The sequence below is a fragment of the Rhodanobacter geophilus genome (assembly GCF_040812275.1).
Lineage (GTDB): Bacteria > Pseudomonadota > Gammaproteobacteria > Xanthomonadales > Rhodanobacteraceae > Rhodanobacter_A > Rhodanobacter_A geophilus.
The window spans coordinates 108,515-166,185 of sequence record NZ_JBFOHL010000006.1 but is presented as its reverse complement, the minus strand read 5'-3'; the positions used below and the strand labels follow the sequence as shown (position 1 = coordinate 166,185).

At 65.8% G+C, this 57,671-nt stretch carries 46 protein-coding genes and 1 riboswitch (2 of these 47 running past the window's edge); of the genes, 27 read left to right on the top strand and 19 right to left on the bottom strand.

Annotated elements, in window-relative coordinates:
• Both ABQJ56_RS08505 and pyrF read right to left on the bottom strand, forming a co-directional pair.
• Positions 1-66 carry the start of a TrmH family RNA methyltransferase gene (locus ABQJ56_RS08505; RefSeq protein ID WP_367844576.1) on the bottom strand. 447 nt of this gene lie to the left of the window's left edge, so the window shows 66 of its 513 coding nt (coding positions 1-66); the start codon lies at positions 64-66; its stop codon lies beyond the left edge, outside the window.
• Positions 67-86: 20 nt separating this feature from the next.
• Entirely contained in the window at positions 87-902 is an 816-nt protein-coding gene (gene pyrF / locus ABQJ56_RS08500; protein ID WP_367844575.1) for an orotidine-5'-phosphate decarboxylase, read from the bottom strand.
• Between the two features lie 214 nt (positions 903-1,116).
• Here pyrF and ABQJ56_RS08495 point away from each other — a divergent pair, with 214 nt between their 5' ends.
• The 4 genes from ABQJ56_RS08495 (at position 1,117) to ABQJ56_RS08480 (ending at position 10,641) form a co-directional block, all read left to right on the top strand.
• Positions 1,117-3,369 (top strand): glutaminase family protein, encoded by a 2,253-nt coding sequence (locus ABQJ56_RS08495; RefSeq protein WP_367844574.1) that lies wholly within the window; start codon positions 1,117-1,119, stop codon positions 3,367-3,369.
• Between the two features lie 652 nt (positions 3,370-4,021).
• The gene (locus tag ABQJ56_RS08490) at positions 4,022-7,222 is read left to right on the top strand and encodes a TonB-dependent receptor (protein ID WP_367844573.1); all 3,201 of its coding nucleotides are present in this window, start codon (positions 4,022-4,024) and stop codon (positions 7,220-7,222) included.
• A 174-nt stretch (positions 7,223-7,396) separates the two neighbouring features.
• Positions 7,397-9,724, top strand: coding sequence for a GH92 family glycosyl hydrolase (locus ABQJ56_RS08485; RefSeq protein WP_367844572.1), 2,328 nt, complete (start codon positions 7,397-7,399; stop codon positions 9,722-9,724).
• A 50-nt stretch (positions 9,725-9,774) separates the two neighbouring features.
• Positions 9,775-10,641 (top strand): endonuclease/exonuclease/phosphatase family protein, encoded by an 867-nt coding sequence (locus tag ABQJ56_RS08480; RefSeq protein ID WP_367844571.1) that lies wholly within the window; start codon positions 9,775-9,777, stop codon positions 10,639-10,641.
• Between the two features lie 118 nt (positions 10,642-10,759).
• On the opposite strand, the gene ettA is transcribed toward ABQJ56_RS08480, so the two are convergent.
• Entirely contained in the window at positions 10,760-12,421 is a 1,662-nt protein-coding gene (gene ettA, locus ABQJ56_RS08475; RefSeq protein ID WP_367844570.1) for an energy-dependent translational throttle protein EttA, read from the bottom strand.
• Positions 12,422-12,589: 168 nt separating this feature from the next.
• Between ettA and ABQJ56_RS08470 the strand changes: the two genes are divergently transcribed.
• The 8 genes from ABQJ56_RS08470 (at position 12,590) to ldcA (ending at position 22,016) form a co-directional block, all read left to right on the top strand.
• Positions 12,590-13,609, top strand: coding sequence for a DUF817 domain-containing protein (locus ABQJ56_RS08470; RefSeq protein WP_367844569.1), 1,020 nt, complete (start codon positions 12,590-12,592; stop codon positions 13,607-13,609).
• Positions 13,513-14,781 carry a serine hydroxymethyltransferase gene (gene glyA / locus ABQJ56_RS08465; protein WP_367844568.1) on the top strand — a complete coding sequence of 423 codons (1,269 nt, stop codon included), beginning with the start codon at positions 13,513-13,515 and terminating at the stop codon, positions 14,779-14,781. Before ABQJ56_RS08470 ends, glyA begins: the two co-directional genes overlap by 97 nt.
• Before the next feature lie 11 nt (positions 14,782-14,792).
• Positions 14,793-15,320, top strand: a complete 528-nt coding sequence (gene nrdR, locus ABQJ56_RS08460) for a transcriptional regulator NrdR (RefSeq protein WP_367844567.1) — start codon at positions 14,793-14,795, stop codon at positions 15,318-15,320.
• A gap of 225 nt (positions 15,321-15,545) precedes the next feature.
• Positions 15,546-16,682 carry a bifunctional diaminohydroxyphosphoribosylaminopyrimidine deaminase/5-amino-6-(5-phosphoribosylamino)uracil reductase RibD gene (ribD, locus tag ABQJ56_RS08455; RefSeq protein ID WP_437343408.1) on the top strand — a complete coding sequence of 379 codons (1,137 nt, stop codon included), beginning with the start codon at positions 15,546-15,548 and terminating at the stop codon, positions 16,680-16,682.
• A 115-nt stretch (positions 16,683-16,797) separates the two neighbouring features.
• A complete protein-coding gene (locus ABQJ56_RS08450; protein WP_367844565.1) occupies positions 16,798-18,372 on the top strand; it encodes a glycosyltransferase family 39 protein in 1,575 nt (524 codons plus the stop codon).
• Positions 18,373-18,761: 389 nt separating this feature from the next.
• Positions 18,762-18,908: riboswitch (FMN riboswitch) on the top strand.
• 127 nt (positions 18,909-19,035) lie between these two features.
• Positions 19,036-19,677 carry a riboflavin synthase gene (locus tag ABQJ56_RS08445; RefSeq protein ID WP_367844564.1) on the top strand — a complete coding sequence of 214 codons (642 nt, stop codon included), beginning with the start codon at positions 19,036-19,038 and terminating at the stop codon, positions 19,675-19,677.
• 141 nt (positions 19,678-19,818) lie between these two features.
• On the top strand, positions 19,819-20,910 hold the full coding sequence (ribB, locus tag ABQJ56_RS08440) for a 3,4-dihydroxy-2-butanone-4-phosphate synthase (RefSeq protein ID WP_367844563.1): 1,092 nt from the start codon (positions 19,819-19,821) through the stop codon (positions 20,908-20,910).
• Positions 20,911-21,074: 164 nt separating this feature from the next.
• The gene (ldcA, locus tag ABQJ56_RS08435; RefSeq protein WP_367844562.1) at positions 21,075-22,016 is read left to right on the top strand and encodes a muramoyltetrapeptide carboxypeptidase; all 942 of its coding nucleotides are present in this window, start codon (positions 21,075-21,077) and stop codon (positions 22,014-22,016) included.
• Positions 22,017-22,064: 48 nt separating this feature from the next.
• Here ldcA and coaE read toward each other — a convergent pair whose 3' ends face one another.
• The 4 genes from coaE to pilB all read right to left on the bottom strand — a co-directional run bounded on the left by coaE (position 22,065) and on the right by pilB (position 26,882).
• On the bottom strand, positions 22,065-22,685 hold the full coding sequence (gene coaE / locus ABQJ56_RS08430; protein WP_367844561.1) for a dephospho-CoA kinase: 621 nt from the start codon (positions 22,683-22,685) through the stop codon (positions 22,065-22,067).
• Positions 22,682-23,539 carry a prepilin peptidase gene (locus ABQJ56_RS08425; RefSeq protein ID WP_367844560.1) on the bottom strand — a complete coding sequence of 286 codons (858 nt, stop codon included), beginning with the start codon at positions 23,537-23,539 and terminating at the stop codon, positions 22,682-22,684. The genes coaE and ABQJ56_RS08425 overlap by 4 nt, the downstream gene beginning before the upstream one ends.
• Positions 23,540-23,672: 133 nt before the next feature.
• Positions 23,673-24,947 carry a type II secretion system F family protein gene (locus ABQJ56_RS08420; protein WP_367844559.1) on the bottom strand — a complete coding sequence of 425 codons (1,275 nt, stop codon included), beginning with the start codon at positions 24,945-24,947 and terminating at the stop codon, positions 23,673-23,675.
• Positions 24,948-25,172: 225 nt separating this feature from the next.
• Positions 25,173-26,882, bottom strand: coding sequence for a type IV-A pilus assembly ATPase PilB (gene pilB, locus ABQJ56_RS08415; protein ID WP_437343404.1), 1,710 nt, complete (start codon positions 26,880-26,882; stop codon positions 25,173-25,175).
• 151 nt (positions 26,883-27,033) lie between these two features.
• Here pilB and ABQJ56_RS08410 point away from each other — a divergent pair, with 151 nt between their 5' ends.
• From ABQJ56_RS08410 to ABQJ56_RS08370, 9 genes are all read left to right on the top strand, one after another.
• Entirely contained in the window at positions 27,034-27,888 is an 855-nt protein-coding gene (locus ABQJ56_RS08410; RefSeq protein WP_367844557.1) for a glycosyltransferase family 2 protein, read from the top strand.
• Positions 27,889-27,934: 46 nt separating this feature from the next.
• Positions 27,935-29,029, top strand: a complete 1,095-nt coding sequence (gmd, locus tag ABQJ56_RS08405; RefSeq protein WP_367844556.1) for a GDP-mannose 4,6-dehydratase — start codon at positions 27,935-27,937, stop codon at positions 29,027-29,029.
• A gap of 35 nt (positions 29,030-29,064) precedes the next feature.
• Positions 29,065-30,546: a lipopolysaccharide biosynthesis protein gene (locus ABQJ56_RS08400; RefSeq protein WP_367844555.1), complete on the top strand. Its 1,482-nt coding sequence runs from the start codon at positions 29,065-29,067 to the stop codon at positions 30,544-30,546.
• 266 nt (positions 30,547-30,812) lie between these two features.
• Complete coding sequence (locus tag ABQJ56_RS08395) at positions 30,813-31,838, top strand: glycosyltransferase family 2 protein (protein WP_367844554.1); 1,026 nt, start codon at positions 30,813-30,815, stop codon at positions 31,836-31,838.
• A gap of 1 nt (position 31,839) precedes the next feature.
• The gene (locus ABQJ56_RS08390; protein WP_367844553.1) at positions 31,840-32,802 is read left to right on the top strand and encodes a GDP-mannose 4,6-dehydratase; all 963 of its coding nucleotides are present in this window, start codon (positions 31,840-31,842) and stop codon (positions 32,800-32,802) included.
• Entirely contained in the window at positions 32,799-34,052 is a 1,254-nt protein-coding gene (locus tag ABQJ56_RS08385; protein WP_367844552.1) for a class I SAM-dependent methyltransferase, read from the top strand. Before ABQJ56_RS08390 ends, ABQJ56_RS08385 begins: the two co-directional genes overlap by 4 nt.
• A complete protein-coding gene (locus ABQJ56_RS08380; RefSeq protein ID WP_367844551.1) occupies positions 34,049-35,215 on the top strand; it encodes a glycoside hydrolase family 99-like domain-containing protein in 1,167 nt (388 codons plus the stop codon). The genes ABQJ56_RS08385 and ABQJ56_RS08380 overlap by 4 nt, the downstream gene beginning before the upstream one ends.
• Positions 35,212-35,883: a class I SAM-dependent methyltransferase gene (locus tag ABQJ56_RS08375; RefSeq protein WP_367844550.1), complete on the top strand. Its 672-nt coding sequence runs from the start codon at positions 35,212-35,214 to the stop codon at positions 35,881-35,883. Before ABQJ56_RS08380 ends, ABQJ56_RS08375 begins: the two co-directional genes overlap by 4 nt.
• Entirely contained in the window at positions 35,880-36,998 is a 1,119-nt protein-coding gene (locus ABQJ56_RS08370; RefSeq protein ID WP_367844549.1) for an acyltransferase family protein, read from the top strand. Before ABQJ56_RS08375 ends, ABQJ56_RS08370 begins: the two co-directional genes overlap by 4 nt.
• Here the strand turns inward: ABQJ56_RS08370 and ABQJ56_RS08365 are convergent.
• From ABQJ56_RS08365 to ABQJ56_RS08345, 5 genes are all read right to left on the bottom strand, one after another.
• Positions 36,974-38,020 (bottom strand): glycosyltransferase family 2 protein, encoded by a 1,047-nt coding sequence (locus ABQJ56_RS08365; RefSeq protein ID WP_367844548.1) that lies wholly within the window; start codon positions 38,018-38,020, stop codon positions 36,974-36,976. The genes ABQJ56_RS08370 and ABQJ56_RS08365 overlap by 25 nt on opposite strands.
• On the bottom strand, positions 37,990-38,916 hold the full coding sequence (locus tag ABQJ56_RS08360; protein WP_367844547.1) for an NAD-dependent epimerase/dehydratase family protein: 927 nt from the start codon (positions 38,914-38,916) through the stop codon (positions 37,990-37,992). The genes ABQJ56_RS08365 and ABQJ56_RS08360 overlap by 31 nt, the downstream gene beginning before the upstream one ends.
• Positions 38,909-39,958: a glycosyltransferase family 4 protein gene (locus ABQJ56_RS08355; protein ID WP_367844546.1), complete on the bottom strand. Its 1,050-nt coding sequence runs from the start codon at positions 39,956-39,958 to the stop codon at positions 38,909-38,911. The genes ABQJ56_RS08360 and ABQJ56_RS08355 overlap by 8 nt, the downstream gene beginning before the upstream one ends.
• Positions 39,959-40,071: 113 nt before the next feature.
• A complete protein-coding gene (locus tag ABQJ56_RS08350) occupies positions 40,072-42,051 on the bottom strand; it encodes a hypothetical protein (RefSeq protein ID WP_367844545.1) in 1,980 nt (659 codons plus the stop codon).
• Positions 42,052-42,205: 154 nt separating this feature from the next.
• Positions 42,206-42,655: a pilin gene (locus ABQJ56_RS08345; protein ID WP_437343407.1), complete on the bottom strand. Its 450-nt coding sequence runs from the start codon at positions 42,653-42,655 to the stop codon at positions 42,206-42,208.
• A 481-nt stretch (positions 42,656-43,136) separates the two neighbouring features.
• Between ABQJ56_RS08345 and ABQJ56_RS08340 the strand changes: the two genes are divergently transcribed.
• On the top strand, positions 43,137-45,281 hold the full coding sequence (locus tag ABQJ56_RS08340; RefSeq protein WP_367844543.1) for a S9 family peptidase: 2,145 nt from the start codon (positions 43,137-43,139) through the stop codon (positions 45,279-45,281).
• A 223-nt stretch (positions 45,282-45,504) separates the two neighbouring features.
• Positions 45,505-45,849, top strand: a complete 345-nt coding sequence (locus tag ABQJ56_RS08335) for an endonuclease domain-containing protein (RefSeq protein WP_367844542.1) — start codon at positions 45,505-45,507, stop codon at positions 45,847-45,849.
• A gap of 169 nt (positions 45,850-46,018) precedes the next feature.
• Here ABQJ56_RS08335 and ABQJ56_RS08330 read toward each other — a convergent pair whose 3' ends face one another.
• The 6 genes from ABQJ56_RS08330 to miaB all read right to left on the bottom strand — a co-directional run bounded on the left by ABQJ56_RS08330 (position 46,019) and on the right by miaB (position 52,409).
• Positions 46,019-47,035 carry a magnesium and cobalt transport protein CorA gene (locus ABQJ56_RS08330; protein WP_367844541.1) on the bottom strand — a complete coding sequence of 339 codons (1,017 nt, stop codon included), beginning with the start codon at positions 47,033-47,035 and terminating at the stop codon, positions 46,019-46,021.
• Between the two features lie 46 nt (positions 47,036-47,081).
• Positions 47,082-48,329 (bottom strand): lipoprotein N-acyltransferase Lnb domain-containing protein, encoded by a 1,248-nt coding sequence (locus ABQJ56_RS08325; RefSeq protein WP_367844540.1) that lies wholly within the window; start codon positions 48,327-48,329, stop codon positions 47,082-47,084.
• Between the two features lie 114 nt (positions 48,330-48,443).
• Entirely contained in the window at positions 48,444-49,289 is an 846-nt protein-coding gene (locus ABQJ56_RS08320; protein WP_367844539.1) for a CorC family transporter, read from the bottom strand.
• 101 nt (positions 49,290-49,390) lie between these two features.
• Entirely contained in the window at positions 49,391-49,834 is a 444-nt protein-coding gene (gene ybeY, locus ABQJ56_RS08315) for an rRNA maturation RNase YbeY (RefSeq protein ID WP_367844538.1), read from the bottom strand.
• A gap of 116 nt (positions 49,835-49,950) precedes the next feature.
• Positions 49,951-50,934: a PhoH family protein gene (locus tag ABQJ56_RS08310; protein ID WP_367844537.1), complete on the bottom strand. Its 984-nt coding sequence runs from the start codon at positions 50,932-50,934 to the stop codon at positions 49,951-49,953.
• Positions 50,935-51,065: 131 nt separating this feature from the next.
• On the bottom strand, positions 51,066-52,409 hold the full coding sequence (gene miaB, locus ABQJ56_RS08305) for a tRNA (N6-isopentenyl adenosine(37)-C2)-methylthiotransferase MiaB (RefSeq protein ID WP_367844536.1): 1,344 nt from the start codon (positions 52,407-52,409) through the stop codon (positions 51,066-51,068).
• Between the two features lie 194 nt (positions 52,410-52,603).
• On the opposite strand from miaB, the gene ABQJ56_RS08300 reads away from it, so the two are divergent.
• Positions 52,604-53,728 (top strand): lytic transglycosylase domain-containing protein, encoded by a 1,125-nt coding sequence (locus tag ABQJ56_RS08300; protein ID WP_367844535.1) that lies wholly within the window; start codon positions 52,604-52,606, stop codon positions 53,726-53,728.
• A gap of 60 nt (positions 53,729-53,788) precedes the next feature.
• Here ABQJ56_RS08300 and ABQJ56_RS08295 read toward each other — a convergent pair whose 3' ends face one another.
• Entirely contained in the window at positions 53,789-54,952 is a 1,164-nt protein-coding gene (locus ABQJ56_RS08295) for a S1C family serine protease (RefSeq protein ID WP_367844534.1), read from the bottom strand.
• 185 nt (positions 54,953-55,137) lie between these two features.
• Here ABQJ56_RS08295 and petA point away from each other — a divergent pair, with 185 nt between their 5' ends.
• The 3 genes in view from petA to ABQJ56_RS08280 are tightly spaced (at most 13 nt apart) and all read left to right on the top strand, a layout consistent with a single transcriptional unit that may run on beyond the window.
• Positions 55,138-55,743, top strand: coding sequence for a ubiquinol-cytochrome c reductase iron-sulfur subunit (petA, locus tag ABQJ56_RS08290; protein WP_367844533.1), 606 nt, complete (start codon positions 55,138-55,140; stop codon positions 55,741-55,743).
• On the top strand, positions 55,743-57,044 hold the full coding sequence (locus tag ABQJ56_RS08285; protein WP_367844532.1) for a cytochrome b: 1,302 nt from the start codon (positions 55,743-55,745) through the stop codon (positions 57,042-57,044). Before petA ends, ABQJ56_RS08285 begins: the two co-directional genes overlap by 1 nt.
• Positions 57,045-57,057: 13 nt before the next feature.
• Positions 57,058-57,671, top strand: the 5' portion of a protein-coding gene (locus ABQJ56_RS08280) for a cytochrome c1 (protein WP_367844531.1). The gene runs 118 nt beyond the window's last position; only the first 614 of its 732 coding nucleotides appear in the window; the start codon lies at positions 57,058-57,060; its stop codon lies beyond the right edge, outside the window.

Sequence of the window (57,671 nt, the reverse complement as noted above, 5' to 3'; positions counted from 1 at the left end):
CAGGCAGAGCGGATGCTTGCCAGCCGCGGGGCGGTGCGCACGGTGGTCGAGTTGCATGTTCGGCATGGCGCCGCCCGCCGGGACGCTCAAGGACGATGGCGATTGATGGTGTCGCGCAGTTCCATCGCGGCCGTCCGCGCGGCCTGGGCGAAATCTTCGCCGCTGCCGGCGTAGAGGATGGCGCGCGAGGAACTGATCATCAGGCCGCTGCCGTCGGCGGTGAGGCCATGCCTGAGCACGGCTTCCACGTCGCCGCCCTGGGCGCCGATGCCGGGCACCAGCAGGGGCATGTCGCCCACCACGTCGCGCACCTGGCCCAGTTCCTCCGGCCAGGTGGCGCCGGTGACCAGGGCGCAGTTGCCGTTGGCGTTCCAGTCGCGGGCGATGGTCTCGGCCACGCGCAGGTAGAGCGGCACGCCGCCGCAGTCCAGCGCCTGGAAGTCGGCGCCGCCGGGGTTGGAGGTGCGGCACAGCAGGATCACGCCCTTGTCGGCGTGTTCGAGGAACGGCGCGATGGAGTCGCGGCCGAGATACGGATTCAGCGTCACCGCATCCGCCTGGTAGCGATCGAATGCTTCGCCGGCGTAATGCTGCGCGGTGCTGCCGATGTCGCCGCGCTTGGCGTCGAGGATCACCGGCACGCCGGGGTGCCTGTCGTGGATGTGCGCGATCAGCCGCTCCAGCGCATCCTCCGCGCGCAGCGCGGCGAAGTGGGCGATCTGTGGCTTGAACGCGCAGGCGAGATCCGCGGTGGCGTCGACGATGGCGGCGCAGAACGCGAACACCGCGTCGGCTGTGCCGCGCAGGTGGGCCGGGAATTTCGCCGGCTCCGGGTCGAGGCCCACGCAGACCAGCGTGCCGTGTTCGCGCCAGCGCTGCTGCAGGGTGTCGTGGAAGCGCATGGCACGGGCCTCGGGCAAGGGAATGGCTGCGTAGTCTAAGCGAAGCGCATCGGACACGCGGCCAGGCGTACGGGTTGGCAAGATCGTGACGGCGGACGTGTTTGGCCTTCCATTTGTCCCGGATCGGACCTAAGGTCTGGAAGATCGCGCCGGATCAATCGACGCACCCTCTGCTCCTTTCGCCGATCGCGACACATCTGACCGGGGTTTCACCATGTCGAAAAAATGCACGCCTTCCCTCGACCCTTCCACGGCCATCGACTCCTCGCGCCGCAACGTACTGCGGCTCACGGGCATCGCCGGCCTGGCACTCGCAGGTTCGGCGTTGCTGCCTGCCGAAGCGAAGGCCGCGACGGCTGCAGCATCCGTCGAACCGGCGACGGGCGGGGCCGGTGATGCCGCGCAAGCCGCCGCCATGGCGACGCCGATCCGTCCGCCGGCCGTGCCCCTGGCGGTGCGCCAGCCCTACCTGAGCACCTGGTTGCCGGCGACCCTGCTGCCCGGCAACTCGCCGCAGTTCTGGCAGGGCAGCACCACGGGCATGGTGGGACTGGCCCGCATCGACGGCGTGGCCTGGCTGTTCATGGGCGACGGCAAGATCGTCCAGGCCATTCCCGACGGCAACCACGGGAAGCAGGCTACGGTCGAGGACTTCCCGCGCGCCATGCGGCAGACCGCGTTGCGGGTCACGGCGACGCGCTCGTGCTTCACCCTGCAGGGCGGCGGCGTCGAGCTGTCGGTGGATTTTCTTTCGCCGGTGGAGCCGGGCGACCATCGCCGCCAGTCCATACCGATGAGTTACGTCCGCGTGTCGGCGCGCAGCATCGATGGCGCGGCCCATGCCGTGCAGGTCTACATGGAGATCACCGGCGACTGGGCCAGCGGCGATGCCACGCAGGAAGTGGTGGTCGCGCGCGGCGATTCGCCGGCCGCCCGCACCTGGACGCTGGCGCTCGCCCAGCCGCAGCCGCTGGCGGAGCAGCACGAGTTCGCGGCCTGGGGCCAGGTGCTCTGGTCGACGCCCGCCCGCGACGGCGTCAGCATGCAGGCCGGCGACCGGCTGAAGCTGCGGGCGCGCTTCGTCGGGCAGGGCTCGCTCGACGGCGGCAACGAGGCGATGCGTAGCACGGTCAAGGCGATGCCGGCGCTGGCGCTGGCGGTCGACCTCGGCCATTGCGGAGCTTCCGCGACCGCTGCGGATTTCGTGATCGGCCAGGTGCGCGAGCAATGCATCAATTACCTCGGCCGGCCATTGCGCGCGCTGTGGACGAAGCATTTCGGCGACTGGAAGGCGATGCTGGATTTCTTCCACGGCGACGCCGCGGCGGCGCGCACGCGGGCCGATGCCCTCGATGCGCGCGTCAGCCGCGATGCGCGCGCGGCCGGCGGCGAGCATTACGAGGGCTTGTGCGTGCTGTCGCTGCGGCAGGCCTACGCCGGCACCGAACTGGTACTGGGGCCGGATGGTTCGCCGTGGGCGTTCCTGAAGGAGATTTCCAGCGACGGCAACGTGTCCACCGTGGATGTGCTCTACCCGGCCTCGCCGGTGTGGATGTACCTCGATCCCGATTACCTGCGCATGTTGCTGCTGCCGTTGCTCGACTACGCCGAACGCGGCGGATGGCCCAAGCCCTACGCCGAGCACGACCTCGGCTCCGCCTATCCGCAGGCCACCGGCCACAACGACGGCAAGGAAGAGGACATGCCGGTGGAGGAGAGCGGCGACATGCTGATCATGATCGCCGCGTGGCTGCGCCGCGCGCCGCATGCCGATGCGCAGGCCTTCGCCGCCCGCCACTACCCGCTGCTGGAAAAGTGGGCGCAATACCTGGAGCGGAACCTGCCCGATCCGGGCTTCCAGAACCAGACGGACGACTTCGCCGGCTCGATCGCGCACAGCGTCAACCTGGCGCTGAAAGGCATCGTGGCGCTGGCCGCGATGGGGCAGGTGGCCGGGCTTGCCGGCCATGCCGACGCCGCCGCGCACTACCGCGACCGTGCGCGCAAGGACATCGCGTACTGGCTGGCGCATGCGAAGGATCCGCAGGCCCCGCACCTGGACCTGACCTATCACGATGCCGACGGACAGGGCACCTGGGGAACGCTCTACAACGGTTTTGCGGACAGCTTGCTGGGCACCGGTCTGATTCCGACGGAAGTCCGTGCCATGCAGGCGGCCTGGTACCGGCAGCAGTGCAATGCCTTCGGGCTTCCGTTGCAGGTGCCGCACAGCTACGCCAAGTCCGACTGGGCGCTGTTCACGGCGGCCTGGCTGGCCGATCACCCGGTGGCGCAGGAGCTGATCGATCGCGTCTACGCCTACGCCGACGGCACGGCCGACCGCGTGCCGTTCTGCGATCTCTACAACACCGTCACCGGTGGCCGTGTCGCTTTCCAGGCCCGGCCCGTGCAAGGCGGCATCTTCGCGCCCCTCGCAGTCCGGAGCATGCAGACGCCGGTTCGCTAGGACCGGTTCGAGGGCCACGGCAAGAACCCGGGAGAGCCTGTCCAGGCCTCGGGCCGGGTCTGTTTGCGCGCCGGCGTCGTCACTGTCGCGGGACTGCGGGCCGCAGGGTCGATTGACCGGCTGCGGCATTATTTTGCGCTGCAGCGTGACATATCGAGTCTGGGGAGTAGTTTTTCGGATCGATCTTTAAGATCGATCCAAGTCGAAAGTGATCCGAGTCACGAGAGATGCGGGGATTGGGACGGCTTCGGCCGTGTGGCGATTGGGCAGGGGGTTGCCCAGGACGCCACGGTCCTGTCTGACGGATGGGTGGGGCTTGAGAGATGCAATTACCGGGAGCCAGCGGTATTTCCGTGATGACATGCCTGCCACCGGCAGGCATGCACGGGTTCGTGGGCGGTCTTTCCGTCCCGGCAGTTCCCGTGGCGACTTGCCGCTATGGCGGCATTCGATCCGGGCAATCGCAGTAGCGCATTCGGGGTCTTGAGGTGTTGGTCGACGACGAGCGGCGTACTTGTTGATCGACAGGATTTTGGATCGATTCAATTCAAGAGGGGACGACAACAGCAGCAAATCACGCATCCGGTTCATGCGATCGAACGCGGAGTGCCCAGCTCCGATTCCAGAAGAACGCAAATCAACGGAGATACTGATGATGACCTACCTGCCACATGCCTTTGTCCGCAAGCCGTTGTATGCCGCGCTCGCCGCGGCGAGCCTGTCGCTCGGCGGCCTCGGAATGCCCGCAGCCGCCTTTGCCGCGCAGACCGCACCGCCGGCCGCCACCGCAACGCCGCCACAGACACAGACATCCGACGGTACGCAGGCGAAGGCGGCAGACAAGAAAAAGGACGAAAAGAACGAGAAGCCGGTCGTCCTGCCGGGCATGGTCGTCACGGGTTACCGCCAGTCGATCGATCAGAACCTGCAGGACAAGCGCAATACGAATGAGATCGTGGAAGTCGTCAATGCGCAGAACATCGCGCAGTTCCCCGCGCAGAACATCGCCGATGCGCTGCAGTTCGTCCCCGGCGTGGTGATCAGTCGCAGCGACGGCGAAGGCAAGAACATCAGCATCCGTGGCCTGGCGCCGGAGCTCACGCTGACCGAGCTCAACGGCAACTACGTCGCTTCCGCCGACACCTCGAGCGGGCTCGATCGCTCGTTCAACTACCAGCTGCTGCCGGCCAACATGTTCTCCAGCGTCAAGCTCTACAAGAGCCAGATGGCGTCGCTGGACGAAGGCGGCATCGGCGGCGTGGTGGAGGCCCACACGCGCAAGCCGCTGGACATGAAGCCCAATGACGGCTTCATCTCCGTCAATGAAACCGGCGCCGACAACAACGGCAGGATCAATCCGCAGGTCTCGGGCCTGTATTCCTGGCACAACAGCGACAACACCTTCGGCGTGTTGGTGGGCGGTGCATACAACAAGCGGCAGGAAACCGAATACACCTCCACCGCCTCGAACTGGTACTGGTGGGCCAACAACTACACCACCCAGCCGCCGGTGAGCGTCGGCGGCAACCAGTTCGGCAGCTATGTGGAGCCCAACATTCCCGAATGGGGCAACGTGCCGCCGGGCGGCATCGTCGACCAGGGTGGCCGCGTCTATTCGGGCTACTGGATGCCGCAGCAGTTCAGCACCAGCCAGACGCAGTTGAACCTGAAGAACAAGGCCGCCCAGCTCACCTTGCAGTTCAAGCCCAGCGACCATTTCCAGATGACGGCCAACTACTTCCGCTTCCAGCTGGATCGCACCCAGATCACCAACACGCTGGAAATTCCCGAGTGGAACCTGCCCACCGACACCTATGCGAACCAGCAGGGCAACCTGCTCGCGCCGAACGGGCTGGGTTTCGATCCATCCGGCACGATCGTCACCGGCGCCAATTACCGGCTGCCGGCGGCGGGCACGGGATGCAACTCGCTGACCAATCCGGTCACCGGCGCGCAGCGCCAGCCGGTGGATGTCTGCTCCACGCAGACGCCGTGGCTCAATGGCAACTACTCCGTCGAAAAGGCGACGTCGCAGACCGCCAACATCGAAGGCGAATGGAATACCGGCGGCATCCTCAGCGGCACCTTCAACCTCGGCCGCACCTGGGCAACCGGTGGCCCGTCGGTGGAGTTCGGCGTGGCGGCCAAGCCGCGCAACTTCGTCAACGGGCAGTGGGTGGACGGTGCCCAGTACAGCCAGTGGACGCTGAGCGGCACGCCGGGCATCTCGGCTTCGACGGACACGCTGCAGAACATGCTGGCCGGCGAAGGGCAGGTGGATCTGGGTTCCACCGGTTCCGGCTTCATCAACACCGCGACGTCGCAGAACGTCGCCCAGGCCGATTTCACGCTGGATTTCGACAAGGGCTGGCTGTCGTCGGTGCAGTTCGGCGCCAAGTACCGCTACAACACCGCCTCCCAGCAGAGTGGCCAGTTGCGCTGGTACTGCCCTGGCACGGATCAGCAGTTCCAGAGCTGCGACCCCAATGCCGGCAACCTGCAACCGAGCCTGCTGCTGCCGTATGAGTTGACCAACAACACGCTGGCATACCACGACAACATCTTCCCGGGGATCAACTTCCCGGCGTACTACAACTACCTCAACCAGACCTACGACACCGCCAGGTACATGGACCCCGACAACCAGGCGAAGGTGCGCGAGTCGATTTCGGCGGCCTACGTGCAGGTGAATTTCGACACCGACACCCTGCACGGCAACTTCGGCATGCGCTACGTGGACACCCTGCAGGACGTGACCACCGCCGACCAGGTCACCACCTACTACGCGGACTACTACCACGGCCCGGACGGCACCATCCTGATCTGTCCGGCCAGCGGCGTGAACTCCGCCGGCGGCCCGTGCGCTCCCGGCGATTTCGAATATCTCCCGCAGCAGTGCGCATCGGCTGCGGACGGAGCGGCCGGGAAGTGCTCGTACTACGAGGCCTACACCCTCAACACCCAACGCCGGCGCTACCGGAACTTCCTGCCCAGCTTCAACCTGGTGTGGAACTTCGCCGACAACTTCGATCTGCGCGCCGCCGCCAACCGCGCCATGGCGCGCGCCAACTATGGCGATCTGGCCCAACTGGGCAGCCTCAACGACTACCTCCCGACCTATTACAGTGATCGCAGCCAGTTCGGTGCGCCGCTGCCCGGCTGGTATGGCAGCGGTGCCGACAACAACCTGCAGCCTTTCATCGCCACCCAGTACGACGCGGCGGTGGAGTGGTACTACGCGCCGGAGTCGGTGCTGGGCTTCGACCTGTTCTACAAGACGGTGAAGAACTTCGTGGTGCCGGTCCAGGTGAACAACTTCACGGTGGACGTGGACGGCACGCCGACGCTGTTCGCGCAGTACAGCACCAATGCCAACGGGCAGTCTGGCGTTTCCAAGGGCATCGAGCTGTACACGCAGCACACCTGGTCGTCGGGCTTCGGCGTCATTGCGAACTACACGCTCAACAAGACCAACTCGACGGCGGTTTCCATCGGCGACACGCGGATCGGCAGCGCCTCGCTGATCGGCAGCGCCAAATATGCGGGCAACCTCTCGGTGTTCTACCAGAAGAACGGCCTGCTGCTGCGTGCGTCGTCCAACTGGACGGGTCGCGTGATGGACGGCCTGGCCGCGGGCCTGCCCGAGTACACCTCGCCCTACAACGAGGTCGACTTGAACGGCCAGTACCAGATCGACAAGCACCTGATGGTCACCGCGTCGATCCTCAACCTGACGCGGTCCACGACGCGCTCCTACCTGGGCAGCGACACGACCGACCGCCTGAACACCCTCGAGTACGACGGGCGCCAGTACTACGTGGGCCTCACGTACAAGTTCGGGACGGGGGACTGAGACGAGGTGCAAGGCCGGGCCGGGATGCGCTGGATCGACCAGTGCATCCCCTGTCCGGCCTTGCAGAAAGCGCAATTCCATCTCCTCGCCGGAGCGATCATGCCCATGTCCAGTGCACGTCCAGACAGCCGTATTTCACCGTTCCGGCGCCGCTCCGGAGCCCTCGTGGTCGCCATGGCGATCGCCGTGCTGGGAAGCGCAGCAGGGCACGCCCGCGACGGCGGCGCATCGCCACACGCGATGCAGGCCGTGGATGAGGCCAATCCGCTGGTCGGTACCGCGCCGCTGGATCGGCAGGAGCTGATCGGCAATGCGCCGCCGCCCGGCGAGCCGCTGTATTCAGGCATGACGTCGCCGGGCGCGAGCCTGCCGCACAGCTCGACCGAGGCGACGCCGGTCAACCTCAATGTCGACCTCAGCTATCCCGCGGGCGTCGGCATGTCGTACTACTACCCCAATCCGACGATGATCGGCTTCACTGGCGGCGGCTCGACCTATGGCGGCGGCGCCTCGCCGATGATCATGCCGGTGGTGGGCGACTGGACCGTGCCGCCCGATTACGCGCAGTCGTACTACGACAAGGCGAGCGAGAAGGCGTCGCCGGGCTACTACGCGGTCGACCTCGCCACCTTCCACACCAGGGTCGAGCTCACGGCGACGCAGCGCACCAGCCTGATGCGCTTCACGTTTCCGGCGAGCCATCGGTCGAACGTGATCATCAACCTGCGTCGCGCGGGCGGCGAAGTGGAGGTGGTCGACGACCACACCATCCGCGGCGTCACCACGGGCGGGCGCCGCCAGCGCGACGCGGACGGCTCCTGGTTCGTCGCCGAGTTCTCGCGGCCGTTCGCCGGATTCGGCACCTTCCGCGCAGACCACGATCACGAGGGCTACGGCATCGGCGACGCGGACGTGCAGCAGAACCGGCGTGCAGTGACCGGCGGTTATGCCGGTGCCTACGTCACCTTCGACACCCAGGCCGGCGAGCAGGTGCTGGTGAAGATCGCCCACGGTCACAGCGCCGACGAAGCCGAACAGCGGTTGCGCGACGAAGAGCCGGGCTGGGATTTCGAGCGCGTGCATGCCAGGGCGCGCGAGGCGTGGGCGCAACTGCTCGATCGTGTCGAAGTCACGGGAGGCACGCCGAAGCAGCGCATGCTGTTCTACTCGACGCTGTACCACTCCTTCGCCAGCCCGCGGCTGCTTGCGCGCAAGGGCGAGCACTTCACCGGCGCGGACGGCAAGGACCATGTCGCCAGCTACGACCGCTACGGCCCGGTGCCGTTCTGGGACACCGGCCGCAACCAGATCACGCTGCTGATGCTGCTCGAACCCCGGGTCGTGCAGGACATCATGCGCTCCGAGCTGGATCGGGCACGCGAACGCGGCTACATGGACACCTCGTTCCACGGCGACCATGCCGTGTTCCTCTACGACGGCGCATGGCAGCGCAGCATTCCGTTCGACTATGCCGCCGCCTACGAATACCTGCGCAAGAACGCGACCGATCCCAATGGACCACGCGGCTATCTCGCCGAATACATGAAGAACGGCTGGATCTCCGACATCGTGCCGCCGGGCAATCCCAGTCCGCCGTATGCCGGCGGCAAGGCGGGCGTCGCCACCACGCTGGAATACGCCTGGGACGACCATGCGCTGGCCGACGTTGCGCGCCGGCTCGGCAAGGCGGATGACGCGCAGATGTTCCTGCGCCGCGCCGCGAACTACCGCAACGTGTTCGACCCCACGACCGGCTTCATGCGCGGCAGGACCGCGGACGGCAAGTGGATCTCGCCGTTCGATCCCGACGAGCCCTACTACAACTTCATGTCGAAGGAGGGTTCGGGCTGGTCCACGCTGTGGCTGGTGCCGCAGGACGTGCAGGGCCTGATCGACCTGCTCGGCGGGCGCGACGCATTCAACGCCAAGCTCGATACCTTCTTCACCAAGCCCTACCACCCCAAGGGCATCTGCCGCGACTGCACCGGCGTGATCGGGCAGTACGTGCAGGGCAACCAGCCCGACCAGCAGGCGGCCTACCTGTATGCCTGGAGCGGCCAGCCGTGGAAGACCCAGGCGCTGGTGCGGCGCATCCTCGCCGAGCTGTACGGCAGCGACGCCAGCGGCTACGGCTTCCCCGGCATGGACGACCAGGGCTCGACCTCGTCGTGGTACGTGCTGAGCGCGATGGGCTTCTACCCGGTCGATCCGTCCACGCCCGACTACATCCTCGGCAGCCCGATCTTCGACAAGGTCAGCCTGCGCATGGGCAACGGCAAGCTGTTCGAGATCGTGGCGCGCAACAACTCGGCCGCGAACAAGTACATCCAGTCGGCCACGCTCGACGGCAAGCCGTGGACCCGGCCGTGGTTCAGCCAGGCGGACATCGCCGGCGGCGGCACCCTGGTGCTGACCATGGGGCCGCAGCCGAACAAGGTCTGGGGCGCGGCACCGGCCGATGCGCCGCCATCGATGTCGGTGCAGGGGCATGCCCAGCCATGAGCGGCCGAGGGTCTGCCATGCCACCCGTCCTGCCACCGTGGAACCGCACCATGCGCTTGCTGCCACGCCTGTTCCTGCTGTCCGGACTGGCGCTCGCATCCGGCATCGTCGGTGCCGTTCCGTCATCCGGCACGCACGACCTGCGCGTGATGAGCTTCAACGTGCGCTACGGCGAGGCGGACGACGGCATCAACGCCTGGCCGCATCGGCGCGACCTGATGGTCCAGGTGATCCGCCAGCAGCATCCCGACATCCTGGGCACGCAGGAACTGCTCTCGCCGCAGGCCGGGTACCTGCAGCAGCACCTGCCCGGCTACACCTGGTTCGGCAGGGGCCGCAACGGCAACGAGATCAACCGGAACGACAACGAGCACATGGGCGTGTTCTACGACAAGGCGCGCCTGGAGGTGCTCGAGTCCGGCAACTTCTGGTTCTCGGATACGCCGGACAAGCCGGGAAGCAGGAGCTTCGGCCAGCCGCTGCCGCGCATGGTCACCTGGGCGAAATTCCAGGACCGGCGCAGCGGCAGGCAGTTCTACTACTACGACACGCACTTCCCCTACCAGGACGGCGAGAAGGCCGAGGCGATCCGCGAACGCTGCGCCGCGGAAATCCGGGCACACCTGGCACGGCTGCCCGCGTCGCTGCCGTTCATCCTGACCGGCGACTTCAACACCACGCCGGACAGCAGGACGCACGCCATGCTGACCCAGGTCCTGCACGATGCGCGCGAGTCGGCGCCGCGGCACGAAGGTCCGGATGCCACCTTCCACGGCTTCACCGGCCATGCGACCGACCGTATCGACTGGATCCTCTACCGCGGCGTGAAGGCCGACGACGTGCGCACGCTCACCACGCACGCGGGCAAGGTCTATCCGTCGGACCACTTCCCGGTGGTCGCGGATTTCAGCTTGTAGGCCGGGGCGCCATCACGCCGGCTTGCAGGGGGTGCATGAGGCGCATCGGAATTTCCTCACTGCCGTGCTGCCACCCCTCTCCCCTCCGGGGAGAGGAGGCAAACGCAAAAAGCCGTCCTCAAGCCAGCTTCTTGTACTTCACCCGGTGCGGCCTGGCCGCCTCGTCGCCCAGGCGGCGCTTCTTGTCGGCCTCGTACTCGTTGTAGTTGCCGGGGAAGAACTCCACGTGGGAGTCGCCCTCGAACGCCAGGATGTGGGTGGCGATGCGGTCGAGGAACCAGCGGTCATGCGAGATCACGATGGCGCAGCCGGGGAATTCCAGCAGCGCGTCTTCCAGCGCGCGCAGGGTTTCCACGTCGAGGTCGTTGGACGGCTCGTCGAGCAGCAGCACGTTGCCGCCCTGCAGCAGGGTCTTGGCCATGTGCAGGCGGCCGCGTTCGCCGCCGGAGAGATTGCCGACGATCTTCTGCTGGTCGGTGCCCTTGAAGTTGAAGCGGCCGATGTAGGCGCGCGACTGGATCTCGAAGTTGCCGATGGTGAGGATGTCGGCGCCGCCGGAGACTTCCTGCCACACGTTGTTCTTGTCGTCGAGCGCGACGCGCGACTGGTCCACGTAGGCGAGCTGCACGGTGTGGCCCAGCTTCACCTCGCCGGAGTCGGGCTGCTCCTTGCCCATGATCATCTTCATCAGCGTGGACTTGCCCGCGCCGTTGGGGCCGATCACGCCCACGATGGCGCCCGGCGGGATCTTGAAGCTGAGGTCGTCGATCAGCATGCGGTCGCCGAACGCCTTGCTGACGTTCTTGAACTCGATCACTTCCTGGCCCAGGCGCTCGCCCGGCGGGATGAAGATCTCGTTGGTCTCGTTGCGGCGCTGGTAGTCGACCGAGTTCAGCTCCTCGAAGCGCTTCAGGCGCGCCTTGCCCTTGGACTGGCGGCCCTTGGCGGCCGAGCGCACCCACTCCAGCTCCTTCTCGATCGCCTTCTGGCGCGACTTCTCCTGGTTGGCTTCCTGCTTCAGGCGCGCGTCCTTCTGCTCCAGCCACTCGGTGTAGTTGCCCTTCCACGGGATGCCGCGGCCGCGGTCGAGTTCGAGGATCCACTCGGCGGCGTTGTCGAGGAAGTAGCGGTCATGGGTGACCGCCACCACGGTGCCGGGGTAGTCGTGCAGGAACTGCTCCAGCCAGTCCACCGACTCGGCGTCGAGGTGGTTGGTGGGCTCGTCCAGCAGCAGCATGTCGGGCTTGGACAGCAGCAGGCGGCACAGCGCCACGCGGCGCTTCTCGCCGCCCGAGAGCGGGCCGATCTTCGCGTCCCACGGCGGCAGGCGCAGCGCGTCGGCGGCCACTTCGAGCTGGCGCTCCAGCGCGTGGGCGTCGTTGGCGGCGAGGATGCCTTCCAGCTTCTCCTGCTCCTTGGCCAGCGCGTCGAAGTCCGCGCCTTCCTCGGCATAGGCGGCGTAGACCTCCTCCAGGCGCTTCTGCGCGTCGAGGATCACCGACACGCCTTCTTCCACCGCCTCGCGCACGGTCTTCTCCGGATCCAGCTCCGGCTCCTGCGCCAGGTAGCCGACCTTGATGCCCGGCTGCGGGCGCGCCTCGCCCTGGAAGTCCTTGTCCACGCCGGCCATGATCCGCAGCACCGTGGACTTGCCCGCGCCGTTCAGGCCCAGCAGGCCGATCTTGGCGCCGGGGAAGAAGCTCAGCGAGATGTCCTTGATGATCTGGCGCTTCGGGGGAACGATCTTGCTCACCCCGTTCATGGTGTAGATGTATTGCATGCGTGCTCCTGAAGGCGATCCGCAAGCCGCAGCAGCGGCCCGGCACAGGTAAGGGAATCAAAGACCGCCAATTATCGCCGATAGGGCCTTTCCCCGCCATGGCGGGCGCCGGCATGCGCCAGATGCCGCGGCCACGCTGTGCAGCCGCGGAGGCCGAAGGGGCTGGGCATGGACGGATCGATGACGGGGCATGCGACGGCGCTGATGCGCCTGGATCGACGGCTCGGGCGATGGGCGCGGACCCGCGGCCGCGTGGCGGCAGGCATGTACGAGTTCCTCTGCTTCGGGCTCAAGCAGGCGTCGGCCTGCCTGTTCGGCGGGCTGATGGTGGCCTTGCTGCTGGCCAGCTGGCGCTGGTATCCGCGCCATGCGTGGCTGTCTCGCTACGACTTCCTGGTACTGGCCGCGCTGGCGATCCAGGGCGTCCTGCTGGCCGCGAAGCTGGAGAGCCGCGAGGAGGCGAGGGTGATCCTGCTGTTCCACGCCGTGGGCACGGCGATGGAGCTGTTCAAGACCGCGGTGGGTTCGTGGAACTACCCGGAGCCCTCGCTGCTGCGGCTGGGTGGCGTGCCGCTGTTCACCGGCTTCATGTACGCGGCGGTGGGTAGCTACATCGCCCGCGCCTGGCGCCTGTTCGACTTCCGCTTCACCCGGCATCCGCCGTTCGGCGCGACCGTGGTGCTGGCCGCGGCGATCTACCTCAACTTCTTCACCCATCACTACCTGCCGGATGCACGGCCGCTGCTGTTCGTGGCGGTGGCATGGCTGTTCGGACCGTGCCGGATCCATTTCCGCATCCGCCGCGTGCACCGACGCATGCCGCTGCTGCTGGGCTTCGTGCTGGTGGCGCTGTTCATCTGGCTGGCGGAGAACGTGGGCACCTTCAGCCACGCCTGGCTGTATCCGGCGCAGCGGCATGGCTGGCACATGGTGCCGTTCGGCAAGCTGGGCGCATGGCTGCTGCTGATGATCATCAGCTACGTGATGGTATCCGCCCTGCATCGTCGCCAGCCCGCGGGCAGTGGCTGCAACCCCGCGGCGGCGTTACACTTTCCCGATTCATCCCCGCACACTCACCCGCAGAGGCCCGAATGTTCCCGAAGGACTGCACGATCGCCGGTTACGACCCCGAACTGGCCCAGGCCATCGCCGACGAAGGGCGACGCCAGGAAGACCACGTCGAGCTGATCGCCTCCGAGAACTACGCCAGCCCGCGGGTGATGGAAGCGCAGGGCTCCAAGCTCACCAACAAGTACGCCGAGGGCTACCCGGGCAAGCGCTACTACGGCGGCTGCGAGTACGTGGACGTGGCCGAGAAGCTGGCCATCGAGCGCGTGAAGCAGCTGTTCGGCTGCGACTACGCCAACGTGCAGCCGCACTCCGGCTCGCAGGCCAACCAGGCGGTGTACTTCGCGCTGCTGCAGCCGGGCGACACCATCCTCGGCATGAGCCTGGCGCACGGCGGCCACCTCACCCACGGCGCCAAGGTCAACCTCAGCGGCAAGATCCTCAACGCCGTGCAGTACGGCGTGGACGGCAACGGCATCGTGGACATGGACGAGGTCGAGCGCCTTGCCGTGGAGCACCAGCCGAAGATGATCGTGGCCGGCTTCAGCGCCTACTCGCAGGTGATGGACTGGGCGCGCTTCCGCGCCATCGCCGACAAGGTCGGCGCCTACCTGTTCGTGGACATGGCCCACGTCGCCGGCCTGGTCGCCGCCGGCGTCTACCCCAGCCCGCTGCCGCACGCCCACGTGGTCACCTCCACCACCCACAAGACCCTGCGCGGCCCGCGCGGCGGCCTCATCGTCGCGAGCAGGCAGGGCATGGGCGCGGCGAGCGAGGAGATCGAGAAGAAGCTGCAGTCCATCGTGTTCCCCGGCATCCAGGGCGGCCCGCTGATGCACGTGATCGCCGCCAAGGCGGTGGCCTTCAGGGAGGCGCTGGAACCGGCCTTCAAGGAGTACCAGGCGCAGGTGGTGAAGAACGCCAAGGCGATGGCCAGGACCATCATCGCGCGCGGCTACAAGATCGTCTCCGGCGGCACCGAGAACCACCTGATGCTGATCGACATGATCGGCAAGGGCGTCACCGGCAAGGACGCGGAGGCCGCGCTGGGCAAGGCGCACATCACGGTGAACAAGAACGCCGTGCCGAACGACCCGCAGAAGCCCTTCGTCACCTCCGGCCTGCGCGTGGGCACCCCCGCCGTCACCACCCGCGGCTACCAGGAGGCCGACTGCGTGGACCTGGCCAACTGGATCTGCGACGTGCTCGATGCGCCGAACGACGAGGCGGTGATCGCCACCGTGCGCGGCAAGGTCGAGGCGCAGTGCCGGAAGTACCCGGTCTACGGCTGATGCGCTGACGGATGCACTGCCCCTTCTGCCAGCACGAAGACACCCGCGTGATCGACTCGCGGCTCACCGAGGACGGCGCCACCGTGCGCCGTCGTCGCGAGTGTCCCGCCTGTGGCGAGCGCTTCAACACCTTCGAGACGGCGGAGCTCAAGCTGCCGGCGATCGTGAAGAGTGGTGAGCGGCGCGAGGCCTTCGACGAACGCAAGCTGCGGGTGAGCTTCGAGCGCGCCTTGCAGAAGCGGCCGGTGGCCAGCGACGCGGTGGATGCCGCGGTGCGCGAGATCGTCAATGACCTGCGCCGCAGCGGCGAGCGCGAAGTGCCGTCGCGCCAGGTGGGCGAGCTGGTGATGCGCGAGCTGAAGAAGCTCGACCAGGTGGCCTACGTGCGCTTCGCCTCGGTCTATCGCAAGTTCGAGGACGTGCAGGCCTTCCTCGAGGAAATCGAGAGGCTGGAGCACGACCTGCCGGAGCTGGAGAAACTGCAGCTGTCGCTGCTGGCCGGCGAGCGCGTCGAGTCGCGCCGCAACCGCAAGGGCTGAGCTGCATAGCTCCCTGTCCCCTCCGGGGAGAGGGTCGGGGTGAGGGGGGAGAGGGTCGGGGTGAGGGGCCATTCTTGCCTCGGCGCGTGTCCGAAACGCACTCCGATGCGACACTGTCGCCCGTTCGTCCCATCACCTCAGTCCCCTTCGGCAAGCTCAGGCGGTGCTCTCTTCGCAGGGGAGAGGAAGACAAGCATGACCTTCAACGCCACCGACCACCTGCACATGGCGCACGCCCTGCGCCTCGCGGAGCGCGGCCTGTACACCACCCAGCCGAATCCGCGCGTGGGCTGCGTGATCGCGCACGGCGACGAGGTCGTCGGCAGCGGCTGGCACCAGCGCGCCGGCGAACCGCATGCCGAGGTGTTCGCCCTGCGCGAGGCCGGCGAACGCGCGCAGGGCGCGACCGCCTACGTGACCCTGGAACCCTGTGCCCATCACGGTCGCACGCCGCCCTGTGCGGACGCGCTGGTCGCCGCCGGCGTGGCGCGGGTGGTGATTGCCGCGGAAGACCCGTTCCCGCAGGTGGCTGGCCGCGGCATCGAAAAGCTGCGCGCCGCCGGCATCGTCGTGGGCACCGGCCTGCTGCGCGACGAGGCACGCGAACTGAACGTCGGCTTCTTCAGCCGCATCGAGCGCGGCCGGCCGTTCGTGCGGCTGAAGCTGGCGATGAGCCTGGATGGCCGTACCGCGCTGGCCAACGGCGAGTCGAAGTGGATCACCGGCGAAGCCGCCCGCGCCGACGTGCAGCGCTGGCGCGCGCGCAGCAGCGCCATCCTCACGGGCAGCGGCACCGTGCTGGCCGACAACCCGCGTCTCACCGTGCGGCCAGGCGAAGGCTTTTCCCTCTCCCCGCCGGGGAGAGGGTGGGGTGAGGGGGCGGCTCTTGCGGAAAGCTATCGTGCCGGGAGGCGCGTCGTTGCCCCCTTGCGGGTGGTGCTGGACCGTCGCCTGCGCACGCCGGCCGGCAGCCATGTGCTGGACGGTTCCACGCCCACCTTGTTTCTGCACGGCGCAGGGGCGGCTGCGACCGACGAACGCCTCAACCGTGTCGAACATGCCGTGGTGGCCGAGCGCGACGGTGCGCTCGACCTTGCCGCCGTGCTGGCGTTGCTGGCTGCACGTGATGTCAACGAACTGCATGTGGAAGCGGGTGCCCGGCTGGGCGGTGCCCTGCTGGCTGGCGGCCTGGTGGACGAACTGCTGCTGTACGTCGCGCCGGTGCTGCTCGGCGACCGCGCCCGTCCGCTGCTGGAGCTGCCGCCGCTGGCGTCCATGGCCGAACGCTGGAGGCTCGCCGTGGTGGAGCAGCGCCAGGTCGGCGCGGACTGGCGGCTGCGCCTGCGGCCGCTGCCGGCATAGGACTGGTGGCTGCGTTTCCAGACTGAACGGCGCCCAACGTTGCGGGAGACGGAGACAACGCTGAAACATCCGTGGCGTTGGATGGCCGACAACTCCCACGATCCGGTCGCCACCCATGCTTTCGACCTGGGCCGATACCGTCGCGCGCCCCGCAATGCCGCCGTCGTTCGCGATCGGGCATCGGTCCGCGACGGGCGGCAACAACTGGTCTGCCCGGGATTGGGCGTGGCTGCTGCTGTTGTCGCTGCTGGCGCTGGCCGCGCGCTGTATCCGCCTGGGCCATCAACCGTTCTGGCTGGACGAGGTGTTCACCTACCGGCGCATCCACCTGGACACCACGGCGCTGATCGCCGACAGCTTCGCCAACCGGCACATGCCCAACTATTTCCTGCTGCTGCGCTCGCTGGTGCCGGCGCAGCCGAATTTCGCCGCGCTGCGCCTGCCGTCGGCGCTGTTCGGCGCGCTTTCGGTGGGCGTGGTGTACGCGATCGGGCGACGCGTGGCCGGGCGTTTCGCGGCTTGCGTGGCCGCATTGCTGATGGCGCTGGCGCCGACCCAGGTGCAGTACGGCCAGGAAGCGCGCTCGTATGCACTGTTGCTGCTGTTGATCGCGATCGCGCTGTGGGGCTTGGTGGGACTGGCGCAGCAGCCCGCACGCGCCGCCCTGGGCTGGCGTCGCGCGGGCGGCCTGTGGCCGGAGTGGGTGGCCTGGCTCGCCGGCACCATTGGCGCGCTGGATTTGCTGGGCGATGCGGTGCCGTGGCTGCTGGCTTCCAACGTTGCGCTGTTCTGCATCTGGCGTCACCTGCACGCAACGCATCCGGAGGCCCTGGCACGTGGATTCCGGCGTGGCTGGCTGCGCGGGCAACTGCTGGTGCTGGCGTGCAGCCTGCCGTTCTACCTTGCGATATGCGTGGCCAGCAGCGGGCGCATGCTCGACGCCTTCAACTGGGTGCCGGTGCTGAGCTGGCACGGGCTGTGGGTGGTGGCCGCCAGCACCTACCTGATGCGTCCCGCCGCGGTGGTGCAGTTTGGCCTGATGCCGGCCGGGGTGGCCATGCTGTCGCCCTGCGTGGCCGCGCTGTGTGGACTGGGGCTGTTCCGCCTGCGTGGGCGTCTGGACGGGCGCGTGCTGGCCCTGGGATTCGCCGTGCTGCCCCTGCTGTTGCTGGCGGTATCGGTGGTCAAGCCGATGCTGGTGGCGCGCTACCTGCTGTGGAGCGCGGTACCGTTCTTCGTGCTGGCCGGTGCGGGCGCCGCCGTCCTGCCGCGCCGGTGGCGGCCGGTCGTGGCGGGGATGCTGCCGTTGCTGTGCCTGCTCAACCTGTGGCCGGTCTATCGCGTCGAAGCCAAGCCGCGCTGGGATCACACCGCCGCCATGCTGGCGACGGCCGCGCGCCCTGGCGACACGATTTACGCGACCGATCCGAACGCGCCCGCGATGCTCGAAACGCTGCAGCCTCGCGACCTGCCGCCGCTGGCCAGCAAGGTCGTGCTGACCGACCGGCTCGACCTGGCGGTGGCGCGCTGGAAGCAGGGCAGCCGGGTATGGGCGGTGAACGGTCGCTCGGCCCAGGGGCAACGCGAAAGCCTGGCGGGCTTCGAGGCGAAACTGGCGGCGCTGGGGCGCCCGCAGCAAACGGTGGCGCTGGGCCGCGAGATCACCGTGCTGGAATTCGCGCCACCCTGAGAGCCTGTTCCATATCTCCGCGTGGCCCTCGCCGGGAGCTGTTTGCGCGCAGGCCAAGGAAGAAGGAGGAAGTGGACGTCCGTCCACGCCCGAGTGATGACGCCGGCGTGCGGGCAAACAGACCCGACCCTCCGGGTTGCCTTGCCGTGGCCGCCATGCGGCAGCGCTTGGCTTGTTGGCCTGCCAGCCACGCCCCAGGCACGCGCTGCGCCGCGCACTGCCACCTGACGGCCACGGCAAGGCAACGCGGGCCACGTGGAGACATGGAACAGGCTCTGGGCGACGCGCTGTGCACCGCCGGGAACGCCGCGTCGCGCCCCCGGCCGCCAGCGGGTCGATGGCTTTGATGCTAGACTCCCGCCGCTGGCCATTGCGGCCGGCCATGCATTCAACGTCTTCAGGGCGGGGCGAAATTCCCCACCGGCGGTAGGCCCCCAGGGGCGAGCCCGCGAGCGCTCGCGACAGCCGTCGCGAGGTCAGCAGATCCGGTCGAATGCCGGGGCCGACGGTCACAGTCCGGATAAAAGAAGACGGTTTGGCGCGCGGCCCCGGCGGCGCGCCGGCCTCATGCCTTGAGGCGTTCTCGCTGCCACCACGCGGAGAACGTTTCATGATCAACCTCATTGCGGGCAAGACGGCCGCCTCCCATCGGGAGGTGCGCTGATGTTCACCGGCATCATCCAATGCGTGGGCCGCATCGCGCGGCTCGAACCGCGCGGCGGCGACCTGCGTCTGCACGTCGATACCGCCGATCTCGATCTTGCCGACGTGCAGCTCGGCGACTCCATCGCGGTGTCCGGCGTGTGCCTCACCGCGGTGGCGCTGGAGGCGCACGGCTTTGCGGCCGACGTCTCCAACGAGACGCTGTCGCTCACCACGCTGGGCCAGCTCAAGGCGGGCGACCCGGTGAACCTGGAGAAGGCGCTGCGCCTGGCCGACCGGCTGGGCGGTCACCTGGTCTCGGGCCACGTCGACGGCCTGGGCAAGGTGGTGGCGGTGACGCCCGACGGCCGTTCGCAGCGCTGGAGCTTCGAGGTGCCGGCGAACCTGGCCCGCTACATCGCCGCCAAGGGCTCGGTGTGCATCGACGGCACCAGCCTCACCGTCAACGAGGTGAACGGCGCGCGCTTCGGCGTCAACCTTATCCCCCACACGGTGGCACACACGACGTTCCACGCGAAGCGCGCGGGCGACGCGGTGAACATCGAGGTGGACGTGATCGCGCGCTACGTGGAGCGGCTGGTCGGCGGCGGCGACGTGCCGAAGCTGGACGAGGCGTTCCTCCGGCAGCACGGCTTCGCCTGATCCTGCAACCCCTCTCCCGCCGGGAGAGGGGTTGGGGTGAGGGTGCGGGCGAAGCGTGGCGCTTCGCTCCGCCCGCACCCTCCTCCGCCCCTGCGGGGCACCTTCTCCCGGCGGGAGAAGGAACACACCACGGATACCTCCATGCCTTTCAACACCATCCCCGAAATCCTCGACGACATCCGCGCCGGCCGCATGGTCGTGATCCTCGACGACGAGGATCGCGAGAACGAGGGCGACCTCGTGATGGCCGCGCAGATGGTGCGGCCCGAGGACGTCAACTTCATGGTGCGCGAGGCGCGCGGCCTGCTGTGCCTCACGCTCACCGAGCAGCGCACGCGCCAGCTCGGCCTGCGCCCCATGGTCAGCGACAACACCTCGCCCTACCACACCAACTTCACCGTCTCGATCGAGGCGGCCGAGGGCGTCACCACCGGCATCTCGGCGCACGACCGCGCGCGCACCATCCAGGTGGCGGTGAAGTCCGACGCGAAGCCGCAGGACCTGTCCCAGCCCGGCCACGTGTTCCCGCTCACCGCGCAGCCCGGCGGCGTGCTCACCCGCGCCGGCCATACCGAGGCGGGTTGCGACCTCGCCGCGCTGGCCGGGCTGGAGCCGTCCGCGGTGCTGATCGAGATCCTGCACGAGGACGGCTCGATGGCGCGCAGGCCCGAACTGGAAGTGTTCGCGCAGAAGCACGGGCTGAAGATCGGCACCATCGCCGACCTGATCCGCTACCGGCTGGAAACCGAGAAGACCATCCAGCGCGTGCACGAGGAGAACGTCGATACCGAGTTCGGCCCGTTCCGGCTGGTGGCGTGGCGCGACGCGATCCGCCACGGCCTGCACTATGCGCTGGTGCGTGGCGCGGTGGACGACGGCGCGCCGGTGCTCAGCCGCGTGCACGTGCGCAACACCCTGTCCGACGTGCTGCACCTGAAGCGCGACGACCTCGGCCTCACCGTCACCAGCGCGCTGCGCCGCATCGCCGACGAAGGCCGCGGCGTGCTGCTGGTGCTGTCCGGCGAGGACACGTCCGAGGCGCTGCTGGCCCGGCTCAAGCGCCAGCCCGCCGCGTTGGCGCCCGAGGACGCGCAGCAGCAGGAGTGGCGCCAGCTCGGCCTCGGCGCGCAGATGCTGGCCGACCTGGGCGTGCACCAGCTGCGCGTGCTGGGCACGCCGCGCAAGCTGGTGGGCCTGGGCGGCTTCGGCCTCGAGGTGGTCGAGCACGTGTGACCCGGTTCGCGGGAGCGGCCGTGGGAGCGGCTTCAGCCGCGATCTCTCCCCACATCCGTCGCGGCTGAAGCCGCTACTGTGGCCGCATCCATGGCCTGTTTTTGCCATGTCCGGGCCTGCCGTTGCACGCATAATCCGGACGTCCGCTCCCATCGATGGCACCCATGACCACTACCCGCGTCCGCCTGATCGCCCCCTCCGGCTATCCGCACGACCGCGCCGCGATGGCGCGCGGCGTGTCCCGCCTGCATGAGGCGGGCTGCACGCTGGATGGCCTCGATGTGCTGGATCGGACCGAACTGCGCTACGCCGGCAGCGACGCCGAACGCGCAGCGGACATCAACGGACTCGCCACGCTGGACGCGTTGCCCGTCATCGCGCTGGCGATCCGCGGCGGCTACGGCGCCACGCGCCTGCTGGAACACCTGCACTACGACGCGCTGCGCGAACGGCTGTCCGGCACGGACACCGTGCTGGTGGGCCACAGTGACTTCACCGCGATCCAGCTGGCGCTGCACGCGAAGTGTGGCCTGGTCACGTTCGGCGGACCCATGCTCGGTCCCGACTTCGGGGCGGAGCATCCGGGCGCACTGACGCTGCCGCACTTCTGGCGCACCGTGCGTGCGGCAGAGGGCAGCGCCGAGTGGGCCAGCAGCGGCGAGCATGCACTGGATCTCGAAGGGCCGCTGTGGGGCGGCAATCTCGCGATGCTGTGCAGCCTGCTGGGCACGCCGTATTTTCCGCGCATCGACGGCGGCATCCTGTTCGTGGAGGACGTGGGCGAGCCACCGTTCCGCATCGAGCGCCTGCTGTACCAGCTGCACCTTTCCGGCGTGCTGGGGCGCCAGCGCGCGCTGATCCTCGGCGACTTCACCAACTGTCGCCCCAGCGCCTACGACAACGGCTACGGCCTGGCGGAGGGCTTCGCCCAGCTCCGGCGCATGGCCGGCATCCCGGTGCTGGACGGCCTGCCGTTCGGCCACGTGCCGGACAAGTTCACCTTGCCGTTCGGTGCGGCAGCGCGGTTGCGCGTGGGCGGGAGCAGGGCGCGGCTGGATTTCGCCGGTTACCCGCATTTACTCGAGCGGTCCATACCACCCTTGTAGGGCGGCTTCAGCCGCGACCGGGCGTACGAATCGCGGCTGAAGCTGCTCCTACGGCCGCCCCTGCCGATCCGCCGCCAGCGCCAGATAGCGCCGGTGCAGCGCCAGCACCGTCGCATCCAGCGCCGCCTCGTCGCCGCTGTTGTCGATCACGTCGTGGGCCAGCGCCAGCCGCTGCTCGCGGCGTGCCTGGTGCGCCAGCATGCGCCGGGCCAGCGCCTCGTCGATGCCGTCGCGGGCGACCAGGCGGGCCAGCTGCAACTCCACCGGCGCGTCGACCAGCAGCACGCGGTCGATCCAGCGGTAATGCTCGATGTTCTCGGCCAGCAGCGGGATCGCCAGCAGGCAGTAGGGCGCGGTGTCGGCCAGCGCCCGCTCGTGCAGCCACTGGCGCACGCGGGGATGGATGATGCCTTCCAGCGTCCGCCGCGCCGCCGCATCGGCGAACACGCGGCGGCGCATGGCGGGGCGATCCAGCCCGCCCGTGGCGTCCAGTGCCTCGTCGCCGAACGCGGCAGCCACGGCGGCCAGGCCTTCGCTGCCCGGTGCGACCACCTCTCGCGCGGCCACGTCGGCGTCGTGCACGGGCACGCCCAGCGCGGCGAAGCGACGCGTCACCACGCTCTTGCCCGCGGCAATGCCGCCGGTCAGGGCGACGACGTAGCTGTTCATCGCAGGCCGGTCAGCTGCAGGTAGGCATGCAACAGGGCATCGCCCGCCACGAACCACACCCAGCCGGCCATGGCGATGAACGGGCCGAACGGCATCGGTACGCCGCGCTCGTGGCGGGAGAGTGCGATCAGGCCGCCGCCCACGATGGCACCGATCAGCGAGGACAGCAGCACGATGGGCAGGATCGCCAGCGGCCCCATCCACGCGCCCAGCGCGGCCAGCAGCTTGAAGTCGCCATGGCCCATGCCTTCCTTGCCGGTGAGCAGCTTGAACAGCCAGTACACGCTCCACAGGCTGAGGTAGCCGATCGCCGCGCCGAGGATGGCGGTGGAGGGTTCCACGAACAGCGGCTTCAGCGTCAGCAGCAGGCCCAGCCACAGCAGCGGCAGGGTGAGCTGGTCGGGCAGCAACTGGGTGCGGAAATCGATGCCGGACAGGGCGACCAGCGCCCAGGTGAACAGCAGGCCGGCCAGTGCGGGCCAGGTCGGGCCGAGCTTCCACACCACGACGGCGCTGAGCACGCCGCTCAGCAGTTCCACCAGCGGATACTGGATCGAGATCTTCGCCTTGCAGTAGCGGCAGTGCCCACGCAGCAGCAGCCAGCCGACCAGCGGGATGTTGTCCGCCGCCGACAGCGGGTGCTTGCAGTGCGGGCAGTGCGAAGATTCGCGCACGATCCCGGGCGGCAGGGCTTCATCCCCGGCCTCCAGTTCCAGCACGTCGCGCGCCTCGCGCCGCCATTCGGCCGCCATGCGCTCGGGCAGGCGCAGGATCACCACGTTGAGGAAACTGCCCACCAGCAGGCCGAGCACGGCGGCGAGGGCGGTCCAGGCGGGAAGGGGCAGGTCGGGCATGCGTGGTCGGGTGGCGGCTACGGGGCGCCCAAGCTTACGGGCTTGCTGGCAGGAGCGCATCTTGTACGCAAGTCGCTTTTGGCAGCGTCCGGGCCAGGGGCTTTCGTGCGCAGGAGCGCTCCGTAGAAGGAGATCAACCCACGGTACCGGCCAGCTTGAAGATCGGCAGGTACAGCGAGATCACCATGCCGCCGACCACCACGCCCAGGATCACCATGATCATGGGTTCGAGCAGGGTGGACAGGGTGTCGACCGCGTTCTCCACTTCCTCTTCGTAGAACTCGGCGACCTTGAACAGCATGCTGTCCAGCGCACCGGATTCCTCGCCGATCGCGGTCATCTGCACCACCATGTTCGGGAACAGGTTGGTCTGGCGCATCGCCAGCTGCAACTGGTGGCCTACCGAGACGTCATCACGGATCTGCTTCACGGCGTCGCCGTAAATCACATTGCCGGTGGCGCCTGAGACCGAGTCCAGCGCTTCCACCAGAGGCACGCCGGCGTGGAAGGTCACGCCCAGGGTGCGGGCGAAGCGGGCGATCGCCGATTCGCGCATGATCTTGCCGAACACCGGCAGTTTCAGCATGACGCGGTCGAGGAAATGGGCGAACTTCGCCGAGCGTTTCTTGCCCGCCACCAGGCCCACCACGCTGCCGATGATGATGAGCAGCACCAGCCACCACCAGCTCTTCATGAATTGCGAGGCGGCGACCACGAACTGGGTAGGGGCGGGCAGGGCGGCGCCAGCGTTCTGGAAGGTTTCCGCGAACACCGGCACCACGAACAGCAGCATGACCATGCAGACCAGGAAGGCCACCGCCACCACCATGATCGGGTAGAACAGCGCCTTCTTGATCTTCTTCTTCAGCGCCTCGGTGCGTTCCTTGTAGGTGGCCACGGTGTCCAGCACGGTGTCCAGCACGCCTGAGGCCTCACCGGCCCGCACCAGGTTGCGGTACAGCTCGTCGAACTGCACCGGGTAGCGGCCCAGCGCCTCGTGCAGCGCCTGGCCACCTTCGAGGCCCTGCTTCACGTCCAGCAGCATGTTCTTGAAGCGGACGTTCTTCTGGCCGTCGGCGATGATGTCGAAGGACTGCACCAACGGCACGCCTGAGGTCATCATGGTGGCGATCTGGCGGCTGAACACCGCCACGTCGCGCGGCTTCACCGAGCTGCCGGTGGAGCCGAACAGCGGCTTGGCGCGCTCGCGTACCGTTTGCGGGTTCATGCCCTGGCGGCGTAGCTCGGCCTTCACCAGCGAGGCGTTCTTCGCCTGCATGTCGCCCTTCATGCGCTTGCCGCGCTTGTCCAGCGCCACCCATTCGTAGACGGTGAGCTTGCTGACCGCGGCGCGCTCGGCGCCGACCGCGCGCGCGTCCTTCTTTGCCGTTGCGGATGCCGTGGCCATGCGCTGTCCCCCTGATGGTGCGTTCCCATGGGCCGTTCAGGCCATGGAATCGTTCTGGTACCGAAGCTTACGTCATTTCTCTGCCGTGAAACCGTGGCGGCGGCCACAGCTGGCGCAAAGGGGCAAGGAGCACCGCAGAAGCGGTTGTAGGAGCGGCGTAGGAGCGGCTTCAGCCGCGATTCCCTGCCCGTCGCGGCTGAAGCCACTCCTACCGGAGCCCCTGGATCAATCCTTGGTCACCCGGTCGATCTCGGAGAGGCTGGTAAGGCCCTGTTTCACCTTGAGCAGGGCCGAGGCGCGCAGGTCGTTGATGCCGGCGGCCTTGGCCACTTCGGCGATCTGCAGCGCATTGCCGCCCTGCAGGACGATCTTCTGGATCTCCTCCAGCATCGGCATCACCTGGTAGATGCCCACGCGGCCCTTGTAGCCCTCGTTGCACTCGTCGCAGCCCACCGCCTCGTAAACGGTCAGGCCTTCATCGATGTCCTTCTGGCTGAAGCCGGCGGCCAGCAGCACGTGCGGCGGCAGGTTCTGCGGCTTCTTGCAGCTGTGCAGGCGGCGCGCCAGGCGCTGGGCGATGATCAGGGTGACCGAGGAGGTGATGTTGTACGGCGCGATGCCCATGTTCATCAGGCGCGCCACGGTCTGCGCCGCGTCGTTGGTGTGCAGGGTGGACAACACCATGTGGCCGGTCTGGGCGGCCTTGATGGCGATCTCGGCGGTTTCCAGGTCGCGGATCTCGCCCACCATGATCACGTCCGGATCCTGGCGCAGGAAGGAGCGCAGCGCGCTGGCGAAGGTCATGCCGCGCTTCACGTTCTGCTGCACCTGGTTGATGCCTTCGACGCGGATTTCCACCGGGTCCTCCACCGTGGAGATGTTGCGCTCGGCGGTGTTCAGCATGTTCAGGCCGGTGTACAGCGACACCGTCTTGCCCGAGCCGGTGGGGCCGGTGACCAGCACCATGCCGTAGGGCTTGTGGATGGCGTCCACGTAGAGCTTCTGCTGGTCCGGCTCGTAGCCCAGCTTCTCGATGCCGATCTTCGCTGCCGAGCCGTCCAGGATACGCAGCACGATCTTCTCGCCGAACAGCGTGGGCAGCGAGCTGACGCGGAAGTCGATCGCGCGGGTCTTGCTGAGGTTGAGCTTGATGCGTCCGTCCTGCGGCACGCGCTTCTCGGCGATGTCCAGCTGCGCCATCACCTTCAGGCGCGAGCTGATGCGGCTGGCCAGCTTCAGCGGCGGGCTCGCCACCGCGCGCAGCATGCCGTCCATGCGCAGACGTACGCGGTAATGGGTCTCGAACGGCTCGAAGTGGATGTCCGAGGCGCCGCGCTTGATCGCGTCGACCAGGATCTTGTTGACGAACTTCACCACGGGAGCGTCGTCGGTGGCGGTGGCATCGATGCCGCCGCCGCTCTCCTCGATGTCACCACCCTCGGTCTCCAGGCCCTCCAGGTCGTCGCCGCCCATGTCGGGCATCACGTCGTGCATGCTGCTCAGCGCGACATCGATCGTGCGGTTGAGCTGGCTGCGCTCGACCAGGATCGGCTCCACCATGCAGTTGGAGTGGAACTTGATCTCCTCCAGGGCGTCCAGTTGCATCGGGTCGGCGATACCGACGAACAGGCGCTTGCCGCGCCGGAACAGCGGCAACGCACGATGCTTGGTCAGCAGGGCCTCGCTGACCAGGTTGACCGGCAGTTGCGCAGGATTCAGTGCGGCAACGTCCAGCATCGGCATGCCGAATTCCAGCGAGGCCAGGCGCAGCAGGCGCAGGCCGTCCACCAGGTTCTTGTCCAGCAACCACGAGGTCAGGGTGACGCGTTGCTGGCTGCTTTCCAGCACGGCACGGCGGGCATCGGCTTCCGGCAACAAGCCCTCGGCTACCAGCCGGCGCGCAAGGCCTGTCAGGCCCACGAGTGGCGTTTGCATTGCGGATGACATGGAATGATGGCCCCCAGAGTCCTTCTGGCGCCGAATCTACCCCAGTCTGCCCCGAAGGTCATCACGTGCGACGGGATCGGAGCCGCAGTCGTGACGTCTGCTTCACGTTATGATTCGCCATGACTCGGGGAGCCGACCGTTGAACCACCTCAGCATCATCCTGCCTGCCAAGAACGAAGCCCCTGCGCTTGCCGATTTGCTGCCGCGTTTGCGTGCTGCTTATTCCGGGGCCGAAATCATCGTGGTGGATGACGGCTCCACCGACGATACCCGCCGGGTTTGCACCGAAGCCGGCGTGGATTGCCTCAGTTCGCCGTACTCGATGGGCAACGGCGCGGCGATCAAGCGCGGTGCCCGCGCTGCCAAGGGTGACATCCTCGTTTTCATGGACGGCGATGGCCAGCACGATCCAGCCGACGTCGCGCGCCTGCTGGCCCGACTCGACGAAGGTTACGACATGGTGGTCGGCGCCCGTGACTGGGGCAGTCAGGCCGGCGTGGGCCGCGGTCTTGCCAATACGCTCTATAACTGGTTGGCCACCCGCATGACTGGCCAAGCCGTGGCCGATCTCACCTCCGGCTTCCGCGCCGCGCGCGCGGACAAGTTTCGTGAGTTCCTCCATTTGTTGCCCAATGGCTTCAGCTATCCCACCACCAGCACCATGGCTTTCTTTCGCAGTGCCTATGCGGTGGCTTATGTGCCGATCAAGGCTGCGCAACGAGTGGGCAAGAGTCACATCAAGCCGTTGCGCGATGGTGTGCGTTTCTTGCTGATCATCTTCAAGATCGCCACGCTGTATTCGCCGCTCAAATTGTTCGTGCCAGCCAGTGCGATGTTCTTCCTGCTTGGTTGTGCAAATTATGCCTGGACCTTCCAGCACGAAGGTCGCCTGACCAACGGCAGTACCTTGTTGTGGAGCGCATCAGTAATCGTATTTCTGATCGGGTTGATATCGGAACAGATAACTTCCCTTATCTATCGGCAAAGTCAATGATGGTTACGCGGCCAAGGTGGCCCAATTTAAGAAGGATTGCCCGTCAATGGGACCTGCAACAAAGCGCGCATTGATCACCGGCATCACCGGTCAGGATGGGGCCTATCTGGCCGAATTTCTGCTTGATCGCGGATATGAGGTTCATGGGATCAAGCGGCGTGCCTCCTCTTTCAATACCAAGCGTATCGATCATCTGTACCGTGACCCGCACGACCCGGGTGTGCGTTTTTTCTTGCATCATGGCGACGTCACGGATTCTTCAAGCCTGATTCGCATCATGCAGCAGGTGCAGCCGGACGAGGTTTACAACCTGGCAGCGCAAAGCCACGTGGCGGTGTCCTTCGAGCAGCCGGAATACACCGCGGACACCAACGCGCTAGGCACATTGCGCCTGCTGGAGGCCATTCGCATTCTCGGGCTGCAGCAGCGCACCCGCTTCTATCAGGCATCGACCTCCGAGATGTATGGGCTGGTGCAGGAAACCCCGCAGGGCGAGAACACGCCGTTTCATCCACGCTCGCCTTACGCGGTGGCTAAGTTGTATGCGTACTGGATTACCGTGAACTATCGGGAAGCACACGGCATCCATGCAAGCAACGGCATCCTGTTCAATCACGAGTCGCCGGTGCGTGGCGAGAACTTCGTCACCCGAAAGATCACCCGAGGCCTCGCGCGTATCAAGCTCGGGTTGCAATCGTGCCTGTATCTGGGAAACCTGGATGCGAAGCGCGACTGGGGGCATGCGCGCGACTATATCGTTGCGCAATGGCTGATCCTGCAGCAGGATCAGCCGGGTGACTACGTGATTGCCTCAGGTCATCAATACAGCGTGCGCGAGTTCGTCAATGCGGCCGCTCGCGAGATGCAAATTGACCTCACTTGGCGGGGCAGTGGCCTGGATGAACAGGGCGTGGATGACCAAGGGCGGGTGGTTGTCGCCGTCGATCCGCGCTATTTCCGTCCAACGGAAGTCGATACCCTGTTGGGTGATGCTTCAAAGGCGCAGCGTGAGCTCGGATGGTTTCCGACCACTGGCTTCGACGAACTCGTGCGCGAAATGGCGCAGACCGACCTGCGCGCTGCCCAGCGCGATGCCTTGATTACGCGGCACGGCTATCGTGCTGACGACTTCAACGAGTAACGTGCATGCGCCTAGCGTGGAACATGGCTGCGGCGATGGCCAACTCAACCGTTGTCGTGTTGGTCAGCCTCATCGCGCTACCGTTTTACGTGCGTTTTCTCGGCATGGAGGCATATGGCCTGATCGGGTTCTACGCGACACTGCAGACGGTGCTGCTGGCGCTCGATCTGGGCCTCGCGCCAACGGTCAGTCGCGAAATCGCACACGGTGCGGAAACGGGACAGCAGCGGCGTTCGGCATCGTTGTTGCGCACGTTGGGTGTGGTCTATGTCAGCGTTGCTGTCGTGATCGTCGCCCTCATTGCGCTGATCGCGCCGTGGATTGGTGCCGATTGGCTGCACGCGAAAACGTTGTCGGAATCGACCGTTACGCAAGCTGTCACTCTGATGGGTGTGAACCTCGCTTGCCGTTGGCCCATCAGTCTCTACCAGGGGGCGCTGATTGGCGCGCATCGGCTTGCACATTCAGCTGCGACGAGCATGGCGACCAACATCTGCGCAGCAATCACGACGATCGCGGTCCTTGCGTGGGGTGCTAGAAGCATCCAGGCATTCTTCGTTGTGCAGGCAGCCTTCGGGTTGCTGCAGGTGCTCGTGTTGCGTGGACTGGCGTGGAGAGCCGTAGGTGAGTTCGGTGCGCCGTACGATTTCGGTGATTTGCGGAGGGTGTGGCATTTCTCAGCATGGATGGGCGGTGTCGTGATTGCCGGCCTTTTGGTATCCCAATTCGACAAGGTCGTGTTGAGTCGCGTCGTCACGCTCGAGTCCTTTGCGCATTACATGCTGGCAGCGCTGCTCGTCAGTGGATTGCAAGTTCTCACGACGCCAGCGTTCAATACGCTGTTTCCGAAGTTTTCAGCGTTGATCGCGAAAGGGGACCGGTCATCGCTAGAGTACCTCTACATCACGGCTTCGCGGCTGTTTTCTACTTCACTGTTTGCGCTTGCATTCGCGGTGGTGTTTCAGACGGAACCTATGGTGACAATTTGGCTTGGCGATGCCAAGGTCGCCGCGGACGTCGCGCCACTTGCGGCTTGGCTCGCCGTCGGGTCTGCCTTGAACGGGATCATGGTCTTCCCGTATTGCCTGCAACTCGCAGCAGGGAAACCGAAACTGGCGTTTCTCATCGCCGCGGGCTTGCTGGTGATAACCGTTCCTATGGTGATAGCGCTCGCAATCAAATACGGTGCGATCGGCGGCGCGGTGAGTTGGGCGATACTCAATGCCCTCTACCTGTTCATCGGGACATGGCTGACGGGCCGCGAGGTGATGGGATTCGCGGGTTGGCTGTGGCTCAAGCGCAGCGTATCGATACCATTGATCGCCACGTTTGCGCCGGCCTTGCTCGGTGCGTGGGTATGTCGCACGCTCGCCGTCGCACCATGGATGTCCTTGGGGTGCGGTGTGATCGCGGCATCGACCGGGATCGTACTGGGGTTTGCCGGCAGTTTCTCTTCCGGAGAGCTTCGACGTGTTGTGGATATGGCGATCGGCCGTCGCACACCTGTCGGGCGCTGACTTTCATAACTGGAATATGAGGGTGTGACCATATTGGGAAGTGTTACCGACAATCTGATTGGCTACGAAAACTGCCGGTACGTTTCCCACGCGTTCGCGAACGCGAAGGGGGAGGCTTCGATATCGTTGCAAAACGCTGACCTGCGGAATTTGTGTGCATGGGATTTCCCAAGCCTTAGCTGGAACGGATTCGCGCTCGTTCCCGATGAGTCATTATTGGTACAAGTTCAGGCGTTCGTGCCGAATATGCCTGTCAGGAGCGCCTGATGCAGCCACGTTTGTCCATCTGCATTGCGACGTTGAATCGCGGTGCGTTCATCGGTGAGACGCTGGACACGATCGTTTGCCAGTTGCACGATGATGTCGAAGTCGTGATCGTTGATGGAGCTTCGAAGGACAATACTGCCGAGATCGTGGGTCGGTACGCCGAGTCGGATCCGCGTGTGCGTTACATTCGGCTTCCGGTCAACTCCGGAGTTGACCAGGATTATGACAAGGCTGTTGACCATGCCCATGGCGAATATTGCTGGCTGATGACCGATGACGACCTGCTCAGGCCGGGTGCCATCGATCGCGTGCTCGCCGCATTGGATGGTCGCGTCGAGCTCGTCGTCATCAACACGGAAGTGCGCACCGTGGATTTCGGTGCCGCTCTGCGTAATGCGTTGGTCGCCAAGCATGTAGACACGGAATACGCCCCCGAAGATGCGGACCGGTTGCTTGTTGATACAGCGCATGCCCTCAGTTTCATCGGGTGTGTTGTCATGCTGCGCAGCTTCTGGCAGTCGCGTGATCGAGCCTCCTATTACGGATCGTTGTTCATCCATGTCGGAGTGATCTTCCAGGGGCGCACGCCCCGCACGCGTTTAATTGCTGAGCCGCTCATCTCGATCCGTTACGGCAACGCGATGTGGACCCCCCGCGGCTTCGAGATATGGATGTTCAAATGGCCCTCTTTAGTGTGGTCCTTCGATAGCGTGTCGGCACAGGCGAAGTCGCGCATCTGCGCTCGGGAGCCTTGGCGACAACTTCGTAAGCTGTGGCTTTACCGAAGCGTCGGTGGTTATGCGCGTGCAGAGTACCAACGCTACCTTGTCGAGAGGCCGATGACATTGTTCAAGCGCGCGTTGTCGTACGGCATAGCGGGTGCTCCAGCGGTTCTTGCCAACGCGGTGTCGAGTCTCTACTGCGGCCTGTTTGCTCGCCACGCACGCATGAACATCTACGATCTCTCGCGCAGTCCGCATGCGACGTTTGTCGCACGTACCGTCGCACGGTTGGTGGGTTATTAAGGTGAACACGGTTCTCATCACTGGCATCAGCGGGCAAGATGGCAGCTATCTTGCCGAGCAACTACGCGGGGAAGGGCGTCGGGTCATCGGGCTGCTGCGCCAAGGGCGCGCGGCGCCTGTACATCGCGTCGAAGGCATCGAGATCGCTGAATGGGATTTCGTTGATATCGCCGCTTTGCGCAGCCTGCTGCACACGCTTCAACCTCTCGAATTTTACAATTTTGCGGCGTTCTCCACCGGCGCGGGTATGTACGATGATGCGGTGGCAATTGGCGAGTTCAACGGAATCGCCGTAGCCCGAATGCTGCAAGCGATCGCGGAGACCGGCGGTTCGATCCGTTTCTGTCAGGCGTCGAGCAGCGAAATGTTCGGCGATACCACCGACGCGCCCCAGGACGAGACCACACCTTTCAGGCCTCAAAGTCCTTACGGTGCAGCGAAGCTGTTCGCGCATACCACAGTGCGCGCTTATCGGGAACGGCATGGCGTGTTCGCTTGTTCCGCGATCCTTTATAACCACGAGAGCCCACGCCGAGGATCAGCCTTCGTTACCCGCAAAATCGCCGATGCGGTTGCACGCATCCAGGCTGGCCGCAGGGAGCCCTTGCATCTGGGCAATCTCGAGGCGCGGCGGGACTGGGGCTATGCCCCCGATTACGTGCAGGCAATGCGATTGATGCTCGCCCATGACGTGGCTGATGACTACGTCGTTGCCACGGGTATATTGCATTCGGTGCGTGAATTCTGCGAGGTTGCGTTCTCGCACGTAGGTCTCGACTATCGCGATTGGGTCGTGGAAAGCGTTGCCGATCTGCGACGCGATACCCGCGGTCCTCTGGTGGGCAGCGCTACGAAGACCCGCGATCGCCTCGGATGGCGACCGACGACGGATTTCGAGACGCTGGTGCACCTGATGGTCGACGCGTCGATCGCTTCCCTCGATCCCAAGGATTCGATGTCATGATGCAAGCCATCAATCGTTGTCGCATTTGCGGCAACACCCGCCTTGAGCAGGTTCTCGATCTCGGCGAACAGATGCTGACCGGTGTGTTCCCACGCTCGCGTGATGTGCGGGTGACCACCGGCCCGTTGAAGCTGGTGAAATGCATGGGAGATGAAGCGTGCGGATTGCTGCAACTCGGGCATTCCTACGATCTCGGCGAGATGTACGGTGATAACTATGGTTACCGATCCGGACTCAACGCGAGCATGGTGCAACACCTGCATGCGAAGGTCGAGCATGTGCTCGGCCTGGTGTCGTTACGTGCGGGCGATCTCGTCGTCGATGTTGGTGCAAATGATGGCACGACGCTTGGTGCGTATCCGGAATCGCTTGGCGCCGATCTTCTCGGTATCGATCCCACTGGCGCGAAGTTTCGTGAGTATTACAAGCCGCACGTCGATTTGTGCGCTGATTTCTTCACGGCCGGCACGTTGCGAAAAGTGCGGCCTGGCAAGCGCGTCCGCGTGCTGACCTCGTTCTCGATGCTCTATGACCTCGAGTCGCCGATGGTTTTTATGCAGGACGTGCATGATGTTCTCTCCGACGACGGCGTGTGGGTGTTCGAGCAGAGCTACATGCCAGCGATGCTCGATTCACTGTCTTATGACACTGTCTGCCATGAGCATCTGGAGTACTACGCGCTGAAGCAGGTGAAGTGGATGGCGGATCGCGTCGGCTTCACGATCGTCGACATCGAGTTCAATGACGTCAACGGTGGAAGCTTCTCGGTGACCGTGGCCAAGTCGACATCCGGCATGCGGGAAAGCCCCGAGATCAAACGTATCCTTGCCGAAGAGCAGGCGCGCGGGCTCGACGTGCTCGCGCCATTCGAGGACTTCGCTCGCCGTACGATGGAATCGCGTGATGGCTTGCGTACGTTCTTGGCAAAGGCCAAGGCCGAAGGCAAGACGGTCGCCGCGCTTGGCGCATCGACGAAGGGCAACGTATTGCTGCAGTACTGCGGCATTACCATCAACGATATCGCCGAAGTTGGTGAAGTGAATCCAGATAAATTCGGTGCGATGACGCCGGGAACCTTCCTTCCTATCCAAAACGAAATCGAAGTACTGGCGCATAGGTACGATTATTTCCTGGTGCTGCCGTGGCATTTTCGGCGCCATTTTCTCGCCAATCCGGTATATGCCGGACGTGCGCTCGTGTTCCCGCTACCGAACCTGCAGGTCGTGCACGCAGGGGAGGTACATGGGTGACGCTGAATGCCGACATTGGTGGTGCTGCTCCGCGCGCTCGCGCGATCGCGTTTTACTTGCCACAGTTTCATCCAATTCCGGAAAATGATGAGTGGTGGGGCAAGGGTTTTACCGAGTGGACCAATGTCGTCACCGGTACACCGCGCTTCAATGGGCACGGTCAGCCACACCTGCCGTCGGATCTCGGCTTCTACGATCTGCGTGTCGCGGAGACCCGGCAGCAGCAGGTCGATATGGCGCGCGCGGCTGGCATCGAGGCGTTCTGCTATTACCACTACTGGTTTCGCGGCAAGCGGCTTCTGAACCGACCGTTCGATGAGGTCCTTGCCTCGCACAAGCCCGACTTTCCATTCTGTCTGTGTTGGGGGAACCAGACTTGGTCGCGCGCATGGAGCGGGCGCGAGCACGATGTGTTGATGCTCCAGGACTATGACGATGCCGACAATGCAGTGCACATCGACTGGCTATGCCGTGCATTCGTCGATCCGCGTTATGTGCGAGTTGGAGGGCATCCACTTTTCCTGATCTACCAACCGGAAGACATACCAGATGTCACGCGTCTGCTGCAGCAGTGGCGACACGCATGTGCGGAGAAGATCGGTGTGGAGCCCTGGTTTTGCGGCGTGCTCACGGGCTTCTCGACACACGACGCCATTGCGCTGAAAGAGCAGGGGTTCGATGGCGTTGTCGAGTTCGAGCCCAATCGCAAGCATTTTCCTGCGGCGAAGAACGCCACAGGTCATGTGGTGTCGCTGTTGCAGCGCGTTCTGCCCACATCTTGGTACGACGTCTTGCGCAACAACCGTTGGCTCGGCAAGCGCAACCTCAACACGATTGTCGACTACGCCGCGTACGTCGATCGCTCGGTCGCTCGCCCCGCACTGGACGACACGACGTACCCCGTGGTGTTCCCCAGCTGGGACAACACGGTGCGCCGCACTTCTGCGACGATTATCGAAAACCACGATGCGGCGCAGTATGCACGCTGGCTCGATGACGCTGTGTCGCGTGTGGCTGAGCGGGTGCCCGACCAGCGCCTCGTTTTCCTCAATGCCTGGAACGAGTGGGCCGAAGGTTGCCATCTCGAGCCGGATCAGCGTCACGGCTACGCGTTTCTCGATGCAACCGCGACGGTGCTCGGTCTGAGCAAGGTGAGCGCATGACGCGCGAGGCCATCACCGATGTCTACGCCCACGCAAATCCGGTGTTCGTCCGCGCCGTGCGTGCGCACACGGCGCAAGCGGAGGTGCTCGACGTCGGTTGTTGGAATGGTACGCTGGGTCGCGTGTTGATGCGCGAGAGCCAAGCGATCGTCGATGGCATCGAACGCGACGCGACGCAAGCGGAAGCGGCACGCGCGGCCGGCTATCGACGCGTTGATGTCGTAGACCTCGACGATGGCGTGCCGCCAGCCGGCGGCCGAACCTACGACTTCGTGCTGTTCGGCGACGTACTCGAACATCTCGTTCATCCCGAGTGCGCGCTTGCCGCCCTCGTGCCGCGCTTGAAGCCTGATGGCCGCGCAATCCTGTCGTTGCCGAACGTCGCCTTCGCCGCCAATCGCCTCACGCATTTGTTGGGGCACTGGGACTACAAGGACTACGGCATTCTTGATCGCACGCACCTGCGCTTCTTCACGAAAGATTCGATGATCGCGTTAATCGAAGGCGCGGGCCTGCGCGTCGTGCGAATCGACGGCTACGTCGGGCTTCACAAGTATCCAGCGCTCATTCGTGAGCCCCTGCGCTTTCTCGGTCGTGTATGGCCGAGTCTGTTCGCGATCCAGATCGTGCTGGAGGCCGTGCCGGCCTCGAAGTTGGAGGCGGGATGAGCGCTGCCGTTGATCGCATCGTGGGCACTGTGCCAGTTGATCGCATGATTCCGGGTATCCACGCTTTGCGTGGGCTTGCCGCGGTGGCGGTGGTGCTGTTCCACTTCACGCAACTCACGCCGGTGCCGGTGCCCGAATCGCTTCGTTTCGTGGCCAACGATTTTGCCGAGGGCGTGTACCTGTTCTTCGTACTCAGTGCGTTTGCGCTGATGCATTCGACCGAACGCCACACCGGGCGACCGCAATGGGCGAAGACCTTCTTTATCAAACGATTCTGGCGGATCGCACCCCTGTTCTATCTGATCCTGGTGCTAGTCGTATGCTGGCGACTGACCAGTGGCGGCGTGGTCGATCCGTGGCAGGTGTTTTTGAACCTGACATTTACCACGGCATTCTTGCCAAAGGATGGCATGGTGCCGGCGGGATGGACCATTGGCGTGGAAATGCTGTTCTACGCGATATTTCCGGTGCTGCTACTGACCGTGCGTACGATGCGTGCTGCAATCGTCTTGTCTATTGTTACGATGCTTGCGACTTGCGCGGATCGCATCCTGTTGTTCCGCGAGTATGGCAGCTGGGCGAACTTCATGGTGCCATCGAACTTGTGCTTCTTTGCGTTCGGCATCCTCGCTTATCGCATCGCGCTATCTGATCACGCGGCAAGTCGGCGGATTCGGCAGATCGCGCCGATCGTCTCGCTTGCCGCCATCATAGGGCTGCTTCTCGTGCCGGAATCGTATCCGCTGCGTGGAGGGGCGGCCCTGATCAAGATCATCTGGGGGCTCGCATTCGCACTTCTTTGCACATGGCGTGGCGTGGCGAAATCGCATCGCGGCAATCCGCTGATGCATTATCTCGGTGAACGTAGCTACAGCATCTATCTGCTGCACCCGCTGGTGATCTGGCTGCTGCGCTCGCGCTTGCAGAATTTGTATTCGATGCTGGTGCCGATCGTCGGCGGCCTGGGAGGCTGGTGCGTGTGTGTCGCGATACTGCTCGCTGTTCTGCTTGTGGGATGCGAAGCGACGTATCGCATGGTGGAGCTGCCTGGTATCCAGATGGGCGGTTGGGTTAATCGCCGCCGCCAGTCTCAGGACACGTGTGGCATGCCGTGACGCTGCAGCATCTCGACTTTCCGCAACCGCCAGCGCACTGCCGAAAACCATTGTGCGGCCGTGATCAGGCGCGTGGCCTGTACCATGTTGCGCCGCGTGCGCAGCACCGCCCATTCGCGGAATGGCACCAGCAAGGCGGGCATGTACACCTTGCTGAACAATACTCCGTCGCGGCGCACCAGCGACAGCGCGAGACTTTCGAGCATCAGCGCGATCAAATGCGCGAAGAGCAACGGCCACATCAGCACGGTCGGCGTCAGGACCATCAGCGCGCGCGTCTTGTTGCGCTCGCTCAGCCTGCGCCGGCGAATCGATGTGCGGAGGCCTGCATCGGCGCGGTTTCCGCCGAAGGTTGCGCCCTGCCGGTGGCGATAGTGGCTTTTGCGCAAGGCGCGAACAGGCATGCCGCGCAGACGTGCAACCCCGCACAGGTACAAGTCTTCGCCGATCGATTCCATCCACTCGGGAAAGCCGCCGAGTTCGTGCCATGTTGCGCGCGGGCACCACAAGCATGCGCCAATGACGTAGGCAACCTCATCCCTGTTGGAATCGAGGTTGGGAATGGGATTGCAGAACGGATCAAGCAGGCAGCCTCGATCGACCAGGGTGCCATTTTCCCAGTCCAGTTGCGGCAGGGTGAGGATTGCCTGCGCGCCGATTCGTGCAGCTTCGTCCAGCAGGCACGAGATGGCGTCGGGTGCAAGCGCGGCATCGTTGTTGAGCAGGAGAACATACTGCCCTCGTGCATGTGCCACCATGCGGTTGTTGCCAATACAGAAGCCGACGTTTTGTGTGCTGGCGATTACTTCGACATGCGGATAGCGCTGTTTCAACAAGGCAATCGAATCATCTGTCGATGCATCGTCGTGAACAATGATTTCGATGCTGTGGTCGCCTTGCTGGGCCAATATGGATTCCAGGCAGTCGGCGAGCAGCCCGGCACCGTTGTAGTTGGCAATGCATACCGAGCAGATCGGAACCTCCGGGCGATTCACTGCTGCGTGGTATTGAACCATGCCCATGTCTTCTTCAACCCTTCATGCAGGGAGGTTGTGGCACTCCACCCGTACTGTTCCCTGGCCAAATTCGCGCTCATCACGATGCGGGGAGCGTCCACGGCGCGACTGGCATCGTAATCCCGGTGCAGATGCTGACCGGTAACCAACTCAAGGGTGTCGAGCAAGGTGTTGAGGCCGATGCCCTGGCCGCTGGCGGCGTTGTAGGGAAAGCAGCCGTTTGGCATCGGCCGCTCTGTCGCGGCGACGCACAACTTGATGAAATCATCGATGTAGAGATAGTCGCGAACCGAGGTGCCATCACCCCACACCGACAATGTTTCACCGCGTCTGATCTTGCCCATGCAGGTCGGGATAATGCCGAAGCCCATGCGCTCCATCTGGCCGGGGCCATATAGGTTGGATGGTCGAAGTATGGTGGCCCGGCCACGATACTGGCTGCACCAGGCGCTGATGAAATGCTCGGCGGCGACCTTGCTTGCGCCGTGATAGGAGCGTGGGCGGATAGCGGAACCCTCGCTCGCCACCTCGCCGGGATCGGTGCAGTAAAGGCTGCCGCCGGAGGACAGATAAAGCAGATCTGTCCGGGGAAGGGATTGCAGGGCTTGCAGCATGGCCAGCAGTGGATGCAGGTTGTTCTGCAACTCTTCCAATGGACGACCCGCCGAGCTACCAGGTGTCGAGCATGAGGCGGCGTGAACCACCACCCGGCTGCGTTCGAGCAGGGGCAGGAAATGATCGGCCTGGCTCAATTCGCCGGTGACGACCTCCACGTTCTCCATGTGCAGGTTCGGCGGCCGGCGGCTGACCGCGATCACCCTTTCGCCGAGCTCCGCGAGCGCGCGAGTCAATGCGGACCCGACAAAGCCGCTTGCACCGAAGATCAGGATGGAGTCACGCAATGCCGTCGTCCCCGAGCAGCTTTCGATAGATGCGAGTGTAGCGCCCGGCGCAGTCGTCCCAAGTGCCGAATTCGCGCAACGCCCAATTGCGTGCAGCTTCGCCGAATCGGCGATTGGTGTCGGTGTCCTCCAGCCGACATAATGCGTGGCCGTACTCGTTCGAGTCGTCGCAAAGCATGCCGGTTGCTTCGTCATCCACGATGCCAGCGTGTGCGGGCATGCGCGAAGCAATGATGGGCAACCCTGCGGCCATGGCTTCAAGCATGACTTGCGGTCGCCCTTCCGCGTGCCGGCTCAACGTGATGAGGCCGCAGGCATGCGGGAACCACTCGGCGGCCAACTGCTCCGGCGTCGCTGCGCCGTGATAGTGCACCCAGTTCGGTATCTCCATGTTCTCCTGCATGGGGCCGAACAGGTGCAGTTCGCGCTCTGCACCTTGGAAATGCTCTCTGGACCATTCGAAGAGCGGGCCGAGCTTGTCTTCAGTCAGACGAGTCACGGCCAGCCAGCATTTGACAGGTTGCGCATGGATATTCCGATCTATGGCATACCAGCGTGGATCGATACCGAAGGAAACCGGCACCACTTCGGCGATATCGCCAAATGCTGCTTGCAGCGGCTCCACCATCCATTCCGCATTCGGACAGATGGTCACCTTGCGCCGGCGCATGGTCCGGCGCAGCGCCCGGCGCATGAGAGGAAGTCGCAATAGCTTGAGATCATTGCCCAACACGGTAATCAGCGCGGGCTTGCCATCCTCAGGCAATGGCAGTGCGCACTGAAGCCAGTTGACATGGTAGACATCGGTGGCCGGATTCCGGCGATAAGCCGAGGCCAACATGCGCAGCAGGGCGACGGGTGCCAGGAAATCCTTGGCGCGTCCTTGCCGCATGAGATGCGAAATGCCACCGGATGACATGAGTCGCGCAAGCCAGTGCCTTTCCATTTCTGTCGTGACTGATTGCACGGTGGCGGGCAATTTCCCCGGCGGGGCCCATACGCTCAGCCGAACATCGTCGGATCGTGCCAGGGCGTTGACCATGTGACGAATGAATACGCCGCGCCAGTCCGACTCGTCGCAGGGATAAGACGTACTGAGTAGCAGGACTCGCATGATCGCTGGATCTGGATAAGACGCAGTGGCGGCGGCGTGGTTCACTGCAGCCCGGGAAGTGTGCGCAACTGTGCCAGCGTGCTGTTGAGGCGACCGCCATAATTCAAGGGTTCAAGGTGCTTGATGGCATCGAGCGCGTCGTCCTTCCTGCCGAGAGCCGCGAACATCCGTACCAAGGTGATGCGATAGGCTGGCTCGGCAGGGGCGGCCTTGACGGCTTCCTCGGTCATCCGCAGACCAAGGTCCCTGTCACCGAGCACGTTCCAGCCATAATCACCGTAGTTGGCAAGCAGGCGGCCATCAGGATTTGGGTGCGAAAGTGCGGCCAGGAAGGCGTCCACCATGCGGTTGATTGGCAGATTGCACAGGTTGTCCTGCACACACTTGGTCAATGCCGCAAGCGAGCTTTCGTCCTGGACTCCCGGCTTGTGTGCCTTGAGCTTGCCGATCAGGCTGTTCCACCACGCATCCTTGATCGGCAGGTGCATGCGCGAGTTCATGAAAATCAGCGCCTGCTCTGGGAGTATCGATGCATCGGGCAGAGCGGCGGCGCGTTCCAGCGGAGCATAGGCCAGCTTGGTGAAGGGGGAGGCTGGGTCGTAATGCGAGTAGATGATGCAGGTGCGGCCCAGTTCGTATTGGGCACGCGGCGAATCGGGTGCGCGCGCAGCCAAGGTTTCGGCGAGCAGCAGCGGATTGCCCCATGCAGTCGCAGTCATCGCCGTTTCGCTTGCCCACAGCAGCAGCAAGCCACCCAGCAATAAGCGGCGCGACAGCAGCATGGGCTGTCCCGCGCGCACAACCAGCAACGGTACAAGTGCCAACATCAACCCGAAGCTGGCGAAATAGTTGCGATGCTCGTAGATCAGTTCCAGCGGCAGGATGGTGCCGGTGAGCGATTGGCAGCCGAGAAAAAGTGCAATGCCGAGCGCCGCCAATGGTTGCCGTGGGCGCAGCCATGCGGCCGCGGCAACCAGTGCAATCAAAGTGATGATGCTGGCAAGCGTAGTCCACGGTGCAAGCAAGCCATTCGAGATGCGGAAGTTGTCGTGGTAGAACGAAAGCGCTTGCGGCGTGGGCAGCAAGGTGTCGACTAGGTAGCCGACCACGACGCGTGTCTCGCTGAGCAGTCGCGTGCCTAGCGTGAAATCGCGGGTGGCCCAGGCCGCCGGATTCAGCACGCCAGGTAGCAGCCATGCAAGCCCGACGACCATGGGCAGCGCCAGCACAAGTACGAACAGAGCAATGATGCGGCGGTCGGGTGCAGTGCTGTTGCTGGTACTGAAGCGAAACAGTGCCCATTCGACGAGCAGCGCGTAGAGCGGCAGCATCACCGCCGTTTCCTTGGCCAGCACGCCCACGGCGGCCGGAACGGTGATGCTGAGAGCGCACAGCCAGAATTCGCGCCACCGCCTTCCTTTGGAGGTTGACGGCGGCGCCACCGGAGCCGTCATGCGGCAACGTGCCACTACATAGCCGATCAGCCCTGCGAGCACGAACAGGTTCGCCATGCTCTCTTCGCGCTGCACCACGTACAGCACGCCGGTGAGGTTGATCGGCAGCAGCATCCAGCATGCGGCGATCAGTGCTGCGGTCACGCCCGCTACGGAAGCTTCGACAGCGACTGCAGAAGAATTGCGACTGGGGCCTCTCTGGGTGGGCGCGTTGGCTGCGGCGACCAACAGCCGCGCCAGCACAAAAACCAGCAGCCCGTTCAGCAGGTGGATGACCAGGTTGGTCAGCTTCCAGCCGAATGGATTGAGCCCGCCGGCGAGGTAGTTGAGCGCGAAGCTCAACGATGCCAGCGGCCGCTTGAACTCGCTGGCGGGTGACGACAACGCTGCATTCACCAGCGAGGCAAGATCCGCATGGGTCGGTTGCACGCCGAGGTTGTCCACGATGTTGGGGTAATCGTCGAACAGCCAGTCGCCGGACAGCCCCGACCAGTACACGGCCGCTGTGGCGGCAACGGCAAGCGCCAGCATCAGCCAGGGCAACCATGGGCGAGTGCGTTCATTCATGTGCATCGGGGTGATCCGGCAAGCGAATGACAACATGTTAGCGAAACGGTCGGCATGGCAGGGGTTCCATCCTTCACCTCCGGCACTGCGTTTCGCTCGCAAAAAGAAGGGCCGCAAAAATGCGGCCCCTCGAGGTATTACGGTGTGACAACGATCAGCGGCAGCTGGCCGGGAGGTACTTGGTCGGCACCGTGCCACCAGCGCACTTCCAGGTGATCGGGCCGGTGACCTGGGTGCCGGCGGCAAGGGCAGCGCCGTTGGAATACGGCGTGAAGACGACGGTCTTGGTATCTGCTTCGCTGTTCGTGCCGGTGACCGTGGCGGTGATGACACCGTTCGCGGTGACTTGCAAGTTGGAAACATATTGAGAGGCTACGCTCGCTGCTGTGGCCGGCAGGCCGGCCGAAGTGTTTGAACCGGGGACGGCACCGGTCGACTGGACCGTTTCTGCCACGGCGGTGCGTGCCATGTCGATGGCGGACAGCGCCTCTGTCACCTTGGAGCGGATGATGTAGTTCTGGTAGGCCGGCACGGCGATGGCCGCCAGGATCGCGATGATCGCGACCACGATCATCAGTTCGATCAGGGTGAAGCCTTTTTGCATGGTCTTCATGGTGGTTCCTCTGTTGGCTAGCTAGCTGTTGTGGCCCCCTGGGTTCCGGCCCCGATACCCCCTAGGCGGGATCGAACCCCATCACGACATGGTCAGGAACGACCAGGAAGCTGGCGGAATCGAAGCATTGAGCATGCCACGACCACCGCGGGCATATTGCCTCATGTCGCGGCGCTTGTGTGTTGTGCATGCGGTCACGAAAGGCCGCCACCGGTAGTGCGAGGACTGGATTCCGTGCGCCTGGTGGCACTCGGGATGCTTCGCGAGGCGTGGTCAATTGGGGCAGCAAGTGACGCAAATTGTCAGCTTGCGGCCGATTGGGTTGATGCGGGCCGTCCGGCATGGGGCGGAGAGCGACCCCGCCCGGGGTGCTGCCCGAGCGGGTTCGAGGTGACCTTCAACGGTCCTTGGCTTGCGCCATCCCCCTCGTGTGCTTACCTTGCCCGATTGCCAACCACCCCGGGGAACGACCATGAAGAAGGCCCTGACGGCCGCGCTGCTGCTGGCGCTGGCGGCGTCGCCTGCGCTGGCGGCGGATACCGACACGGTGGCGCCGGTGGATACCGCGATCACCGTGGACCACGCGCCGCATCCGTTCAACGTGCGCGACCTGGTGATGATGCAGCGGGTGAGCGATCCGCAGCTGTCCCAGGACGGGCGCTATGCGGCGTTCGGCGTGCGCAGCACGGACTACGCGGCGAACAAGGGCGTCAATGCGATCGCGGTGCTGGACCTGTCGCATGACGGCCGGCCGGTGACGGTGGCGGCGAAGGGTGCTTCCTCGCCGCGCTGGGCGCCGGATGGCAAGAGCGTCTACTACGTGGCGCCGGCCGATGGCGTGGCGCAGTTGTGGCGGCTGGATTTCGCGGCGGGCGAGGGCGGGCTGGATCTCGCCGGCCACAAGGCGCCGGTGCAGGTGAGCCATGGCGTGCTGGACGTGCAGGCGTACAAGCTGTCGCCGGATGGCAAGAGCGTGCTGCTTTCCTACGCGGTGTTCACCGACTGCGGCACGCTGGCCTGCACCAGGCGGAAGCAGGACAGGCGCGCGGCGGACAAGGCCACCGGCACGATCTACAGGAAGCTGTTCGTGCGGCACTGGGATACCTGGGCCGACGGCACGCGCAACCAGCTCTACCTGGCGCGCTTCGGTGCGAACGGCCAGTTGCCGGCCGAGCCGACCTTGCTCTCGCGCGGCATCGACGGCGACATTCCCAGCAAGCCGTTCGGCGACGACAGCGAGTTCGCGTTCTCGCCCGACGGCAGGACGGTGTATTTCGATGTGCGCATCGCGGGCCACGGCGAGCCGTGGTCGACCAACTTCGACATCTACAAGGTGCCGGCCGACGGCTCCGCCGCGCCGGTGAACCTCACCGCCGGGAACAAGGCGTGGGACGCGTATCCGGTGCCTTCGCCGGACGGCAGGACGCTGTACTACCTGGCGATGAAGGTGCCGGGTTTCGAGGCGGACCGCTTCGGCATCATGGCGCTGGACCTCGCCACCGGCGCGAAGCACGAGGTCGATCCGCAATGGGATCGTTCGCCGGGCGGCATGGGCATTTCCGCCGACGGCAGGACGCTCTACGTCACCGCCGACGACAATGGCCAGCACCCGCTGTTCGCGGTGGATGCGGCGAGCGGCAAGGTGCGGCAGCTGGTGGGCAACGGCGAAGTGAGCGCCTATTCGCTGGCCGGCTCGCGCCTGCTGCTGGCGCGCGACGACCTGAAGCACCCGGCGGACCTCTACACCGTGCACGCCGACGGCAAGGATCTCAGGCAGGTCACCCACTACAACGCCGCGATGCTCGCGAACGCGCGCGAAGGCGATTTCGAGTTCTTCACCTTCAAGGGCTGGAACGACGAGGCGGTGCAGGGCTACGTGGTGAAGCCGGTGGGCTATGAGCCCGGCAGGAAGTACCCGGTGGCCTTCATCATCCACGGCGGGCCGCAGGGCGCGATGACCAACAGCTGGAGCTACCGCTGGAACCCGCAGACCTACGCGGGGCAGGGCTTCGCCGTGGTCACCATCAATTTCCACGGCTCCACCGGCTACGGCCAGAAGTTCACCGATTCCATCTCGGGCGACTGGGGCGGCAAGCCGCTGCAGGATCTGAAACTGGGCTGGCAGGCCGCGCTGGACAAGTACAGCTTCCTCGACGGCAACCGCGCCTGCGCGCTGGGCGCCAGCTACGGCGGCTACATGACCTACTGGATCGCCGGCGTGTGGAACCAGCCGTGGAAGTGCCTCGTCGACCATGACGGCGTGTTCGACGCGCGCATGATGTACTACGCCACCGAGGAGCTGTGGTTCGAGGAACACGAGAACGGCGGTCCGCAGTTCGAGGTGCCCGCGAACTACGAGAAGTTCAACCCGCTCGACCACGTCAAGGACTGGCGCGTGCCGATGCTGGTGGTGCATTCGGGCCATGACTTCCGCATTCCCATCACCCAGGGCCTGGGTGCGTTCACCGCGATGCAGCGACGCGGCATCCCCAGCGAGTTCCTCACCTTCCCGGACGAGAACCACTGGGTGCTGAAGCCGCACAACAGCGTGCTGTGGCACGACACGGTGAATGCATGGCTGAAGCAGTGGACGGCGGAGCCAGCGGCCAAGCAATAAGCGAAGGCACCCCACCCCAACCCTCCCCTGCAGGCAGGGGAGGGAGTAAAAGCGGAGCATCAGCCTCCTGCAAGCAGTACGCACGCCACCCCCTTCCCCTGCTTGCGGGGATCACGCCATCTCCTCCCCCTGCTTGCGGGGATCACGCCATCTCCTCCCCCTGCTTGCAGGGGGAGGGCGGGAGGGGGTAAAGCTTCTCGCTCGCCCATGGCAAGGACTGCCCATGCAACGGAAATGGGAACGTGCACGCCAGCTGCGCAATGCCGCCACCGACGCCGAACGGCACCTATGGCGCCATCTACGTGGCGAGCAGCTCGCTGGCCTCAAATTTCGCCGGCAATATCCGCTCGCGGGCTACATCGTGGATTTCGCCTGCATCCCGGCCCGGCTCGTGCTGGAGCTGGATGGCGGGCAGCATCTCGACGCGGTGGGCTACGACGCGGAGCGCACGCGTGCCATCGAGGCATCGGGCTATCGCGTGCTGCGCTTCTGGAATGACGACGTGTTGCTGCGCACGGATGCCGTACTGGAGGAGGTGTGGCGATATCTGGAGTCGCGGGAAGAGTGAAGAGCGCCCTTCTCCCCACCCTCCCCTGCAAGCGGGAGAGGGAGCGAGAGCACTGTTCCTGCAGGCAGGAAGGGGTCGGCCGCGTGGTGTTGTTGCTTCGCTTTTCCTCGCATGAGGCTTCGCGCCTCTCCTCCCCCTGCTTGCAGGGGAGGCCGGACGAGTGGCACCCCTACAACCACTTGGCCCGCTTCAACCCGATATAGATGCCACCCACCACGCAAACCACCACGCCGATGATGAGTGGGTAGCTCCATGGCTTGTCCAGCTCGGGCATGTGCTGGAAGTTCATGCCGTACCAGCTGGTGATGAGGGTGGGGGCGGCGAGCATCGCGGCCCAGCCGGCGAGTTTCTTCATCACCTCGTTCTGGCCGAAGGTGACCAGGGAGAGGTTCACGTTGATCGCCGCGGTGAGCATTTCACGCATGGCGTTGATGGTGTCGTTGACGCGCGTCACGTGGTCGTGCACGTCGCGGAAGTAGAGCCGCAGCTCGTCCGGGATCAGCTGCGGGTGCAGCCGCACGAGCTGGCTGATCACGTCCTGCAGCGGCGACACCGCGAGGCGCAGCGTCATCAGGTCGCGCTGCATGTCGTACAGCCGGCGCACCGTGTCGCGGTTGAAGCTGGCGGCGAAGATGTCCTGCTCCAGGTTCTGCAGCTCCTCGCGGAAGTCGCGCACGATCGGCAGCAGGTTGTCGACGATGAAGTCGAGCACGGCATACAGGCCGTAGCTCGGCCCCAGCGAGAGCAGGTTGGGCGAGTGTTCGCAGCTGCGCCGCGCCGGCGCGTACGAGAGCGAGGCGCCGTGGCGCACGGTGACCAGGTAGCGCGGGCCGAGGAAGATGTGCGTCTCGCCGAACGCGATGTGGCCGCCGTCCAGCTGGGCGGTCTGCACCACGATGAACAGCGAATTGCCGTATGACTCGATCTTGGTGCGCTGGTGGGCGGTACCTTGCGCGTCCTCGATGGCGAGGTCGTGCAGCCCGAATTCCTCCTGCAGTTTCAGCAGCAGGGCGGCATCCGGTTCGTGCAGGCCGACCCAGACGAAGGTGTCCGGTTCCTTGAGCACGTCGCTGATCGCATCGATGCCCACGTCGCCGATGCGCCTGCCGTCGCTGCGGTAGGCGACGCAGTTGACCACCATGGCGGAGTCGGAGGGTGCGGGCACGGCGGACGTCGACGCGATCATGCCTGCATGATGCCGTGCCGGTCGATGCCGGGCAATGAACGAACCCTCATCCCCGGGCTGAAGCCGCTCCGGCGAATGAAGCTGGAGGAGCCGCCTGCCGCAAGCTCCACGCCAATGCCAGCCACACCGGCAGCGCGAACAGGATCCACGGCTGGTTCTGCTGCACGGTGCCGGGGAGCAGGTGCAGCAGCACGGCGGCCAGCGCGGCGAGCAGTTGCAGCACCACCACCCCATTGGCGAAACGCGTGGGCGCAAGGCCGCGACGCGCGCGCCATGACGTGCGCAGCAGCAGGAAGGCGAGCGGGCTGAACAGCAGCAGGTTGGCGTTGGCCCACGCGGAGTGGTGGCTGGTGAGCGTCCACAGCACCAGCAGCAGCAGGCCGGCGAGTCCGGCGGCGATCAGGTACAGCGTTGCCAACAGGGCGTGGACGCGTCGCGCACGGCGCGCGGTCGCCACGAGCAGGAGGGCGAAGGCGAGCCCGGCCGCGCCCAGCGGCCGGCGCAGATCCGGCGCCTGCGCCGGTGGCACCGACAGGCGGTTGGGCGAGAGCAGTTGTTCGTCCTGTACCAGCGGCTGCGTGCCGCCGTGGCCGTCGGGCACGCGGATGCGGCGCAGGTTCGCCTGCAGCTCGTAGGGCAGGAAGCTTTCGCTCCAGGCATTCATCGGCTGGTCGGCGTAGGGGCCGAGACCGAGGTCGAGCAGCAGCATCAGCCAGGGTTGCGCGCTCATCAGGCGGTCGGTCTGCTGGCGGTAGCTCATGCCGCCGGCCTGCGCGGCGAGATGCGCCTTGATGATGCCGCCCAACGCCTTGTCCAGCGCGTCGCGCACGCGGGTGGTGCAGTTGTCGACGTAGTAGTCGTAGTTGTAGCCGGCGTTCTCGGGGCGCAGGTTCCAGAACAGGAAATCGCGCAGCGCGGCGGCCTGTGCGGGCGTGAGCGCGAGGCGCTGGCGGGTGATCGAGCGGCCCACCTGCACGTAGTAGCCCTCCTCGTCGCCGGTGGGCTCGGCGTCCATCAGGTAGTGCATGCGGCCGCGTGCGAAGTTGAGGAAGAAATTCTTCTCGTTGAAGTCGAACACGCCGTAGTTGAAGTTCACCGCCTCGCCGCTGACGGTATCGCGCAGTTCCAGTGCGTCGTGGCCGAAGCGTTCCCAGTAGACGTCGCCCGGGCCGTAGGTGACCAGTGCGACTTCCAGGTTTGCGCCGGGGGCATTGGCGACGCTGGCGTGGGCGTGCGGCATTACGCACGCCAGCAGCACGGTCAGTGACAGAAAAATGCGTAGGATCGGGCGCATGGGGTAATCCGGCTGTCCGGCAGGAGCGGCTTCAGCCGCGATGCCTTTTGCGTGGTGGTGCAAGGGACGAGAGCATCGCGGCTGAAGCCGCTCCTGCGGGCCGCGCCGCCATTCTCAGGCTTCGCGGCGCGTCACGCGGAACTGCTGCACGCGGCGGTCGTCGGCTTCGGTGACGTGGAACAGGAATTCGCCGGCGCCGGCTTCCTCGCCTGCCTCGGGCAGGTGGCCGAACTCGGCGGTGATCAGGCCGCCGATGGTGTCGAATTCCTCGTCGGGGAACGCCGCGCCCACTTCCTCGTTGAAGTCCTCGATCGGGGTGAGCGCGCTGACCAGCCACGAGCCATCGGCCTGGGCGTGGATCAGCGCCGGCTCCTCCTCGTCGTCGTGCTCGTCGTCGATCTCGCCGACGATCTGCTCCAGCACGTCCTCGATGGTGATCAGGCCGGCCACGCCGCCGTACTCGTCCACCACCAGCGCCATGTGGTTGCGGCTGCGGCGGAACTCGGCCAGCAGCACGTTGAGGCGCATCGATTCGGGGATCAGCACGGCGGGCCGCAGGATCGCGCGGATGTCGAAGTCGGCGCCGTTGCCGAAGTATTTCAGCAGGTCCTTGGCCAGCAGGATGCCGAGGATCTCGTCCTTGTCCTCGCCGTGCACGGGGAAGCGCGAGTGGCCGGATTCGACCACCGCCGCGAGGATGTCCTGGAGCGGCGCGTCGGCGGCGATCATCACGATCTGCACGCGCGGCACCATCACGTCGTCCACGCTCAGTTCGGTGACCTTGAGCGCGCCTTCCAGCATGGGCAGGGTGTCGGCGCCGAGCAGGCCGTTGACCTGGGCGGTGCGCAGCTCGTCGATTAGTTCCGCGCGGTTGCGCGGCTCGCCGGAAAACAGGTGGCCCAGTCGATCCCACCAGGTGCGATGGGCCGGGCCGCTGGTACTGCCGGGGTCGTCGTTCATTACTCGGGTTGCAACTGCCCGGGGGCGGGCGGGAGCACGAGTCTAGCGGAAAACCCGTGACGATTCAGGGCACAAGGTCTTGCGGCGGAGTTGCACCCGGCCTACGCGTAGGGATCGGCAATGCCCAATCCGGCGAGGATGCGCGTCTCCAGCGCCTCCATCGTCTCGGCCTCCGCTTCCACGACGTGGTCGTAGCCGAGCAGGTGCAGCGTGCCGTGCACCGTGAGGTGCGCCCAGTGGTCGCGCACGCGCTTGCCCTGCTCGGCCGCTTCGCGTGCCACCACGGGGGCGCAGATCACCATGTCGCCGATCAGCGGGAGCTTCACGCCGGGCGGCAGCTCGGCCTCGAAGGACAACACGTTGGTGGCGTAGTCCTTGCCGCGGTAGTCGCGGTTGAGCGCGCGGCCCTCGGCGGCGCCGACGATGCGGATGGAAAGCTCGGTGGCCTTGCGCCGCTTCGCCCCGTGCAGCGCGGCTTCGACCCAGCGGCGGAAGCTGATGGATGCGGGAATGCCGACGCGCGGCACCGCGTAGCCCACGTGCACTACCGCCTGCTCTTGTAGGAGCGGCTTCAGCCGCGATGCCCTGGTTCCGTGGTCGTCGCGGCAGAGCATCGCGGCTGAAGCCGCTCCTACGGCCGGTTTCCCGGGGCGGCGAGGGGTCACTTGGTGGCCTCGTCTTGCTGCTCGAACGCTTCGTAGGCGCGCACGATCTTCGCCACCAGCGGATGGCGCACCACGTCGCGCGAGGTGAAGAAGGTGAAGCTGATGCCGTCCACGCCGCGCAGCACTTCCACCGCGTGGCGCAGGCCGGAGCGGATGTTGCGCGGCAGGTCGACCTGGCTGACGTCGCCGGTGATCACCGCCACCGAGCCGAAGCCGATGCGGGTGAGGAACATCTTCATCTGCTCGACGGTGGTGTTCTGCGCCTCGTCGAGGATCACGTAGGAATCGTTGAGCGTGCGGCCGCGCATGTAGGCGAGCGGCGCGATCTCGATCACGTTGCGCTCGATCAGCTTGGCGACCTTCTCGAAGCCGAGCATCTCGTACAGCGCGTCGTACAGCGGGCGCAGGTAGGGGTCGACCTTCTGGCTGAGATCGCCGGGCAGGAAGCCCAGCTTCTCGCCGGCCTCGACGGCAGGGCGCACCAGCAGCAGGCGCTGCACGCGGTTCGCCTCCAGCGCCTCCACCGCGCTGGCTACGGCGAGGTAGGTCTTGCCGGTGCCGGCGGGGCCCACGCCGAAGTTGATGTCGTGGCGCGCGATGGCGTGCAGGTAGCGCGCCTGGTTCGCGCCGCGGCCCTTGATCACGCCGCGCTTGACCTTGATGGCGACTTCCTGCGCGCCTTCGCCGGCGTCGTCGGCCAGCACGTCCACGCCGGATTCGGCCAGGTGCAGGTTGATCTTCGCGCCGCTCAGGGTTTCGTTCTCGGTGACGGCGTACAGCGCGCGCAGCACCTTCTCGGCCGTGCGCACGGAGGCTTCCTCGCCGATCGCCTTGAACAGGTTGCCGCGGTGGTCGATCTCCACGCCCAGGCGCAGCTCGATCTGGCGCAGGTGCTCGTCGAACGGGCCGCACAGGCTGGCGAGCCGGGCGTTGTCTTCCGGGTCGAGGGCGAAATCGCGTTCGGTGGGGCCTGGGGTCATGCTTCTTGGCTTCCTCTCCCCTCCGGGGAGAGGATTGAGGTGAGGGGATGGTCTTGCGAAAAGCTGTGGAGCGTGCGGCCAGGTTGGCCCCTCACCCCGGCCCTCTCCCCGGAGGGGAGAGGGAGTAAATCTCAGGCGGCTTCCTCGGCCAGCGCGTGCACGCGCCCGCGCAGCGAGTTGGCCATGGCGTCGGTGATCAGCACGTCGACGAAGCGGCCGATCATGCGCGCGTCGCCGGGGAAGTTCACGTAGCGCATGTTCTCGGTGCGGCCGGCGAGTTCGTGCGGGTTCTTGGTGCTCGGCTTTTCCACCAGCACGCGCTGCACGGTGCCGACCATCGCCTCGTTGATCTTCTTCGCGTTGGCGTTGATCGCGGCCTGCAGGCGTTCCAGCCGCTGGTGCTTCACCGCCATCGGCGTGTCGTCGGCGAGGCTGGCGGCGGGCGTGCCGGGGCGCGCGGAGAAGATGAAGCTGAAGCTCTGGTCGAAGCCGACGTCGTCGATCAGCTGCATGGTCTTCCCGAAGTCCTCGTCGGTCTCGCCGGGGAAGCCCACGATGAAGTCCGAGCTGATGCAGATGTCCGGGCGCACGGCGCGCAGCTTGCGGATCTTCTGCTTGAACTCCAGCGCGGTGTAGCCGCGCTTCATCGCCGCGAGGATGCGATCCGAGCCGGCCTGCACCGGCAGGTGCAGGAAGTTGGCGAGCTTGGGCACGCTGGCGTAGGCCTCGACCAGCGAGTCGGAGAACTCCAGCGGGTGCGAGGTGGTGAAGCGGATGCGGCCGATGCCCTCGATCTGCGCGATGGCGTGGATCAGCACGGCGAGGTCGGCGATGCCGCCGTCGTGCATGGGGCCGCGGTAGGCGTTGACGTTCTGGCCCAGCAGGTTCACCTCGCGCACGCCCTGTTCGGCGAGCCGCGCCACTTCCACCAGCACGTCGTCGAACGGGCGGCTGATCTCGGTGCCGCGGGTGTAGGGCACCACGCAGTAGCTGCAGTACTTGGAGCAGCCTTCCATGATCGAGACGAAGGCGGTGGGGCCTTCGGCGCGCGGCTCGGGCAGACGGTCGAACTTCTCGATCTCGGGGAAGGAGATGTCCACCTGCGGCTTGCCGGTCTCGCGCTTGGCCTCGATCAGCTCGGGCAGCCGGTGCAGGGTCTGCGGGCCGAACACCAGGTCGACGAACGGCGCGCGCTTGATGATCGCCTCGCCTTCCTGCGAGGCCACGCAGCCGCCCACGCCGATCAGCACCGGCTTGCCGCCCTGCTTGAACTCCTTCCAGCGGCCGAGCTGGCTGAACACCTTCTCCTGCGCCTTCTCGCGGATCGAGCAGGTGTTGATCAGGATCACGTCCGCCTCGGTCTCGTCCTGGGTCAGCTCCAGGCCGTGCGAAGCCTTCAGCACGTCGGCCATCTTGGCCGAGTCGTACTCGTTCATCTGGCAGCCGTGGGTCTTGATGAAGAGTTTGCCGCTCATGGGTGCTGGATACCGTGGTTGCGCGAAGCGCGGCGCGGATGGCGCCGAACCGCGTAGTTTACGCCGACGCACCGACCGCTGCCAGCAAGCATGCCTGGCGGATCAGGCACTTGGGGGCGCCTCCGGGCGTGCATGCCGCACGAAACGGCGCGCCCGCTCTTGGCGCGGGAGTCGCGCGACGGCACACTGCCGCCATGTCCAGTGCCGTACGCCACGGGGGGAGTGCCGGCCGGCCCATCGCAGGCTCCCCGCCATCCCGCACGATCCCGCGGCGGATCGCGCTGGGCTGTGCCTTGCTGGCAGGGGCGCTGTGGCTGCCTGCGGCACATGCGGGCAACCTGTATCGCTGCACCGGCGCGAATGGCGAGGCGGTGTTCACCGGCAGCCCCGCGGGCTACCACGCCTGCCGCAAACTGGGCAGCTACGGTGCGCCGGCGCGGCGCGTGCCCGCGGCCTCGTTGCAGCATTTGCAAGGCGCAGTCGTGGGTACCCGGCCGCAGGCCGACGCCGCGCGGACCGCGCTGGTGGCGGTGCGGGGCAGCGTGCTGAGCAGCGCGAAACTGCTGCCAGCCGACCCGTTGCCACCGGCCGCGGCGACTCCTGCAGCCGTGGCGGCGGCGACCGTGCCGGCGGCCTTGCGCGGGCACTGGACCTACCAGCAGTCGAGCGGCGGCGCGGGTGTGTTGCCCGACCTGCCGCCCGCCACGACGCCGGGTGACCGCGTGCTGCGCGGCGCGGTGTACCGCATCGTGCGCGCCGACGGCAGCGTGGAATACACCAACATCCGCCCGGCCGGGCGCAACGCGCATGCGGCGACGATGCTGTTCAGCTACATCGCCACCTGCTTCGCCTGCAACCTGCACTCGACGATCCACTGGGGCAGCGTGCCGCTCAACCTCACCGCCTATGCCGACGCGATCCGCACGGCCAGCGTGGAGTACGGCGTGGACGAGGCTTTCCTGCGCGCGATCATCCACGCCGAGAGCGCGTTCAATCCGCGCGCGCTGTCGCTCAAGGGCGCGCAGGGGCTGATGCAGCTGATGCCGGGCACCGCCGGCGACATGGGCGTGCTGGACGCGTTCGACACCGGCCAGAACATCCGCGGCGGCGCGCGCTACCTCAGCCTGCTGCTGCACGTCTTCGGCGGCAACGAGCACCTGGCCGCCGCCGCCTACAACGCCGGTCCCGGCGCGGTGCAGCGCTACAACGGCGTGCCGCCGTACGCGGAGACCCAGGTCTACGTGCAGCGCGTGGACACCTTGCGCAAGCGCTACGAGGCGGCGCTGCACCCGCCGCTGGCGTCGGCGCGGCGCGGGTAGGGTTTAGCGTAGGAGCGGCTTCAGCCGCGATTCGTCGGCCGGTCGCGGCTGAAGCCGCTCCTACCCGTTGCCGGCTGTGGCGTCCACGTTCATCGGCGGGCGTTCGGTCAGCGTGGCCGTGACGTGGAACGGGCTGCCGTTGCGCAGGCCGGAGAGCTCCACCGTGGTGCCGGGCCTGATCGCCGCTTCGCGCCGGCGCAGGTCGGACGGGTCGCGGATGTCGTCGCTGCCGATGCGCAGCAGGATGTCGCGCGGCTGGATGCCGGCCAGCGCGGCGGGGCTGCCGGGGTAGACGTCGGTGACCTGGGCGCCGCGCGCCGCCGCGGGCAGGCCGCTGTTGGCGGCCACCGGCACGAAGCTGTAGTCCGCGCCCAGCCAGCCGCGCACCACGTGGCCGGTGGCGACGATCTGGTCGAGCACCCGCTTGGCGGTGCCTGCCGGGATCGCGAAGCCGATGCCCTCGGCATTGGCGGCCTTGCCGATCAGCGCCGTGTTGATGCCCACCAGCTGGCCCTCGGCGTTGACCAGCGCGCCGCCGGAGTTGCCGAGGTTGATCGCCGCGTCGGTCTGGATGAAGTCCTCGGCACTGGAGGGGTTCAACTGGCGACCCACCGCGCTGACGATGCCCATGGTCACGGTCTGGTTGAGGCCCAGCGGGTTGCCGATCGCCAGCACCACGTCGCCGGGGCGCGGCTTCGCGTCGGCGAGCCGGATCACCGGCAGGTTGCCGGCCTCGATCTTCAGCACGGCCAGGTCGGTCTCCTCGTCCGAGCCGACCACGGTGGCCCTGGCCACGCGGCCGTCGTACAGCAGCACCTGGATGTCGGTGGCGTGCGCGATCACGTGGTAGTTGGTGAGCACGTAGCCCTGCGCGCTGACAATCACGCCCGAGCCCAGGGTCTGCTCCTTGCGCGCGTAGGTGGTGAGCGTGCCGCCGAGCAACTGTTGCAGGATGGGGTTGTCGTACATCTTGATCGCCCGCTCGTTGACGATCTTGTCGGCGTAGATGTTCACCACCGACGGCGCCGCGGCGGCGACCGCATCGGCGTAGGAGGCAGGGGCACCGACTGTCGGTGCACCTGCGGCCGGCACCGCAGGCAGTCCCAGCCTGGCGCGCAGCCGTTCGCCGCTGGCGGGCCAGAACAGGCCGATCACGAACGCTGCCGCGAGTCCGATGACGACACAGCGGGCAAGGAAGGCGAGCGTGCCGGCGGCATGTTTCATGTCGTGCTGCAATCCGTGACGGGCGGGCAAACGGTAGGGTAGGCTGGCGACAGGGAGCGTCGATACGCCGCGGCACTTTTATTGTACGGTGTAGGGGCTGACGTTAGACTAACGCGATTTTCAGGGGTTCCAAATCTTTGCTGGGGCGAAAGCCCTTCCTGACGCATCAAGTACCGGAGAGCCTGATGGCGAACGAAGTCGTCGATCATGGCCGCCGCCGGTTTCTCACGACGGCCACCTCGGTGGTTGGTGGTGTGGGAATCGTCTCGGCGGCCGTGCCCTTCATCAAGTCGTGGGAACCCAGCGCGCGCGCCAAGGCCGCCGGAGCACCGGTCACCCAATCCCTCAAGAAGATCGAACCCGGCCAGCAGCTGATCGTCGGCTGGCGCAGCCTGCCGGTGTTCATCGTCAACCGCACGCCGGCGCAGCTGGCGGCGCTGCCGAAGCAGGATCCGCGCCTCGTCGACCCGAAGTCCGACGGCGCCTCCGCCGCCCAGCAGCCGAAGTACGCACAGAACGAGACGCGCTCCATCAAGCCCGAGTGGCTGGTGATGGTCGGCATCTGCACCCACCTGGGCTGCGTGCCGAACTATGTGGGCGAGATCAAGCCCGAGCCGTTCGACCCGAACTGGCAGGGCGGCTACTACTGCCCCTGCCACCATTCGCGCTACGACATGGCCGGCCGCGTGTACCAGGGCGTGCCGGCACCGAAGAACATGGAGATCCCGCCGTACCACTTCATTGACGACACGACCGTGCAGATCGGCGTGGATCCGCAGGGGGCCGCGTGATGGCGAACGTATTCTCGAGCATCGGCGACTGGGTCAACGAGCGCGCGCCGGGCCTCGCGCCCGTGTACCGCAAGCACATGACGGAGTACTACGCGCCGAAGAACTTCAACCTCTGGTACTACTTCGGTTCGCTGGCGCTGCTGGTGCTGGTCAACCAGATCGTCACCGGCATCTTCCTCACGATGAACTACAACCCGAGCGCGGCGGGAGCGTTCGACTCGGTGCAGTACATCATGCGCGACGTGGAGTGGGGCTGGCTGATCCGCTACATGCACTCCACCGGTGCCTCGCTGTTCTTCGTGGTGGTGTTCCTGCACATGTTCCGCGGCATCATGTACGGCTCGTACAAGAAGCCGCGCGAGCTGGTGTGGCTGCTCGGCATGCTGATCTTCCTGGTGCTGATGGCCGAGGCCTTCATGGGCTACGTGCTGCCGTGGGGCAACATGTCGTTCTGGGGCGCCAAGGTGATCGTGTCGCTGTTCGGCACCATCCCGGTGATCGGCAGCCACCTGGTCGAGTGGATCATGGGCGACTTCCTGCCCGCCGACGCCACGTTGAACCGCTTCTTCGCACTGCACGTGATCGCGCTGCCGATCGTGCTGCTGCTGCTGGTGGTGCTGCACCTGGCCGCGCTGCACGAGGTGGGCTCGAACAACCCCGACGGCGTCGACGTCAAGCACGGCCCCAGGGGCAACCGCTGGAGCCCGACGGCGCCGGTCGACGGCATCCCGTTCCACCCGTACTACACGGTGAAGGACCTGGCCGGGGTGGGCTTCTTCCTGATCGTGGCGGCCTTCATCATCTTCTTCGCGCCGACTTTCGGCGGCTGGTTCCTCGAACACGACAACTCGATCGCCGCGAACAACCTGATCACCCCGGCGGAGATCAAGCCGGTGTGGTACTTCACCCCGTTCTACGCGATCGTGCGCATGATCCCGTCGTTCGCGGGCACCGCCGTGTGGGGCGTGCTGGCGATGTTCGGCGCGATCGCGGTGCTGTTCCTGCTGCCGTGGCTCGACCGCGGCCAGGTCAAGTCGATCCGCTACCGCGGCACCGGCTACAAGGTGGCGCTGACGCTGTTCGTGATCGCGTTCTTCGGCCTCGGCGCGGTGGGCGCGGGCATCACCGCGGAGGTGATCCCGGCCTGGTTCGGCAATGTCGACCTGACCGTCTGGGAGAACGCGTTCGGCCGCACGATGACGCTGGTCTACTTCGGCTTCTTCGCGTTCCTGTGGGCCTATACCTATTTCGGCTGGGAAAAGACCAAGCCGGTTCCGGATCGGGTGACGATGCATGACTAAGCCGACGCTCTTGATGAAACGGATCCTTCCCGCGGTCGCGCTGACCCTGGGCCTGCTGCTCGCCGGTCAGCCCGCGGCGCGGGCCGAGGACGGCGGCCAGTTGATGGCATCGGGCTCCAACGTGCGCGACCAGGCCTCGTTGCAGCGCGGCGCCAAGCTGTTCTTCAACTACTGCGTGGGCTGCCACTCGCTGAAGTACATGCGCTACTCGCGCATCGCCGACGACCTCGGGCTCACCGAGCAGCAGGTGATGCAGAACCTCGACTTCACCGGCGCCAGGTTCGACGACCCGGTGATCTCGCACATGCCGGCGGAGGACGCGACGAAGTGGTTCGGCAAGGATCCGCCGGACCTGTCGCTGGAAGTGAGCGCGAAGACCGCCGACTGGGTCTACACCTACCTCAACACCTTCTACCTCGACCCGAAGAGCCCGATCGGCTGGAACAACACCACGCTGCCGAACGCGGCGATGCCGTTCCCGCTGTGGGAGCTGCAGGGCCAGCAGGCCGCGGTGACGAAGCCCGGCAGCGACGCGGTGGAGAAGCTCGAGCTGGCCCATCCCGGCAAGCTGACCCCGGCGCAGTACCAGCAGGCGACGCGTGACCTGGTGAATTTCCTGGAGTACGT

Coding starts and splice junctions, on each gene's coding strand:
- ABQJ56_RS08285 (WP_367844532.1), top strand. CDS start 55,743: ATGGCGAACGTATTCTCGAGCATCGGCGACTGGGTCAACGAGCGCGCG.
- ldcA (WP_367844562.1), top strand. CDS start 21,075: ATGACCACTACCCGCGTCCGCCTGATCGCCCCCTCCGGCTATCCGCAC.
- ABQJ56_RS08450 (WP_367844565.1), top strand. CDS start 16,798: ATGCTTTCGACCTGGGCCGATACCGTCGCGCGCCCCGCAATGCCGCCG.
- ABQJ56_RS08330 (WP_367844541.1), bottom strand. CDS start 47,035: ATGATCGCGTCGACGTCCGCCGTGCCCGCACCCTCCGACTCCGCCATG.
- ribB (WP_367844563.1), top strand. CDS start 19,819: ATGCCTTTCAACACCATCCCCGAAATCCTCGACGACATCCGCGCCGGC.
- petA (WP_367844533.1), top strand. CDS start 55,138: ATGGCGAACGAAGTCGTCGATCATGGCCGCCGCCGGTTTCTCACGACG.
- nrdR (WP_367844567.1), top strand. CDS start 14,793: ATGCACTGCCCCTTCTGCCAGCACGAAGACACCCGCGTGATCGACTCG.
- ABQJ56_RS08370 (WP_367844549.1), top strand. CDS start 35,880: ATGAGCGCTGCCGTTGATCGCATCGTGGGCACTGTGCCAGTTGATCGC.
- ABQJ56_RS08395 (WP_367844554.1), top strand. CDS start 30,813: ATGCAGCCACGTTTGTCCATCTGCATTGCGACGTTGAATCGCGGTGCG.
- glyA (WP_367844568.1), top strand. CDS start 13,513: ATGTTCCCGAAGGACTGCACGATCGCCGGTTACGACCCCGAACTGGCC.
- ABQJ56_RS08385 (WP_367844552.1), top strand. CDS start 32,799: ATGATGCAAGCCATCAATCGTTGTCGCATTTGCGGCAACACCCGCCTT.
- ABQJ56_RS08310 (WP_367844537.1), bottom strand. CDS start 50,934: ATGACCCCAGGCCCCACCGAACGCGATTTCGCCCTCGACCCGGAAGAC.
- ABQJ56_RS08425 (WP_367844560.1), bottom strand. CDS start 23,539: ATGCCCGACCTGCCCCTTCCCGCCTGGACCGCCCTCGCCGCCGTGCTC.
- ABQJ56_RS08400 (WP_367844555.1), top strand. CDS start 29,065: ATGGCCAACTCAACCGTTGTCGTGTTGGTCAGCCTCATCGCGCTACCG.
- ABQJ56_RS08490 (WP_367844573.1), top strand. CDS start 4,022: ATGATGACCTACCTGCCACATGCCTTTGTCCGCAAGCCGTTGTATGCC.
- ABQJ56_RS08350 (WP_367844545.1), bottom strand. CDS start 42,051: ATGAATGAACGCACTCGCCCATGGTTGCCCTGGCTGATGCTGGCGCTT.
- miaB (WP_367844536.1), bottom strand. CDS start 52,409: ATGAGCGGCAAACTCTTCATCAAGACCCACGGCTGCCAGATGAACGAG.
- pyrF (WP_367844575.1), bottom strand. CDS start 902: ATGCGCTTCCACGACACCCTGCAGCAGCGCTGGCGCGAACACGGCACG.
- ribD (WP_437343408.1), top strand. CDS start 15,546: ATGGCGCACGCCCTGCGCCTCGCGGAGCGCGGCCTGTACACCACCCAG.
- gmd (WP_367844556.1), top strand. CDS start 27,935: ATGGGACCTGCAACAAAGCGCGCATTGATCACCGGCATCACCGGTCAG.
- ABQJ56_RS08335 (WP_367844542.1), top strand. CDS start 45,505: ATGCAACGGAAATGGGAACGTGCACGCCAGCTGCGCAATGCCGCCACC.
- ABQJ56_RS08470 (WP_367844569.1), top strand. CDS start 12,590: ATGGACGGATCGATGACGGGGCATGCGACGGCGCTGATGCGCCTGGAT.
- ABQJ56_RS08355 (WP_367844546.1), bottom strand. CDS start 39,958: ATGGTCAACGCCCTGGCACGATCCGACGATGTTCGGCTGAGCGTATGG.
- ABQJ56_RS08365 (WP_367844548.1), bottom strand. CDS start 38,020: ATGGGCATGGTTCAATACCACGCAGCAGTGAATCGCCCGGAGGTTCCG.
- ABQJ56_RS08495 (WP_367844574.1), top strand. CDS start 1,117: ATGTCGAAAAAATGCACGCCTTCCCTCGACCCTTCCACGGCCATCGAC.
- ABQJ56_RS08300 (WP_367844535.1), top strand. CDS start 52,604: ATGTCCAGTGCCGTACGCCACGGGGGGAGTGCCGGCCGGCCCATCGCA.
- ABQJ56_RS08325 (WP_367844540.1), bottom strand. CDS start 48,329: ATGCGCCCGATCCTACGCATTTTTCTGTCACTGACCGTGCTGCTGGCG.
- ABQJ56_RS08345 (WP_437343407.1), bottom strand. CDS start 42,655: ATGCAAAAAGGCTTCACCCTGATCGAACTGATGATCGTGGTCGCGATC.
- ABQJ56_RS08340 (WP_367844543.1), top strand. CDS start 43,137: ATGAAGAAGGCCCTGACGGCCGCGCTGCTGCTGGCGCTGGCGGCGTCG.
- pilB (WP_437343404.1), bottom strand. CDS start 26,882: ATGCAAACGCCACTCGTGGGCCTGACAGGCCTTGCGCGCCGGCTGGTA.
- ABQJ56_RS08420 (WP_367844559.1), bottom strand. CDS start 24,947: ATGGCCACGGCATCCGCAACGGCAAAGAAGGACGCGCGCGCGGTCGGC.
- ABQJ56_RS08480 (WP_367844571.1), top strand. CDS start 9,775: ATGCGCTTGCTGCCACGCCTGTTCCTGCTGTCCGGACTGGCGCTCGCA.
- coaE (WP_367844561.1), bottom strand. CDS start 22,685: ATGAACAGCTACGTCGTCGCCCTGACCGGCGGCATTGCCGCGGGCAAG.
- ABQJ56_RS08445 (WP_367844564.1), top strand. CDS start 19,036: ATGTTCACCGGCATCATCCAATGCGTGGGCCGCATCGCGCGGCTCGAA.
- ABQJ56_RS08295 (WP_367844534.1), bottom strand. CDS start 54,952: ATGAAACATGCCGCCGGCACGCTCGCCTTCCTTGCCCGCTGTGTCGTC.
- ABQJ56_RS08320 (WP_367844539.1), bottom strand. CDS start 49,289: ATGAACGACGACCCCGGCAGTACCAGCGGCCCGGCCCATCGCACCTGG.
- ettA (WP_367844570.1), bottom strand. CDS start 12,421: ATGCAATACATCTACACCATGAACGGGGTGAGCAAGATCGTTCCCCCG.
- ABQJ56_RS08485 (WP_367844572.1), top strand. CDS start 7,397: ATGGCGATCGCCGTGCTGGGAAGCGCAGCAGGGCACGCCCGCGACGGC.
- ABQJ56_RS08375 (WP_367844550.1), top strand. CDS start 35,212: ATGACGCGCGAGGCCATCACCGATGTCTACGCCCACGCAAATCCGGTG.